The organism is Streptomyces sp. NPDC007157 (assembly GCF_040634235.1).
Lineage (GTDB): Bacteria > Actinomycetota > Actinomycetes > Streptomycetales > Streptomycetaceae > Streptomyces.
This window is the reverse complement of the sequence record NZ_JBEYFE010000012.1, coordinates 1-57,671: the sequence shown is the minus strand read 5'-3', so window position 1 is coordinate 57,671 and position 57,671 is coordinate 1. Positions and strand designations below refer to the sequence as shown.

31 protein-coding genes, 1 other RNA gene, 1 pseudogene and 1 riboswitch (1 of these 34 running past the window's edge) are annotated in these 57,671 nt (G+C 67.9%); of the genes and pseudogenes, 10 read left to right on the top strand and 23 right to left on the bottom strand.

Annotated features, from left to right (window positions below; genetic code table 11):
- Nucleotides 1-64, bottom strand: the 5' portion of a protein-coding gene (locus ABZ642_RS22420) for an FAD-dependent monooxygenase (RefSeq protein ID WP_360486738.1). The gene continues 1,505 nt to the left of window position 1, outside the view; the window shows 64 of its 1,569 coding nt (coding positions 1-64); the start codon lies at nucleotides 62-64; the stop codon falls past the left edge of the window.
- Nucleotides 65-110: 46 nt separating this feature from the next.
- Here ABZ642_RS22420 and ABZ642_RS22415 point away from each other — a divergent pair, with 46 nt between their 5' ends.
- The 5 genes and pseudogenes from ABZ642_RS22415 to ABZ642_RS22395 all read left to right on the top strand — a co-directional run bounded on the left by ABZ642_RS22415 (nucleotide 111) and on the right by ABZ642_RS22395 (nucleotide 4,093).
- A complete protein-coding gene (locus ABZ642_RS22415) occupies nucleotides 111-752 on the top strand; it encodes a TetR/AcrR family transcriptional regulator (RefSeq protein ID WP_360486735.1) in 642 nt (213 codons plus the stop codon).
- 36 nt (nucleotides 753-788) lie between these two features.
- A complete protein-coding gene (locus ABZ642_RS22410) occupies nucleotides 789-1,619 on the top strand; it encodes an AraC family transcriptional regulator (protein WP_360486732.1) in 831 nt (276 codons plus the stop codon).
- 16 nt (nucleotides 1,620-1,635) lie between these two features.
- Nucleotides 1,636-2,637, top strand: a complete 1,002-nt coding sequence (locus ABZ642_RS22405; protein ID WP_360486729.1) for a DMT family transporter — start codon at nucleotides 1,636-1,638, stop codon at nucleotides 2,635-2,637.
- An 18-nt stretch (nucleotides 2,638-2,655) separates the two neighbouring features.
- An RNA gene (rnpB, locus tag ABZ642_RS22400) (RNase P RNA component class A) lies at nucleotides 2,656-3,057 on the top strand.
- Nucleotides 3,058-3,275: 218 nt separating this feature from the next.
- Nucleotides 3,276-4,093, top strand: a pseudogene (locus ABZ642_RS22395) (IS5 family transposase).
- Between the two features lie 8 nt (nucleotides 4,094-4,101).
- Here the strand turns inward: ABZ642_RS22395 and ABZ642_RS22390 are convergent.
- The 3 genes from ABZ642_RS22390 to ABZ642_RS22380 form a co-directional block, all read right to left on the bottom strand.
- Nucleotides 4,102-4,473: a hypothetical protein gene (locus ABZ642_RS22390; RefSeq protein ID WP_360486726.1), complete on the bottom strand. Its 372-nt coding sequence runs from the start codon at nucleotides 4,471-4,473 to the stop codon at nucleotides 4,102-4,104.
- 121 nt (nucleotides 4,474-4,594) lie between these two features.
- Nucleotides 4,595-5,050 carry a DUF1877 family protein gene (locus tag ABZ642_RS22385; RefSeq protein WP_360486723.1) on the bottom strand — a complete coding sequence of 152 codons (456 nt, stop codon included), beginning with the start codon at nucleotides 5,048-5,050 and terminating at the stop codon, nucleotides 4,595-4,597.
- A gap of 52 nt (nucleotides 5,051-5,102) precedes the next feature.
- A complete protein-coding gene (locus ABZ642_RS22380) occupies nucleotides 5,103-12,140 on the bottom strand; it encodes a ricin-type beta-trefoil lectin domain protein (RefSeq protein WP_360486720.1) in 7,038 nt (2,345 codons plus the stop codon).
- Nucleotides 12,141-12,431: 291 nt separating this feature from the next.
- Between ABZ642_RS22380 and ABZ642_RS22375 the strand changes: the two genes are divergently transcribed.
- A complete protein-coding gene (locus ABZ642_RS22375) occupies nucleotides 12,432-15,941 on the top strand; it encodes a DNRLRE domain-containing protein (RefSeq protein ID WP_360486717.1) in 3,510 nt (1,169 codons plus the stop codon).
- Between the two features lie 967 nt (nucleotides 15,942-16,908).
- On the opposite strand, the gene ABZ642_RS22370 is transcribed toward ABZ642_RS22375, so the two are convergent.
- On the bottom strand, nucleotides 16,909-19,176 hold the full coding sequence (locus ABZ642_RS22370) for a UvrD-helicase domain-containing protein (RefSeq protein ID WP_360486714.1): 2,268 nt from the start codon (nucleotides 19,174-19,176) through the stop codon (nucleotides 16,909-16,911).
- Complete coding sequence (locus ABZ642_RS22365; protein ID WP_360486711.1) at nucleotides 19,173-26,210, bottom strand: DEAD/DEAH box helicase; 7,038 nt, start codon at nucleotides 26,208-26,210, stop codon at nucleotides 19,173-19,175. The genes ABZ642_RS22370 and ABZ642_RS22365 overlap by 4 nt, the downstream gene beginning before the upstream one ends.
- A gap of 306 nt (nucleotides 26,211-26,516) precedes the next feature.
- Between ABZ642_RS22365 and ABZ642_RS22360 the strand changes: the two genes are divergently transcribed.
- A complete protein-coding gene (locus ABZ642_RS22360; protein WP_360486708.1) occupies nucleotides 26,517-27,557 on the top strand; it encodes a hypothetical protein in 1,041 nt (346 codons plus the stop codon).
- Nucleotides 27,558-27,590: 33 nt separating this feature from the next.
- On the opposite strand, the gene ABZ642_RS22355 is transcribed toward ABZ642_RS22360, so the two are convergent.
- The 12 genes from ABZ642_RS22355 to ABZ642_RS22300 all read right to left on the bottom strand — a co-directional run bounded on the left by ABZ642_RS22355 (nucleotide 27,591) and on the right by ABZ642_RS22300 (nucleotide 40,845).
- Nucleotides 27,591-29,051 carry a hypothetical protein gene (locus tag ABZ642_RS22355; protein ID WP_360486706.1) on the bottom strand — a complete coding sequence of 487 codons (1,461 nt, stop codon included), beginning with the start codon at nucleotides 29,049-29,051 and terminating at the stop codon, nucleotides 27,591-27,593.
- Between the two features lie 18 nt (nucleotides 29,052-29,069).
- Nucleotides 29,070-29,495 (bottom strand): ATP-binding protein, encoded by a 426-nt coding sequence (locus ABZ642_RS22350; protein WP_360486703.1) that lies wholly within the window; start codon nucleotides 29,493-29,495, stop codon nucleotides 29,070-29,072.
- A 205-nt stretch (nucleotides 29,496-29,700) separates the two neighbouring features.
- On the bottom strand, nucleotides 29,701-31,113 hold the full coding sequence (locus tag ABZ642_RS22345) for a CBS domain-containing protein (protein ID WP_360486700.1): 1,413 nt from the start codon (nucleotides 31,111-31,113) through the stop codon (nucleotides 29,701-29,703).
- A 43-nt stretch (nucleotides 31,114-31,156) separates the two neighbouring features.
- Nucleotides 31,157-31,999 (bottom strand): hypothetical protein, encoded by an 843-nt coding sequence (locus ABZ642_RS22340; protein ID WP_360486697.1) that lies wholly within the window; start codon nucleotides 31,997-31,999, stop codon nucleotides 31,157-31,159.
- A 164-nt stretch (nucleotides 32,000-32,163) separates the two neighbouring features.
- Complete coding sequence (locus ABZ642_RS22335) at nucleotides 32,164-33,291, bottom strand: DUF3696 domain-containing protein (protein WP_360486694.1); 1,128 nt, start codon at nucleotides 33,289-33,291, stop codon at nucleotides 32,164-32,166.
- Nucleotides 33,284-34,540, bottom strand: coding sequence for a DUF262 domain-containing protein (locus ABZ642_RS22330; protein WP_360486691.1), 1,257 nt, complete (start codon nucleotides 34,538-34,540; stop codon nucleotides 33,284-33,286). Before ABZ642_RS22330 ends, ABZ642_RS22335 begins: the two co-directional genes overlap by 8 nt.
- 97 nt (nucleotides 34,541-34,637) lie before the next feature.
- Nucleotides 34,638-35,345: a hypothetical protein gene (locus ABZ642_RS22325; RefSeq protein ID WP_360486688.1), complete on the bottom strand. Its 708-nt coding sequence runs from the start codon at nucleotides 35,343-35,345 to the stop codon at nucleotides 34,638-34,640.
- A gap of 11 nt (nucleotides 35,346-35,356) precedes the next feature.
- Entirely contained in the window at nucleotides 35,357-37,429 is a 2,073-nt protein-coding gene (locus tag ABZ642_RS22320; protein WP_360486685.1) for an Hsp70 family protein, read from the bottom strand.
- Nucleotides 37,426-37,848: a hypothetical protein gene (locus ABZ642_RS22315; protein ID WP_360486682.1), complete on the bottom strand. Its 423-nt coding sequence runs from the start codon at nucleotides 37,846-37,848 to the stop codon at nucleotides 37,426-37,428. Before ABZ642_RS22315 ends, ABZ642_RS22320 begins: the two co-directional genes overlap by 4 nt.
- A gap of 286 nt (nucleotides 37,849-38,134) precedes the next feature.
- A complete protein-coding gene (locus ABZ642_RS22310; RefSeq protein ID WP_360487312.1) occupies nucleotides 38,135-39,829 on the bottom strand; it encodes a hypothetical protein in 1,695 nt (564 codons plus the stop codon).
- Nucleotides 39,830-40,063: 234 nt separating this feature from the next.
- On the bottom strand, nucleotides 40,064-40,273 hold the full coding sequence (locus tag ABZ642_RS22305; RefSeq protein WP_360486679.1) for a hypothetical protein: 210 nt from the start codon (nucleotides 40,271-40,273) through the stop codon (nucleotides 40,064-40,066).
- Between the two features lie 38 nt (nucleotides 40,274-40,311).
- Entirely contained in the window at nucleotides 40,312-40,845 is a 534-nt protein-coding gene (locus ABZ642_RS22300) for a DUF3293 domain-containing protein (RefSeq protein WP_360486677.1), read from the bottom strand.
- 252 nt (nucleotides 40,846-41,097) lie between these two features.
- Nucleotides 41,098-41,207: riboswitch (SAM riboswitch) on the top strand.
- A 57-nt stretch (nucleotides 41,208-41,264) separates the two neighbouring features.
- Between ABZ642_RS22300 and ABZ642_RS22295 the strand changes: the two genes are divergently transcribed.
- The 3 genes from ABZ642_RS22295 (at nucleotide 41,265) to ABZ642_RS22285 (ending at nucleotide 44,322) form a co-directional block, all read left to right on the top strand.
- Nucleotides 41,265-41,732: a hypothetical protein gene (locus ABZ642_RS22295; protein WP_360486675.1), complete on the top strand. Its 468-nt coding sequence runs from the start codon at nucleotides 41,265-41,267 to the stop codon at nucleotides 41,730-41,732.
- Between the two features lie 1,613 nt (nucleotides 41,733-43,345).
- A complete protein-coding gene (locus tag ABZ642_RS22290; protein ID WP_360487310.1) occupies nucleotides 43,346-44,131 on the top strand; it encodes a helix-turn-helix transcriptional regulator in 786 nt (261 codons plus the stop codon).
- A gap of 23 nt (nucleotides 44,132-44,154) precedes the next feature.
- Nucleotides 44,155-44,322, top strand: a complete 168-nt coding sequence (locus ABZ642_RS22285) for a DUF397 domain-containing protein (protein ID WP_360486672.1) — start codon at nucleotides 44,155-44,157, stop codon at nucleotides 44,320-44,322.
- Nucleotides 44,323-44,386: 64 nt separating this feature from the next.
- Here the strand turns inward: ABZ642_RS22285 and ABZ642_RS22280 are convergent, their stop codons facing one another.
- From ABZ642_RS22280 to ABZ642_RS22260, 5 genes are all read right to left on the bottom strand, one after another.
- Nucleotides 44,387-45,022 (bottom strand): hypothetical protein, encoded by a 636-nt coding sequence (locus ABZ642_RS22280; protein WP_360486670.1) that lies wholly within the window; start codon nucleotides 45,020-45,022, stop codon nucleotides 44,387-44,389.
- Nucleotides 45,023-45,078: 56 nt separating this feature from the next.
- A complete protein-coding gene (locus ABZ642_RS22275) occupies nucleotides 45,079-46,308 on the bottom strand; it encodes an AAA family ATPase (RefSeq protein ID WP_360486667.1) in 1,230 nt (409 codons plus the stop codon).
- 73 nt (nucleotides 46,309-46,381) lie between these two features.
- On the bottom strand, nucleotides 46,382-51,637 hold the full coding sequence (locus ABZ642_RS22270; RefSeq protein ID WP_360486664.1) for a class I SAM-dependent DNA methyltransferase: 5,256 nt from the start codon (nucleotides 51,635-51,637) through the stop codon (nucleotides 46,382-46,384).
- A gap of 67 nt (nucleotides 51,638-51,704) precedes the next feature.
- Nucleotides 51,705-54,608: a DEAD/DEAH box helicase gene (locus ABZ642_RS22265; RefSeq protein ID WP_360486661.1), complete on the bottom strand. Its 2,904-nt coding sequence runs from the start codon at nucleotides 54,606-54,608 to the stop codon at nucleotides 51,705-51,707.
- Nucleotides 54,609-54,843: 235 nt separating this feature from the next.
- A complete protein-coding gene (locus ABZ642_RS22260; RefSeq protein ID WP_360486658.1) occupies nucleotides 54,844-56,115 on the bottom strand; it encodes a protein kinase in 1,272 nt (423 codons plus the stop codon).
- Between the last annotated feature and the right edge of the window lie 1,556 nt (nucleotides 56,116-57,671).

Genomic DNA, 57,671 nt, shown 5'->3' with positions numbered 1-57,671 from the left:
CGCCGCCGGCCACCACCACGTCGTACATGTCCATGTTCTTGCGCTCTGTTGTCGTCGTAGTCATGGCTTTACTGTAGTCACTAAAAGTTTCGAGCGGCTATAGTTTTCTTGTGATCGATGAGAACAGGCCAGGGGAGTCCCTGCGGGAGCGCAAGAAGCGGGAGACGCGCCAGCGGATCTCGAACGTCGCGACGGTGATGTTCCGGGAACACGGCTTCGACCAGGTGACGGTCGCCGAGGTCGCGCGGGCGGCGAGCGTCTCGGCGATGACCGTCTTCAACTACTTCCCGCGCAAGGAGGACCTGTTCCTCGACCGCATCCCGGAGGCCGTCCAGGCCTTCTCCGGGGCGGTACGGGACCGCACCCCCGGCGAGCCCCCGCTCACGGCGCTGCGCCGCCTCGCCTTCCGGTTCATCGACGCGGGGCACCCGCTGGGCGGCGTGGGGGAGGGCTTCGAGGGCTTCTGGCCGGTCGTGGCCGCCTCGCCGGCGCTGCTGGCGCGCGCCCGCGAGGGGGCCGAGGAGGTGGAGCGGGCCCTGGCCGGAGCGCTCACCGAGGCCGGACAGGCCGACCCGGAGCTGCTGGCGGCCGTGACGGTCGCCGCGTACCGCTCGGTGTGTGTCACCTCCGTGCGGCGCCAGCTGGCGGGCGAGCCGTTCCCGGAGATCGCGCGGGACCACCGGGAGCGGATGGGGGCGGCGTTCGACGCGCTGGAGCGGATGGAGCGGGCGGGGCATGAAACCGGCACCTGAGCGCGTTGCAGATGTCGGCTATAGGGGGTGCCGAAGGTGGCAGAACAAGCACGGTGGACGAGGGCTCGGCTGGGCCGCTGCGGGCCGCCGCTCGACCTGCTGACGGCGCAGTTCGAACGCCACATCTATGCCCCGCACGCGCACGCGGAGTTCACGATCGGGGTGTGCGTCGGCGGCTCCGAGGTGATCGACTACCGGGGCGGCCGCGTCTACAACGGTCCCGGCTCGATCGTCGTCCTGGCGCCGGGCGAGATGCACACGGGACGCCCGGCCACGCCGACCGACGGCTACGCCTACCGCGCCCTGTACGCGGACTCGTCCCTGTTGGCGGAGGGCACCCTGGGCGCCGGCACACCGCACTTCCGCGAACCGGTGCTGGACGACCCGGAACTGGCCGCCGCCTTGCGCCAGACCCACGCCGACCTGGCCGTCTGCCCCGACCCGCTGGAAGCGGAATCCCGCCTCCCGTGGCTGCTGACGGCCCTGTCCCACCGCCACTCCACGGCCCGCCCGGCGGCGGACCAGGTCCCCGGGTCGCAGCACATATCCCACCTCGTCCGGGACAGACTCGCCGACGAACTCACCGCCCCACCCTCACTCGCCGACCTTGCGGCCGACCTGGGCCTGTCCCGCTACCAGCTCCTCAGGGCCTTCCGTACGACGATGGGCGTCCCGCCGTACGCCTGGCTGGCGCAGTACCGGGTGACCCGGGCCCGCGCCCTGCTGGACTCGGGCCTGCGCCCGGCGGAGGTCGCGACCCTGGTGGGCTTCGCGGACCAGGCCCACCTCACCCGCTGGTTCCGCCGGGTGCTGGGCGTGACCCCCGCCGCCTACCGCAACAGCGTTCAAGACGCGGGACGCTCCTGACAGCGATGCTTGCCGCATGACTGCACGAGGCTGGTTCCTCTTCTCCCTCATGGGAGTGATCTGGGGCATCCCCTATCTGATGATCAAGGTGGCGGTGGACGAGGTGTCCCCGTCGATGGTGGTGTTCGCGCGTTGCGCGGTGGGCGCCCTGCTCCTCCTTCCCCTGGCGATCCGCCAGGGCGGCCTGTGGCTGACGATCCGCACCCACTGGCGCCCGATGCTGGCCTTCGCGTGCATAGAGATCATGGGCCCCTGGTTCACGCTCACGGACGCCGAACGCCACCTGTCCAGCTCCACGGCGGGCCTGCTGATAGCGGGCGTACCGATCGTGGGCGTGGTCGCGGCTCGCTACTTCGGCGACACGGAACACCTGGGAGGACGACGGGTGGCGGGCCTCCTGATCGGCCTGGCCGGCGTAGGAGTGTTGACGGTCCCCCACCTGACCGGCGGCGACGCCCGCTCCCTGGGCGAGGTCCTGCTGACGGTGATCGGCTACGCGACGGCGCCCCTGATAGCGGCCCGCCGCCTGAAGGACGTCCCGACACTGCAGCTCATAGCCCCCTGCCTGACCCTGGCCACCCTGGTCTACGCCCCCGCGGCGGCGGCCACCTGGCCCACCTCGATGCCCTCCTCCGGCGCCCTCCTCTCCCTCCTGGCCCTGGGCGTCCTGTGCACCGCGGTGGCCTTCGTGGCGTTCCTGGAACTGATCAAGGAGATAGGCCCGACCCGCTCGACGGTGATCACGTACGTCAACCCGGCGGTGGCGGTGGCGGCGGGCGCGTTGTTCCTCAACGAGAGCTTCACCGCGACGATCGCGGTCTCCTTCGCGCTGATCCTGGCGGGGTCGGTGCTGGCGACGATGGCCTCGGCACCGAAGGTGCAGGCAGACCCGGTGTTGGGGGCCTCGGCACCGAAGGCGCCGACAGCCCCGGTGCCAGGCCGTCCCGCCCGTCAGTGGCTCCGCCGCGGACCGGCCCCGGCCCCCCGGCCGGAACGAGACGAGGCTGGCGCCCGGTAGCATGGTCCACACGGCAGACGAGCCGGGCGGACGGCCGCGTGAAGTCCCCTCAGGGGGCTTCCCGAGGAACGTCCGGGCTCCACAGGGCAGGGTGGTGGCTAACGGCCACCCGAGGCGACTCGCGGGACAGTGCCACAGAAAGCAAACCGCCGGGGACCTCGGTCCTCGGTAAGGGTGAAACGGTGGTGTAAGAGACCACCAGTGCCCAGGGTGACCTGGGCAGCTAGGTAAACCCCACCCGGAGCAAGGTCAAAAGGAAGCACCCCGGTGCTTCTGCGGGGACGTTCGAGGGCTGCCCGCCCGAGCCCCCGGGTAGACCGCACGAGGCCGGTGGCAACACCGGCCCTAGATGGATGGCCGTCACCCCGGCACCCGCGAGGGACCGGGGAACAGAACCCGGCGTACAGCCCGACTCGTCTGCCGCCACCTGCGGCTTTGCCTGGGAAAGGGCCTCTCATCTGGGACGGAGGTCCTTTCCGGTCTTTCGGGGGCTTGCTGCGTTACGCGGCGGAAGGTCCCTCGGAAGTCCCTCGGACAGGGCTGAAAGTCCCTGAAAAGTCCCTGGGGGCTACCGGCCCCGTCAAATGAGATGGCCTCTAAGACCGTGTCCTACGTGGTGAGGCGGACGTTGACCCGGTATGGGGCGGGGAAGGTGGAGCTGGATCGTGCCGGACGGGCTGTGGGAGATCGCGAAGCCGCTGATCCCGCCCGCGAGAGTGCGGCCGCAGGGCGGCGGAACACAGGACACGCCTGATGAGACGCTGTTCGCGGCCATCATCTACGTCCTGGTCAGTGGCTGCGCCTGGCGCCATCTGCCGCCCTGCTTCGGCATATCGAAGTCGACGGCTCACCGCCGCTTCCTGATCTGGTCAAGGGCGGGTGTCTGGGGCCGCCTCCACGAGGCCGTGCTGCACCGGCTTGACGACGCCGGCCTCATCGATGTCACCCGCGTCGTCCTGGACACCGCCCACGTCCGCGCTAAAAAAGGGGCGAACACACAGGTCCGAGCCCCGTGGACCGGGGTAAGCCGGGTTCCAAGATGCACGTCCTGTCGGACGCGAACGGACTGCCCCTCCTCGTGGGCGTCTCGGCGGGTAACACCCACGACAGCGAAGGGCTGAAGCCCATGGTCGAGGGTCACCAAACGAGACACGACCCTGATCGCCGCCGGTACTTCAAGCCCCAGCGCCTGCACGCGGACAAAGCCTACGACCGCGCTGATCTGCGGAAATGGTTACGTGGCAAGCGCATCGGAGTGCGAATCGCGCGCAGGGGCATCGAGTCCAGCGAGCGATTGGGCCGCCGCAGGTGGGTGATCGAGCGCACGATGTCATGGCTGTCGGGCTACCGTCGGCTCAGCCCCCGCTAGGAACGCAATCCTCGCAACTACCTGGCCTTTCTCGGGCTTGCTGCCGCCCTCTGCTGCTACAAGCGACTCGTCCGCCTCACCACGTAGGACACGGTCTAAGACGGCTTGCAGCTTGCCTTGGTGGCCAGCAAAGCGACGAAGCCACGCTTGGCTTGCTGGGCCGAATAGTCGCGAACGCGGAGAGTCCAGCCTGCCTTGGTGAGCGTTACCCGCCGCATCCCCTTCACCTGGGTGCGGCGCTCGTCACCCCAGCCGTCGTCGTGAAGGCTCTTGACTGTGGCGTCCACGGGGTCGGGTCCATTCTGGGACAACGGCTGCAACAGGTAACCGACGACGCAGCCCTGCTCGTCCCTGGTGGGCTCATCCAACAAGGACAGGCCACTGGCGCGGACGGCGGTCTTCAGATTCTGCTCGATGTCGTGTGCCTTCGCGGCCGGGTCCGCGGCCTCGGTCGTGGACGTACCCAAGGCCGTGGATCCACCCGAGGAAGCAGGTGTCGTGCCACAGCCGGTGAGCAGGGTCAGCAGTACGCCCGTGGCGCTTGCGACGGCCGCAGCCCTTACCGGCCATGGCCCGGGGCGGCGGGTCTCAGCCCTGGACGAGTTTCGCAACGCCTTCACCTGCCTGATCGGCTGCGGTGTAGAGGTCACGGACTTTCTTCAGGTAACGGCCGAGGATTTCCAGATAGCCGTCCGGGATATCACCGTGGCGAAACGTCCTCGCGATCTCGTCGGCGTGCTCGGCGACGGACTGTTCGGCGTCGATGGCGACCAGGAAACGGGCTGCGACCGCCACCTCGTCCGGCGGAAGGTAGAAGCAGGCGGTACCGAGGTCATCGTCACCGAGGAGATCGCCCATGGTGATGGGAAGTTCGCTGATCTCCTCGGGCCCCTGAGCCAGCAGGATCTGCTCCAGGACTTCCCACTCGCGGCCGAGAAAGCACTCGCTCTCCACGCCGCTGCGTTCACCCGAGAATCCGGATACGACATGTCGGAATCCCTTGTCCGCATCCGCAGCGGAAATCCTTCGAAGCGTCATATCCATCGCCAACTACTCCGATCCACAGGTCTCAGGGGAGCCTCAGTGTACCGTCGGCTCACGGGATGATAGGAAGCGGCATCGGGAAGCCACCTCCGACCGGACTCTTGGGCGTCCAGGGGTTGTTGGACCAGTCATGGTTCGTGATGTTCTCATGCCACCAGTTCTGGGTTTTCTCCCACCACGAATCCTCTTTCTCCTGCTCCTGCCCCTGGACTTGCGGCTCGGGCAGGGTGATTCGTTTGATCTCCCTGGTTTTGTAGGCGATCACCCCCTTGCTCCGCGTGGACGGGTATGACTCGACCCATTCATTCTTCTTGAAGTTGTTGATGCCCGCCTGGGGCGGTATGTCGAATCCGACCTTGGCTTTCAGCTGCCCCATACCCATGTCGTTGAGCTGTTTCTGAAGGTATTTGACCTTGTCCGTCACTTCCTTTCCGCCCTTGCGTTCCGCTTCTCCGCCGCCGTGCTTCACATCCCAGACGTAAACGCTGTCATCGGTCCAGTACAGAAGGTCGGCCCAGCCGTCCTCCTTTCCGGGATGCTCGCTCGACCCACCCTTGATCCAGTTCTCGGAGTCGCGGATCTTCGCGGTCTGCTGCAGGTCGACCGTCACGACGCCGCCGCCGTGCGGCTGGGTCATCACCAACCATGACTTGGCCATCAGAATCGTGGTGTCGTGAGCAAGGGTGTATTTCTCGCGGACCTTCTTGAAAGCCTCGGCCCGTGCCTTGCGCTTTCTCTCCTCGTCCTCTCGCTTCTTCCGCTCCTGCTGCCGCTCGAACTCCATCCGGTCCGGGTCGTACAGCCCGGTCGGGTCGCTCTGCGTCGTGGGGTTGTTGTGGCTGTAGGCGTAGCCGTTGATCTGGAGCGGATCGGCCGCGTCGATGACCGGGTCGGCGGACAGGAAGCGCCCGGCGGAGGGGTCGTACTCGCGCGCGCCCAGGTGCGTGAGGGCGGTACTGGTGTCGTCGATGCCACTGCCGAGATACGAACGGCTGTTTGGCCAGCTTGTCGGCTTGGCGCCGCGGACTTCTCCGTAGGGCTTGAAGAAGCGTCGCGTGTAAGGCTGTCCGCTGGTCTCGTCCACCGACATGGTGGCCGTGCCGAGCGGATCACTGAGCAGAACGCTGAGCTTGTGACCCGTGGTGCTGCCGTACTTGGCGGAGCGGACCACCGACGGCGCGCCCTTGTGGGCGTACGTGCGGGTGGCCTGGACGGCGTTGCCCTTGATGTCCGCGGAGACCTCGGTCTCGCCGAGGTAGAGCACGCTGCCGGCGGCGGAGTGCTGGAGGATGCGGTTGCCCTCGGCGTCATAGACGTACGACGTGTGATCTGCAGGGGTCCACCGCTGACCAGCGGTGCCGTTACAGGTGTACAGCTGCAGGTCGGTGCCGTCGGCGTCGTTGGCACCGGGTACGTCGACGCACTTGCCGGAGGCCGGGTTGTACAGGCTCTGGTCCGAGGCGCGGACGGTGAACTTCTGGGCGGCGCTGCCGTCACAGGTGGCAAGCAGGATCTTGGTGCCGTTGGCGGTGCCGTTGGCGCCGGCGCATTTGCCCATCACGCGCAGGGTGTCGCCGGTCGGCTTCCATTGCTGCGCGGCGCTGTTGTTGCAGCGGTAGAGCTGAATCGCACTGCCGTCGACGGTGGTGCCGCCGGCGTTGTCGAGGCACTTGCCGGACAGGCCGACGACCGCGCCCGCGCCGTCACCGAAGCCGGTGACGTCGGTGACCTTGTTCTCGCTGTTCCAGAGGAGGCTCTGACTGCCGCCGGTCAAGGACCGGGTCGTGGTGTTGCCCGTGGCGTCGTTGACGTAGGTGAGATCGGCGCCGGTGGCCGGGTCGGTCTCGGTGAGGGTGTGCGGTTGGGTCAGCTTCGGAGCGCTGGTGCCGTTGCCGGTCACCAGGGTGCCGTAGGAGTATTGACTGGTCTCGTCCAGCGCTGAGTTGGCAGGGTTGTGCTCGGTCAGCGAGGCGCGGTTGCCGATGGTGTCGAAAGTGAACGACTGCCAGTAGGCGGTGGTACCGGTTGTGACGGTGCCGGCGGCCGGGGCCGCGCCCGCCAGCGACGCGGAGATGTCGATGCTGTTCCCGGCGGAGTCGGTGGCGGCGGCCTCGGCGATCGGGCCGGCGGAGGTCTGCCCGTCCTCGCGGTAACCCCAGACCGTGCCGGAGGCGGACTTGCAGCCCGTGCCGGCGGTGCCGACGGCATTGCCGGAGGTCCAGGCGTGGACCAGTTCACCCAGGTTGTCGTAGGTGAAGCACTGGTTGTCCCAGGCGGAGGTCGCTCCGTCGGTGAGCTTGCGCGCTGTGGAGGTGACGTTTCCGGCACGGTCGTACGAGTAGTAGCTGTCCGCCAGGCGGTGGGAGTCCGCCGTCTCCCGGTCCCACACCGTGCGCTGCAGGCGCCCGGTGTGTTCGTCGATGAAGTTGGTGGTCCACACCCGGTAGGGCTGGGGGCCGCTGACGGTCCGGAGGGGTTCACCGTACGGGGAGTAGGTGACGTCGCTGGTGTACCAGCTCAGGCCGGACGTCGACACGGGGAGATCGTCGGTGTCGTAGCGGGTGACGACCTTCTCCTGGCCCAGTCCGCCGACCGCGGGCAGCGTGACGCTCAGTGGCTTGCCGCCGGGCGCGTAGGTGTAGCTGTACTTGTAGGTGCCGGACAGGCCTGCCGTGCTCGCGTTCGCCGGGATGACGATCTCGCGTCCCGTGGGCCGGTATTCGGTGTCGTAACCGGTGACGCGGTTGATGTAGTCGCCGGTGGCGTCGTGGCGGATGGAGGCGGCCGGCTGGCCCAGGGCGCCGGCCGGGTCGTAGGTGAACTCCTTGACAGGGGCGGCGTCCGGAGCACCCTCGCGGGTGGCGGTGACGCGCCCGATCTCGTCATAGGAGGTGTAGACGGTCTTCAGCAGGGAGTCGGTGACACTGACCGTGCGGTCCAGGTCGTCGTAGCCGAAGGTCGAGGAGCCGGTGTCCGGGTCGGTGGACTCGGTCAGGCGGCCGCGAGCATCGTAGGTGGACGTCCACAGGTTTCCGGCCGCGTCCTTGATCCTGGTGCGGTTGCCGCGGGCGTCATAGCTGTACTCGGTGTTGCGCCAGTGGCTCTGGCCGACATTGGTGAAGTGCTGAATGAGGTAGACCCGGCCGCGCGCGTCGGTCCACGACTTGACCGCCGGGGTGGCGCCGCCGGCCGGGCGCCTGAATGTCCAGTTGTCACCGTAGGTGATGCCGTCCGAGTACACGGCCTTGCCGCTGTGGACCGTGGTCGTCTTGACCGGGCGCTCCAGACCGTCGTAGAAGGTCCTGGTGAGGCTGGGAACCGTGGAGTCGCTCGCCCGCTTGAACTGCGCGGCCACCGGGTCGCCCTTGGCGAGGTAGCTTCCGGTCTGCTCGCGGACCAGGCCATGGTCGTCGTAGCGGGTGTCGGTGATGATCCGGCCGGGACCGTGCGCTTCGCTCTGGGTCTGGATCGGACGCATCAGGCCGTCGTAGATGGTGACCTGCTTGGCGTACTCGCCGTTGTCCTTCAGGCTCTTGACGGTCACCGCTGTCGGCTTGGTCACCGTGGCCGTGGCGGTCGCCATCTGGTAGCTGATCACCACGTCGGGGGTCTGGTCACCGGACGAACGCGCGGCGGTCCAGCCCTTCACCAGGCGGCCCAGGGCATCGTACTCATTGCGGACGACCCGGCCGTTGGGGTCGGTGACGGTGAGGGTCAGGCCGCGCCCGGGATCGATGGTGCTGACCGAGGAGTGGCCCTTGGCGTTGATGGTCTTGATGGCGGTGACCGGTCCCCCCGCGTCACCGGGGGTGTACTGGGTCTCGGTGGTCTTCTTGAGCGCGTCCGTCACCTTCCGGACCCGGCCGAGCGGGTCGTAGGTGGTGCCGGTGACCACCGAATAGGAGGTGCCGGCGCCGTCGACCGACGCGGAACTGGTGGCAAGACCCCTGGTCGGGGTCGCGCCCCACGCACCGTCGTCGTAGCTCACCCGGGTGGCCTCGATCAGCTGGGTCGCCGGATCGGCCTGGTCGTAGTCCGCACACGACGTGGCGGTCTTGCGGACCTGCTTGGGCAGAGCGATGAGGTGGACCGACTCATTGGCGACGTAGTCGGTCTTCGCACAGGTGTAGTCGCTGAGCGTCTCACCGCCGCCGCTCTTCGGTTTGACGACCTCGGTCTGCACCTGGACCGGCAGGCCGTAGTCGGATTCGACCTCGGTCTCCGTGCGCACCGCCTGCCAACTGGAATCGACCGTCTGGATGTCGTCGGTGCGCTTGATGCCCGTGCGCTGGGCGAGCAGCGGCGACAGGTCGCCGTCCCGGTCACGGGAGGCGGTCTGCTTCGACCAGGGGAAGTTCAGAGTGCGCTTGAGGACACGGCCGCCCGTGCCGTCGTAGGAGATCGCCTCGGCGATCATGCCCGCGTACTGGGGTGCGTCGTCGGCGACGAGGGTGACCTCGCCCTTGGAGTCCTTGACCGCGCCGCCCGCGCCCCGGAAGTAGCGCTTGACGGAGAACGACTGGGTCTGGGCCACACCGACGCCGGCGCTGTTCTTGGCGCCCTTGACCGTGGTGACCTGCTGGTAGCCGCGCCAGACGCTGTAGGTGCGCAGGGAAGGCTTGGAGAACTCGTCGTCGTCCTTGCCCCAGGCCGCGCCGGAGTAGGTGTACTTGCTGGTGAGGCGGTCCGATACGCCGGTGATCTTGTCGGTCTCGGTGACGGAGTGCACGACGTACTTGTCGAACCAGGCCAGAGCCGGCTTCTCCAGGTCGCCGTCCGGGGACCAGCGCACCGGATAGCAGGTGCCCTGGTTGCTCTCCGGCGCGACGGAGGGCTCGGTTCTGCAACCGCCCGTGTAGACGACCTCGAGATCACCGCCGTGCTCCGTGGACACGGTGCCGATCCGCGGGCGGGTGAAGCCGGGGCGGGCATCGCCCTTGTAACGGGGCACGAGGTTGGGCAGTTGCTGGTCCTTCAGGTAACTGCCGAGCGGATCGTCCTTGTCCACGACATAGGGGCCGAAGCTGACACCGGACGCCGTCAGCGTGGTGCCGGTGCTGTCACCGGGCGCGTAGCCGGTGCGGGTGATGGAGTTCAGCCAGAGCCCGGGGGAGGTGTTGTACCAGTCGCGGGGAAAGGACTGATGAAGGGTGTACGTGTCCACCTTGGCGAGCCCGGTGACGCCGGGGCGGGCGCCATAGGTGGTCACGGACGCCAGGCGCATCTGGGTCCAGAACGACGGAAAGGCCGGGCAGAGCTTGGAGCCGGACTTGCAGTTGAGGTTGCCCGGGCTGTCCCACCAGGGGCGGTAGGAGGCGGGGTTCTTGGTGTCGTCGAACTTGTCGGCCACGCAGGAGCCGTCGGTCTCCAGGCAGCGCTGCTCGGCGGTGAAGACGACTTTCGCCGAGGGTTTGGTGAGGTCGGTGGTGCGCAGCCCGTACTCGATGCCGGTGGGGTAGCCGCCGCGTACGTACGACACGGGGTTCTTGAACTTCTTGTTGGGCGCGTAGTAGTTGGTCTCCGGATGCCAGTTGACGACCATCGCGTTGCCGTGGACGTCGACGACCTTGTCCAGCCCCCACTGCCAGGCCTGGGTGCAGCGGGAGTCGGCGAAGGCGTCCTTGTGGCAGGGCTCGCCGGAGTGGTTGCCGTAGACGGGGACGGTGAAGACGGAGCCGGTGTCGGCATGACCGCCCCCGACCTTGTTCAGACCGTAGGAATACTGGGTGCCGTCATTGGTGGTGACGATCCAGTACTCGCCGTTGTCGTCACCGTTGTCCGCGCCGGTCCGGTGCTCGACCCTGGTGCCGTCGTCCTGCTCCGGCCGGTAGATCTCGGAGCTGCCCACGCGCACCAGTTCGGTGGTCTTGCCGCCGAGCGTCATCACGGCGTTGTACGAGACCCAGCACAGGTCCGAGGTCTTGTACTTCTTCTCCTTGTTGTTGGCCGGTCCGGCGCCGGTGTCCTCACGGTCGTCCTTGCAGGTGCGGTAACGGCGCTCGATGTGGCCCGGGTCGTAGTCCCAGCCCTCTCCGATCCAGGAGGCCTGCGGGGACGTGGTCGCCGTCTTGCCGTCCACCGTCTGCGAGTTGTAGTCGAACGAGATGTCGGGCTTGGGACCGGCCGGGGTGGGCGGCACCTGCAGGGGGTACGACCAGGTGAAGGCGCCCGACGAACCACCGGCGCTCCACTTGCCGTCAGCGGCGAGCGGTGTCGCCTTGAACGTGCCGGCCGGACCCGAACCCGAATCCACCGCACCGATCACCGCCTTGTCACCGGTGGCCGCCGCCGGTTGGGCGTACGACGCCTGGACGATCCCCGAAGACGTGGCGGCACTGGCCGTCGAGGCCGAGGGGACCGTGCCGTCGGCAGCGGTGTCGACGGTGGCGGTGACGGTCTTGGAGTCGGGGTCGTTGACCGTCTCCAGCTCCGTGTAGGCCTGGCACTCCTCCAGGTCGGGCGTGGCGGAGTAGCACTCGGGGAACTGTACGAACTGCAGACGGGAGGCCCAGTCGGCGCCGTAGAGGTTCTCGTACGTCTTGTAGCTGAGCTGGACCGAGATCGGCACCGAGCCGGTGGAGGGCGCCGTCACGGTGACCACCGCGCCGTCGACGCCGTCGGACCCGGCCGCCGTGCGGGCGGACACGGTCACTTGCCAGGTGCCGGTCGGTGCGGGGGCGTCCGGGGCCTTGCCGAGCTTGACGGGGAGGGCGCCGGCGGGTGCGTAGTCCGCCGGGGTCACGGTGGTGGTGCCACCCGAGGCGGCCGTCTGGGTGGAGCCGCCGAAGGAGACGGGGGCGGTGCCGGAGACGGCCGGGGTGGTGGTGCCGGCCGGGGCCTCGTCCTGGTTTTCGGGGGTGTCGACCGCGATGCTGTCGAGCTTGGCATCGCGGGTCGAGCCACTGACCATCTGCTCGACAGGCAACTGCTCCAACGTGACGTCCTCGCGCGGCACTTCGGCGCTACCCGGGTCCGGGGGCGCGGCCATGGCCTCGGTCGGCAGCAACGCCATCGCCAGCGCGAGGCCTACGGCCGGGAGCAGAGCGGAGCGGCGGCCGCGCCGACGGCGCGCGGACGTGAAGAAAGGCACAGCAGACCCCCCGGACGGCATGAGGCAGCCGCCTGGGCAGGCAGGGCTGCGCACAGGTGATGCCACGTCAAGAACAGCCTGATTCTGTGGTGATGATGTGATGAAGACCAGAGTTCCCTGTGAGTTAGTGGTGATCATCACGCCGCGTAGCAGTCAAGTACGTCCAAAATCGGACCCAATGGCGCCCCAACGGATCCCAATGGATCGGTCACGGAAAACTGACGCGTGACGGCAACCGCTCCTTCGGACATGATCTGGTCCCGTTGTCCGAGGGGGAGAGGGAACGCGCGCATGACGAGCACAAGGCCGAGCAGATGGCGCCGTATGTCCGGTCGTCGGGTCACCGCGGCGGCCGTCGTAGCCGCCGTCGCGGCCTCCGGTCTGACATACGCCGCGCTGAACGGCAGCGGCGACGGGGACCGGCCGCACACCGGGACGCAGGCCCGTCACAGCGCACCTCTGAGCGAGGCCGACGCGGCGGCGAAGGCCGCCCGGACCGGAAAGCCGGTCGAGGTCACCGGGTTGCGCACGGCCTACGAGACCACGTGGGCACGGCCGGACGGGCTGCTGCAGCGCCGGATCCACTCGACGCCGATCCGGGCCGAGGTCGACGGGACGTGGCGGGCGATCGACACGTCCCTCACCCACACCGCGGACGGCTGGTCTCCCAGGGCCACGAATGTGCGGATGGCCTTCTCGGCGGGTACGCGCGTAGGCACCCGGTCGGACGACGAGCGGGCCGATCGCGGCGCGGGCGCACGCAGGGTGCCGTTGCTTGCGCAGGCGGACGCCACGACTTCCAACGCGCTGGTGACACTTGGCACGGGTGGCCACGACATCGTCCTGACCTGGCCCGGCGCCATACCGACGCCCGTCATCGACGGCTCCCGCGCGCTCTACCCCGAGATCCTGCCGGGCGCGGACCTGGTACTGACGGCGGACGACGGCGGCTTCGCGCAGTTGCTGGTGGTCAAGACCCGTCAGGCTGCCGCCGATCCTCGCGTGACGCAGCTCTCGTACGGCCTGTCCTCCCCCGATCTGAGCTTCTCGCTGGACCCGACGACCGGCATCGTCAGCGCCGACGACGCGGACGGCGATGAGGTGGCGGTCTCCCCCACCCCGCTGATGTGGGACAACTCCGGCACCCCGGCGCTCACCGACGGCCAGGCGGGCAGCAGCGCCTCGCCCACCGCGTCCGAGAGCCTGTCCTCGGACGTCACCGGCGCGCCGGACGACTCGGAGTCGCCCACGGACGCCTCGCCCGAGCCCAGTGACAGTGTCAACGATGGTGACGAGGCGGACACCGACAACGAGACACTGTCCGACGCGACCGACGAGGCCCCCGACCCCTCGGCCACCGAGAGCGAAGCGGCCCAGCCCTCCGTACCGGCCGAGGCGTCCCCGGACCCCACCCACAGCGGCGCGGCGGCGACACTCGACCTGCCGTCGCTGGCGGGGCCGCAGCCCGACTCGCGTGGCACGATCGTCGAGGCCGACCTGAGCGGCTCGACCTGGACCCTGACACCGGACCAGGACTTCCTCACCGATCCGGACACCGTCTACCCGGTCTTCATCGACCCGTCGGTGAGCAAGCACACCAACGACTGGACGACGGCGTACAACCGCTACCCGAAGGCGAACTTCTACAACGGGCGGAACTTCAACAAGGGGACGCACGAGGCGCGCGTCGGCTTCGAGTCCGACACCTGGGGCACCGGCCGCTCGTTCTTCAGCATCGACTGGAACCCGGACCTGAAGGGCGCATCCGTCATCAGCGCCAAGCTGCACGCCCTGGAGACCTACGCCTGGTCGTGCAGCGCCCGCACCATGAACGTGTATCTGACCGGGCCGATCAGCAACAAGACGAACTGGAACAACGCCCCCAAGATGACGGCCGGCAACAAGCTCGCGAGCAAGAGCTTCGCGCACGGCTACAAGTCCGGCACCTGCCCGGACGACTACGAGGCCTTCGACGTCAAGTCCGCCGCGCAGAAAGCCGTCACGGGCGGCTGGGACACCCTGACCATCGGCATGCGAGCCGGCGACGAGAACTCCGCGTACAGCTGGAAGAAGTTCCAGGCCGACGGCGGCAACGACCCGTACGTCGAACTGGTCTACAATCGCCCGCCCGCCGCACCCTCGCACCTGGACCTCGACCCCGACCTGTCCTGCGACACCAGCTCGCCGTACATCAATGTCGGCGCCTCCTCGATCACCTTCTGGGCGAACTCCAGCGACAAGGACTCCAACCTGGCCTCCGTGCGCTTCGAGTTGTGGCCGACGGGCGGCAGCGGAAACCTGCTGGGTGCCAAGGGCAAGGTGTCGGTGGGCAGCCAGACCGGCTCCGCCCGGGTGCACACCGACGCGTTCTCCACCAGCGGGCTCAAGAACGGCGTCAAGTACTCGTGGCGGGCGAAGTCCGTCGACAAACGGGGTACCTCCTCCGGCTACACGCCCAAGAAGATCCCGTGCCGCTTTGTCTTCGACAGCTCCAGGCCCACCCCGCCCGTGGTCACCTCGACGCAGTTCCCCGACGCGGACGCCTCGGACGACGGCTTCAAGAACGGCGTCGAGGACTCCAAGTGGAGCACCGTCAAGTTCGGCACGGCCGGCTCCTTCACCTTCAAGGCCTCGCAGACCGATGTCGTGAAGTACGAGTACGGCTTCAACGCCGCCACCTACACCGGTTCCTCCACCAGGACGAACGGCGCGGCCACCTCCACCCTGACAACCTGGTCCAGCGCCAAGCCTCCGCTCGCGGGGCCCAATGTGCTGTACGTACGTGCCGTTGACGACGCGGGGAACGTGTCCGACCCGCGGAAGTACTTCTTCTACGTCACCCCGCGCGACGACGCCGACGCACCCGGCGACTTCACCGGCGACAAGCTCCCCGACCTGATGGTCGTGGACGCGAACGGCAACCTGCGGATGTACCCGGGGCGCGCCACGACCGACCTGTCCAAGGGCACCGGCACGCTCGGGTACTCCATGTCCGGCGCCTACCGCGAGAACCCTGCCAAGGACCCCAACGGCGGGGACGACGACGTGCCCCTGTACGTGGCACCGCCGTCGGGCTACTGGAAGAACACCCTGATCGCGCACATAGGCGACGTCTACGGCGGCGACGGCCTCCAGGACCTCATCGCCGTACGCGAGGGCAGACTCTGGGTCTATCCCGGCGACGGCTACGGTGCGGTCGACATCGGCAGGCGACAGGAGATCCTGCTTCCGTCGGGCGCGCCCGATCCGGCGACCATCACCCAGATCGTCTCGGCCGGCGACGCGACGGGAGACGGCAAGCCCGACTTCTTCCTGACCGCGAAGGCCAGCGCCACCGCGGAGACCCTGTGGGCCCTCACCGGATACAACGGAGCCACCGTCGAGGCCGCCACGGCGCTGAACGTCGGAACCGCCTGGGCCGATCGTGACCTCGTCACCCTTCAGGACATCACCGGAGACGGCGTCACCGACATGATCTACCGGACCGACACCAGCGGCCGTCTCCTGCTGCGTACCGGGATCAAGGACACGACGACCGGCGGGGTCAGCCTCGACTCGCTGTCCCTGGCGACGAGTTCGGCCAACGGCGCCGACGACTCCTACGGTTCCTCGGGCTGGGGCCCCGGCGACATCCGGTTCCTGTTCGGCACGCCCGACGCGAACGGCGACGGCATCCCGGACATCTGGACGCTGCGGGTGGACGGAACCGTCCGCTTCTACGCGGGCAGCCGTACGGCACTCGGCGGGTCCGGTACCGAGATCATCGGCAGCGGCTGGCAGAACAAGCTGGCCGTCGGCTGAGAACCTGTCGGGTGGCTGGTTCAAGGCTGCGACGAGGCGCTCGGCGGGCGAGGAGCAGGCGGTCTTGCGGCAGTCATCGTGGCTCCGACGCAATGCCTGCGCCGGGCGATCGAGTGACAGCCAGCTCACCGCTACCTTGCGATCATGGCTTCCAAGGTAGCGGTGAGCCGTTCGCCGAAGCGGTCAGACGGCGGATCCGGGCCAGTCGGCCGGACATCCGCCGTGAACCGATGTCCGACGCGATCCCCGCCCGGTGAAGCAGCGTGCCGACAAAGGAAGGGGCGTTCACCGAAAGCCCGGGCCGAGCCGCGAGCACGGCCTTCCCGTCTTGCGTCACACGTACGCCTCGGTGGTGCTCGAAGCTGGTGGGTCGATCGTCTCTCGCGAAGCGGCTGGGGCACTCTGGTCCGGCTTCACGCTCCGGACGTACACGCACTTCATGCCGCAGGCCGGCGCGCGGGGACTGTCCGCGATCGAGGCGTGGTCTGCGGACCTCGGCTGAAAGTCCTTGAGAGGTCCCAGAGGTCAAAGAGTGGTCGTTCCCTGAGCGGAACTGAACCTCTGCGTACAGCCCGACTCGTCTGCCGCCGTTTATGGGAATGGCCTCTGATCTGGGAGGGGAACTCTTTCCGACTTTCGGCGGCTTGCCGTCCTGGGCGACCCCCAATCCCTCGGAAGAGCTTCGGGTAGCCCTTAACCTCCCTGAGACAGGCCCCAAGAGCGAAGGGATAGATGAACGCCCTTGTATCGCTCCATCTCGGGCCTCGTCTTTCGCGTCGTGTGACTCTCGGCCCTGTCGTGGAGTGGCCCGGGGATTTTGGCGTCGCCGAAAATAGTGGTCGCGTAGGCGTGACCGCTTTCTTGCGTGAGTCAGACCCCGTCGCAGCGAATGCGTGCGAGAGCAGAGGACGCCGGACGGACTTCACGAAACCCCTCCCGAAGGTCATCTCCGGGAGGGGCGGTCCTCTCAAGCGCTGGCCGCTGAGGAGAGCAGGCGGCGCAGAAACGGGCTCGGAGTGCCGTGCCAGAAGATGTCGAGGCTGTCGCGCGATCGGGTCGCCGCGACGAACAGCAGGGATCGCGCCCGCTGAGTCTCCCTGCGGTGGCGGGCGGGGTCCGCCTGGCGCAACTGGTTCACCTGTTCGCGAGGGACCAGACCGTTACTGACTCCGGCGATGATCATGCGCTGGTACTCGAGCCCCTTGAACCGGAACATGGTCCCAATGTGGATTCCGGGCTCACCGCGAGCGCCGTCGGGACCGATCTCCAGGGCGCGGACACCATGTTGCCCGAGCGTCGTCCCCAGTTCGCTCGCCATCTGGTTGGTGGGGACGCAGATGGCAATCTGCTCGTGTGCGATTCGTTCGTCAGGGTTGGCGTCCCAGGCCAGGATGTGCGCGGCGATCGCCTCGCGCTCCGACAGCCAGTCGCCGCATGGGTGCAGGCCGGGAGTTCCGCCACTGAGAACGGAACGGTACCCCGCGAGGGTCTCTGAGCTGCCGTCGAGATCGTCGTAGGTCTCCTCGCCCAGTACCTCCAGCGCGGAGCGCAGAATCTGTCTTGTCGTGCGGTAGCTGAGGCTGAGCTTCGCGGAGCGGCCGCGGATGTTGATGCCGAGGCTGCCGAGCGTCACCTGGTTCTTGTAGATGCGTTGGTGGGTGTCGCCGACGAGGAACAGGTCGTCCGCGTCGTGGGCCGTCATCGCTCGCAGCATCTTCCAGTGTGCGGGGCGCAGGTCCTGCGCTTCGTCGACCACGATGTGCCGGTACCGGTAGCGCAGCCAGCCGCCGGAGCCGTCCTGGAGGTGGATGTTGTCCAGACCGCCTGCCTCCTCCCGCTGGTGTTCGATGGCTCGGATACGCTGTTCCCGCCCTATCTCCAGGCGGGCGGCGCGCTCGGCCACCTGGTCCCACGTCTGGCGTCCGAGCCGGTCCAGGCGCTGGGTGAAGCGTTCTGAGAGCTGCCAGATGGCGGCCCGCTCGGACCGGCCCACATTCTTTCCGCGTCCGGCACGGCGGGCCCGGAAGTAGTCGGTGCGGGTGCCGACGGCCTGCCCGAGGATGACCTGCGTCCACTCGTCGTGGAGGAACTCCGCGTCCCAGTCGCTCTCGCCGAGTTCGTCGAGCATCGTCCGCCATTCCCGCACGGCCTGGCTGTCGTCGATCGTCTGCTTGCGGCTGCCGGGCTCGGCCTCCCTCACGACGCGCAGGGCGATCTGGTCGACGTGGCTCACATCCACCCGCGACAGCAGCTGTTCGCCGCCCAGTTCGAGGAGGCGGGAGCGCAGGTCGGCGGCTAGGTTCTTGTTGTAAGTGGTGAGGAGGACGGGCTTGCTGTGACCGGGCGGCAGCTGGGACACCAGGTGGCGGACGCGGTGCAGGGCGACGATGGTCTTGCCGGTGCCTGGACCACCGCCGACCCGGGCGGGACCGGAGTAGCGGTGCTCGACGAGCTTGGACTGGGCGGGGTGTAGGAAGACCTTCCAGCGGCCGAAGTCCCCGGCTTCCAGCGCCTCGCGCAGCGCGTCGTCGGACGTGGTGACGACCGTGGCGGGTCGCTCGGCGGCCGTCCGGAAGTCGTCGGTGTCGACCGGGTCCGGGGCAGCCACGGGGGCGGTGACTTCGTCCCGCACCACTTCGAACGGTTTTCCGTCGTAGAGCGCGAGCAGCACCTCACCGGTGAGCTGCGGTGCGTACTCGATCAGCCCGAGGAGCTGTTCCTCGGTGGTGAGGGTACGGATGACCGGCACCAGAGGCTCCGCCACACCCAGTTCGCTCAACTGCGCGTCGCTCCAGGCGGCGAACAGCGGCTGGATGGTGGGGGGCGGGGCTTCGGCGGGCGCGGCCGGGGCTACGGGCGACGGCTCCTGCGGCGGCAGGCGTCGCAGGATGCTGTCCTCCACCACCTGGAGGTCGACGTACTCGATGCCACCGGTGACGTGGTTGATCCCGTAGGCCAGCCGGTCGTAGACCTCCTTGCGGTGCTTGACCGAGACGATGAGCCAGTCGTCCTCGGCAAGCCGAAGCAGCAGAGCCCGGTACTCGTCGTTGATGCGCGCGGACCAGATTCTGCTGTCGCCCTTGAGCTGCTTGAGCTTGAGGCCGGGGGTGTGCGGGTTGTCCTTGAACTTGTGCTGGAAGTCGAACAGGGCGCCCTTGACCGTGCGTGGCAGCCGGAGGATCTCCTTGTCCGCCTTGTCGAGCAGGCGCAGCGTCACGCCCCCGGTCTTCGTCATGCCGACTCCCCGTTCTCGTTCTTGTTCTCGTCGTTCCCGGTCGTGCCGGTACCCGGCCGACCGGGATCTGTCGGGCCGTCCGGTGCCCGCTCGGCACTGACACCGAGACGTCCGGCGATCTCCTCGGCTGTCCACCCGGCTGCCGGCCTTACGTCCCAATGGGCGGCGGCGAAGGCACGGTCGCGGTCCTGGGCCTCGACGTCCGGTTCCTCGGCCGTGCCCTGCGGCGCCAGAACCACGCCCAACCTGGCGGGCGGCCAGGCCAGTTCGGCCTGCCAGCCGTGTTCGTCGAGTTCGAATCCGTCCTCGGGTGCGGGGACGCCCAGTTCGGCGAGCGCGTGGGCCAGTTCGGCCAGCCCCGCCTCGTCTGGATCCACGTACTCCAGCACCGCGTCCCAGGCGCCGTCGCGCTTCGGCCCGGCCCCGGAAGGCGCTTCCTCGGTGGTTCTCGCCGGTACCGCAGGCAGTCCAGTGGTCACGGCGACGGGCGGCAGGCTCTCCTGTTCCTGCTGCGGGCCGTCAGCGGTGGGCGAGACGATCCGGGTCGAGGACAACCACCCCACTCCACCGGTCACGGCGAGCACGTCCGCGGTGAAGCCGTCCAGCAGCGCGGTGGTGAGCTGCGCGCTGTCGCCCCCGCCGTGCTCCAGGAACTGCAACAGGTTGCTCCAGTACAACCACGCCTGCCAACGTCGCTTGTGGGTCATCTCGTCCGCGACGGCGTGGGCGCTGTCGTCCAGGAGTGTGAGTCCCGTCCAGGCCGGTGGCCGACGCCGTACGTCGGCGACCAGGACGAGTCGGCATCCGGAGCGGTCTGTCGCCGTCAGGACGCGCAAGGGCCCGCTCGGCGTGTTGGAAGGGTCGCCGCGCAGCGCCGCTTCGACGGCCTGTCCGACTTCGTCCGCTCGCGCCGGTGTGTCGCGCAGACCGGGTGTCCCCATCAGCCCGGCGACGGCAGCCTCGGCCCGGTAGAGCCACTGTTGGGCGTCCGGCGCCCGGAGGTAGGCGAGCAGCAGCTCGGCCGGGTTGACCCACACGGTCTCCGACAGCTCGCCGGGCAGGCCGCCGCGTGTCTGCCCGTAATACGCACGTGCCCGTTTCTGTGCTTCCTCGTCGTAGGGCACCCACACCGGGTTTGCCGGAGCGACCCCGGCGTATCCCGTGTCGCGGACTCGGTTCCGCCAATCTTTGATGTCGAAATAGGTCAGCTGGAACACCCGCAGCCCGTCGGCCCGCAGTCGGACACGTTTTGTCGCGTCGTCCGCGAGACGGTTGTGCTCGGCGCTCGCGTGATAGCGGTAGCCGTCCAGATAGACGGCGAGCCGTGGGCCCGGTGCGTCGAGCCGCTCGAAGAGTACGTCGGGCCTGGTCCCGTCGAGGACACGCTGTTGCGAGACCCGCCAGCTCACTGTCGTTCCCTCGCCGGTGGTCAGGCGCAGATCCAGCGCACGGGTGCCCGCCGGCGTGGTGTATGTGTCCGCCGCCGCCCGGGACTCGGGCTGCTTGGCCCACTCCTCCAGCGTGTCGACGAACATGACCTCCAGGTCGCTCTCTGCCTGCCGCTCCAACGGGATGTGACGGGTCGTAGAGACCGGCGAGGTCTGCCAGCGTTCGCCGTGGGCGCCGAGGAGCTCGTCCAGCATGGACTGCACTTCCCGGCGGGAGACGCGGTCGTAGTCCGACGGGGGCACCCTCCGCAACAGGCACTGGTGACAGCCGTCCAGCTCCTTCTGCTGGCATGGACAGTTGTCGATGACCTCCCGCGCTTTGAGGAGAACCTCGCGGAAGCCGTCGGCCGACGCCAGTCGGTGCAGATAGCCGGTGCCACCGGGCAACCGGTCGTAAACGACGAGGAAGCGCCGTGGGAAGTCCGAACCGAGCTGGTCCGGACTGTCCGGCATCGAGGCGGCGGCGATGTCGATGTGGTCGGGATCGCCGCCGTAGCGAGCCGCGATACCGGCGAACAGCGCCGCGGTGAACGAGGCGAGCCGTTCCCGGGCCCGGGTCACGGACGCGGGCAGCAGGATCCGTACGGCTTCTGTGGTCAGCTCGTGGGCCAGGAGCAGCGGTACGTCGTGGCCGGCCCCTTGTCTTTCTCCGCGCCCGGAGCCCTGAGTGCGTCGCCGGGGGCACCACAGCAGATGATGGACGCTGCCCTTCGTGGCAGCGGCCCCGGACTCGGTCAGCGCGTGCTGCGCCTGGTCGACGACCGGCTTGCCGTCCGCGGTCGCGCCACCGCAGGTCGTGCAGACGTAGAACGGGTTGATCCGTACTTCCTCGCCGGCCAGCGGCACCGTGGAGCTGCCGTCCTGCCGGTCGAGTCCCAGATTCAGCGTTCTGATGACAGCCTTATGGGAGAAGTCCACGCCGAAGGTCGCTGTGTCGTGCCGCCACGAGTCGATGGCCAGGTGGTCGGGGTCGATGTCCACGGTGGTGAGCACCGCGTACTGACGACGGGCCCGCTCGTCACGGTCGTCCCGCACTCGCGCGTCGTCCCGTTTGTCGCGGGCGACGACCCGGCGAGGCTGGAGCACGTACTGGACGCAGCCCGCGTCGGCGATCTCCCGTCCGTCACAACGAGGACAGGGCGAGGTGTCGGTCTGCGCGTTCTGCGTGCGCACGTATCCGCAGGACGGGCAGAGCCGCCACACCGACCAGGCGCGGCGTTCCGGACTGCCGATGTCGAGGGCGCGCACCACATGCTTGTAGCCGTTGACGTAGAAACTGTTGCCGGGGGCCAGTTCGGTGAGGGCCGTCTTCCGGGAGCGTTCGTAGTCGCGGGTCTCGCTGCGGTAGACGCGCTCCGTACCGGTGGGCGGCTTGGTCTCCCTCGGGGCATCGCTCTCGGCGGGTTCGTCGGTGTCCGAGGGGACCTCGGACCAGTAGAGGGTGGCCTCCAGCTGAGTCGTGGTGTCGGCCAGGCTGTAGTTCGGCAGAAGTCCCAGTTCGACGAGTGTGCCGTGCGCGCTGGTCCGGCTCACCTCACGCAGCAGGTCCCCGGTGCTGCGGCGCTCGGCGAGCAGCTCCCGTCGTTCCCGGTCCTGGACCTCGTCGGTGCGGGCCAGGGAGTCGACGGCCTCATCGATCGCGGCGATCCTGCGCCGTAGTTCCTCGCGCCGCCGCGTCCAGTCCTCCTCCGCCTCCTGGAGTGCGCGCACGATGCCGCCGGTCGCGTACTTCCGGAGTTCGTCGGCGGCGTGAGTGGACACCCCGGTGTCGTCACCGCCCGGCGTGGCGAGGCCGTCCGCGGCCGGTGCGGAGGCGCCGCTGTCGGGAAACAGCGCCAGGAACCGCTCGACGAGCGTGGCCCCGTGTGTCTGTGCGGCGTCGGCGAGGTCCTGGCACCAGCCTGTCGTGCCGAAGAGGGCGGAGGCCAGCCGGGGCACGGGCTGCAAGCGCTCGCCGTCCGCGGTCGCGAGTCCGCCGCGGGCTGCGAGGTCCAACAGCCACGCGGTGTACTGGCGGCGAAGGATCTCCACTGCAGACAGGTAGCAGCCCGGCGGCACGATGTCGCCCGCGATCATCTCCCGCGGCTGGTCCAGGTAGTACAGGTCCCGGGCACGGCGCCCGCCGAAGGCGACGACCAGTGCGTTGCCCGTCTTGCGTCCCGCGCGGCCCGACTGCTGCACATAGTTCGCGGGTCCCTTCGGCAGCGAGCCGATCAGCACCGCCGACAGGTCACCGATGTCGATGCCGAGTTCCAGCGTGGGCGTGCAGGCCAGCACGTTCGGGTCGGTGTAGTGCGTGCCGGCGCGGAAGGTCCGTTCGACCTGCTCCCGCTGTGCACGGGTCAGCATGCCGGTGTGCTCGGCCGTCACCACACGGAAGGTGCCACCGGTCAGGTACAGCCGCCGGTAGTAGTCGTTCGTGTAGTCGCGCTCCTGGAGAACACCGAACCCCGCGCCCGCGACGCCCCCGCTGCCGCCGTGCGGGCCGGATGACGTCGAGCGGGAGGCCCCTGGCTGCGGCGGCGTCAGATACCCCTTGCATCGATAGCGCGGGCACGGATGGCCGTACCAGCGGGTGCGCCGTTCCGGCGGTACGACCTGCTGCCAGCCGCAGTCCTCGCACGCCACGAATGCTTTGTTGACGATCGAATCGTCCAGCAGCCGTACCTGGATGTGGCCGGGCTGGAGCCCGTAGACCCGTGTGGTGCGGTCCTTCGCCGTCCGCACACTGAGCACGTGCTCGTCGGCGAGGGCGGGCAGGAGACGGCGGAGGTACTCGGTGGCCCCGGCGGCGTCCAGCCCGAGGCAGCGGCGGGTCCAGTCCTGGAACCAGGCCTGCCGGCCGGTGACCACGTCGAACTCGGTCCTGTCCTTCTGCCCGTCCAGCAGAAACCGCGGCGGGGCGACCCCTTCCGGGAAAGCCGGCATGCCGTCGGGCCGCCGTCCGCTGATCAGGAACCGGTCGCCACCGGCGTCCCGCATCCACTGCTCCAGCCACCGGTGCCGGACCGCGCCGCGCAGCCGCAGCCGCTCCAGAAGACCTCGCACGTAGGCGAGATACCGCTCGGGTGTGGGGAGGCCGCCCGTCATCACCATCTGACCCGGCAGCGCGAGGTGCAGATCGCGGGCCAGGTCGGTGACCCGATCCGGTTCGTCGACGACGACCTCGGCGGCGGCCGTCCGCGTAAGTTCCAGGGTGCGTCCGAGCCGCGACCGCAACCCGAACTCCATGATCGTGGCGAACGCCAGCCGCTCCCCGATCAGCCGCCAGGTGCGGGCGTCGCCCGTGCCGCGGCCCGACAACACCCGGTCGACGCCCGGTTCGTCGTGCAGATCCGGCGGGACCACGGCGGCCAGCGCCTCGGGGTCGTCCACCGAATCGAGTACGTTGCCGATCAGGTCGTTGAGGGCGGTCGCCGCCCCGGACTCGTCGAGGTTGTGCGCGAGCAGCGACCTCAGCGAGAACTTGTACGAGGCGTTGGCGACGTATCCGGCCCGGTGTGCGGCGTCCTGCGTGGAGTCGTTGAACAGCAGCGTCTTGCGTTCCTCCGGTACCAGAGCGATGTCCCCGCCCGTGAAGAGCTGGGTGACCGTGGCCGAGGCCAGCGCTGCCTGTGCGGTACCGAGGAACCGGATGCTGTTGTCGGTGTTGCACGCCGGACAGCGGTCGTCCCGGGCAGCCTTGTCGGCTGTCTTCTTGTCCAGCAGCGCCAGCGTGAACCAGGCGTCCACCAGGTCCCCATTGTCTCCCGCCGTGGGCAGCCGGTAGGTGCCTTGTGCCCCGTCGAGCACCACGACGGAGAGCGGATCGACGCCGCTGCCCGCGGGCAGTCGCCCGGCCAGCGCGTCGAGTGCCTGGCGCCGCTCCGGCTCGGTCGCGGAGACGAAGTAGCGGATGCGGCGCTTGTCCCGGCCGACGCCGGCCCGCCAGATCCGGTCCTGCGCCATGACGAGCTGCTGCGGATCGGCCTCCGGTGACAGCGCGGCCCAGCCGGAACGCCCACAGGCGCGGCAGTACACGGCGGGCAGATGCACCTGCGCGGGGCGCACGGCGGTATCCGTACCCGCGAGGGGGTGTGGCCGGTTCGCCCCCGCCGAGGACCCACTGCCCGACGAGGAGTCGTCCTCCTCGTCCGAGGGCGGCCCAGCGACCAGCGCGGCGCGCCTAGCCTGCGTGCGATCGTCCTCGTACCAGCGAAACTCCGGTGTACGGCCGACCCCGCGCAGTACCCGCGTCACCGGCCGCACCCAGAGATGGGCCTCCACGTGCAGCAGGGGCCGCGGACGCCGTTCGTCGGAGTCGGGGTCCCGGGCGGCGGACAGCAGGGCCACGAAGCGGGCCAGGGCTTGCAGCACCAGCTGCGGATTCTCCCGTGCGGTACGTCCCCAGGCGTATCCGAAGCGTGCGAGTCGGTCCCGCAGACCCCACTCGTCCAGCGGCTCGCCGTCGAGCAGCGCGAGCACACCCTGCGTGAAGTCGTGCCGCTTCAGGAGACGACCGACGCGAAACGCGTCAAGGCCCTGCTGCCCCAGCATGCGGACGGCGAGCCCGTTCAGGTCCAGCAGGTCCGGCTTCGCCTCCACCCCTATGCCACCTGACGCCGCGATGACCTCCTGCGGAGTGGGCGGCTCGGGAAGCGCGTAGTCGACCTCGCCGGTGAACTCCTCGGCGGTCATGCGCTCCTCGCCGATGACCGCGTCCGCTGTGAACGGCATACCGAACACCTGCGCCGCCACATCGAGGATGCCCCCGGCGGACGTGCCCGCGCGCCCCGCCCCGAGCGTCGCGGAGGTCGCCACGGGGCAGATGCGCCCCAGCGGCCGGTCCGGGCGCGTGGCGCCGACCGCCGTCGCCAGTCGGCGCAGCAGCATGGCCACGTCGGTGCCCTGCGCGCCGTCGTAGGTGTGGAACTCGTCCAGCACCACGTACGTGACGTCGGCGCCCTCCCACAGCGCCCGGTCCTCACCGCGCTGCAGCAGCAGGTCCAGCATCTTGTAGTTGGTGATCAGCACGTCAGGCGGGGAGACGCGCATCTCCTCGCGCCGAGTCATGACGCGTCGGAAGTCGGTGTCCGGCCGGTCGCCGATGTACAGCCCCGCGGTCACCTGGGCGAGGTCGGGTGCGGTCAGGTAATCGCTGATGCGGCCCGCCTGGTCGGTGGCGAGCGCGTTCATCGGATACAGCAGCACGGCCTTCACACCGCGTCGGCCGAGTGCCTTCTGACGCCGACAGTGGTCGAGCACCGGCACCAGGAACGACTCCGTCTTGCCGGAACCTGTGCCGGTCGTCACCAGCGTCGGCTGGGCTTCCCTGCCGCCGAGCGTGCTGAGCCGATGCCAGGCCTTCGCCTGGTGTCGCCACGGCGTGAACCCGGGCAGCCACTCCAGATGCCGCTCCCACCCGTCGTCCGCCTTGTGGAACGGCGTCCTGATTCGCAGATACGGCCCCCGGAAAATCCCCGACTCGGGGTCCCCCAGGAACCGTTCCAGCGCTCGCCGGGTGTCGTCGTCTGCCAGAGCGTAGGTCGTCGTGAGGTACTGCGTCAGACTGCCCCGAAGCTGCGCGGCGGCCAGAGTGGGTTTCACGACGCTCCCCTTCGTCTGTGGACCCCGGGACGCTCGCGTGGCAGCGGTCGCCTCGTGTGGTGCGGTGTGGTGCTGGTTCGTGTGGTGCGCATCAACCGTATAGCGCAGGTCGGACAGTGTGTGAGGGGACGGGTGCACCCGCGGTCCGCGACCTCCACAGGGAGCTCCCGATCCGGGCGGCCTGCGTTGACACCGAGCATGGCCGATTGGCGCCCTTTCGGGCATTCGCAAGTGGTTTCACCCTGAAGGAAAGCGAGGGCAAGCGATCGAAAGCACCGCACACGGGCAGCGCCGAGGGGGAACGCCATGTCCGTACCGCTGTACGTGCCCATCCTGCCGACCCGGCCGCACGCGGCAGCCGCCTATCGCGCGCTGGCGCCGGACGTACGGCGCCAGGTCGCCCCGCTGTGGACACTGCCGCCCCGCCCCGGCATGCTGGCGAAACCATTGGCCGAGCGAATAGCCAAGGAGGCCGGGGACATCTCCACCGCACAGCGCCTCGGACCCGCCTGGCTGGACGCCCCCTTCGCCGACGAGGTCGAAGCAGCGGTCCTGGCCGACATCCTGACCCCCGACTGGTGGGACGACCGCAACCTGCGGCCGGTCACCGGACCTGGACGTCCTGGCGCCCAGCAGTCGCTCGCCCTCGCCGCGGCCCGGCACCGCAAGGACGGACTCGGTGTCCGAGTGAGGCTCCCCGGCGACTGGAACGACCGCACGGCCTCGGACGTCACCATGCTGCTCGACCGGCTGCCCTCGGACCACCCAGCCGACCTGTTCCTCGACCTCGCCACCGTCCTGCCCGACCGCGCCGACGCGGCCAAAGAAGCCCTGCGTGCCCTCGACACCCTGATCCCACTCACCTCCTGGCGCACGGTGACCGTCACAGCCGGCGGCTTCCCCGAACCGCCCGACGACTTCCGGGAGGGCGTCCCGTACGAGGCCCCGCGCACGGACTGGGAGACCTGGCACGAGATCCGTCACAGCGAACGCTCGTACCTGCCCAGACTGCGCTACGGCGACTACGGGATCCATCCGGCTACGTACGTCACTCAGACCCCGCCCGCGCGTGGCGGCGGCCCGCCCTGGGGCGTGCTGCGCTACACGACCGCCCGCTCCTACCATCTGTCCAAGGTGCCGCACGGCAGGCAGTACGACGACGCCAACCGGGAGGCCGCCAAGTGCCTCACCAGCCTCAGCGACTTCCGAGGAGCGGCTGCGAGTGGCGGCGAGGAGTGGCTGTGTGACCGGGTTCGGGGCATTGAAACCACAGGGAACCACTCCACTTGGAACAGGCAAGGAAACGTCCAGCACATGACGTTCGTGACACGAGGTCTCGGGCATTGACGGAGGCTGACCGCTACCGGACCACCACAGTCTTCAGGACTCGGGGAACATCTGTTGGCCGGGAATGGGCGGTGTGGGACGTCGCTGCCTGCGCAAGCGGTCGGCGAGCGCTTTGTCGTACCCCTGAGCGTGATTGCGTCTATGCCGCTCCTTGACCGTCTCGCGGAGTGGGCCGGTGGCTCTCTCGACGGCGATGACTACGGACATCTGGTCTTCCTCGGCCCGTTGCGCACCGATTTCCGCGAGTTGCTCGATCGTCGTGCCGACGGTGCCCACCAGTCCGTTCTTGATGAGTGTGGTGAACTCGGTGTTCGTCAGATACCGGTCGACCTGCGGGTATCCGAGCATCCGTCCGCCGTTGGGGCCCCGTGTGACGTCGTCTTCCAGCAGCAGCCGCACGTACGGTACCGGCAGATACATGCCGGGTGAGGGGCCCGGGTTGATGGTCTCCGCCAGCGGCCAGTAGGCGAGCTTCACAAAGCATGGATCAGGGCCGAGGCGCCACTCGTGGGGAAGGCTCGCCGGGCGGCTGAGGGCGGCCACACGCTCCAGTCGGTCCAGCTGGCTCAACAATCTCTCGTCAACGCGAATCCAGCGGTTCCCGGCCTCGTGCGGCAGGCGCTTGTACTGCACGAGCACGAAGCTCTGCGTCGGCTCGTGGTAGAAGATCAGGTCGGTGCCGAGCCGAGTTTCGACCGGTGACGCGTTGACATTCGCGATCTCGACACGGCGGCCGAGGTGTTCGAAGACCTGGATGTCGCATCGAAAGGTGGAGCCGACAGAGCCGCCAACGTACGGCGGTCCCATGGACTGGAATACGTCGTCTCCGTCGAAGAAGTGATGCATGTCGTAATCGAGTAGCGACGGTTCATAGGGTTCGGCGATCAAACCACCCAGAGCCGGTGCGTCACGATCGGCCGGGCGGCGCCACGCGGCAAGCCGAGCCAGCGGAATGTCTACAGTTGCCATAGCCAGCCGGGCTGCTTCGAGTTGCTCCTGCCAAGAGGCGTCCTCGACCCGCCCCAGCGGATCGAGGCGTTCTGGCGCGGCAGCCTCACCAAGAAAGTCGAGCAGTTGGCGCAGCTTCTCGTGGTACTGGGCCAGAGCCGAAAGAAGAGCTTCGGATACTACGTCGTCCAGGATGGTGACTTCTCTGCCAGAGGCGGCAGCGACAACGTTGCGGACATGAAGGGGGAGTTTCCCTTCGATGTCCTGCAACGACACTGGGACGGGGCATTCTCGTAGCAGTTCAACATTGACCCGTGAGTCGACTGCGGCCACCTTCTCCCCGCGCGGCTGCCGCACGACCCCCAGCCAGACCAGAGGGGACACCTGCCCGGATGTGGGCGACCGTTTGACGAGCATCGTGATCTGAGGCTCGGCACCACGAGGCAAGGCATCGGCGGCGACAGTCTTGGTGAAGAACTGCTTCAACCGTAAGTCCATGTCGATGCGGTCGAGTTCCTTTTCACTGAGCGCTATGACGTAAACCATGCACGGAGAGTACGCGAGTCATCGCGGCATCCCGAGGGCGGGCGAGCGGCCGGTGAGAGGGCAGCCTGTCTCCGCCCACACCGTCTTTCCTGGGCCCGTTACCCGTGGCACGACGCCCCACCGGTCGGCCAGCGCGGCCACGAGCAACAGCCCGCGTCCGGACTCGGCCTCGCCGGGGGCTTCCTGAAGGGACAGCAGCGGCACTCGCTCCGTACGCGTGTCGGAGACCTCCACGCGCAACGTCTCACCGGTGGCGATGAGTCGCACCTCGAAGTCACGACCCGGTACGTGACCGTGGCGCACGGCGTTGGCGGCCAGCTCCGCCGTGATGAGGGTCAGCGTCTCGTTCACTGTGGACGTGTGGGGATGGCCCCACGCGTCGAGCCGGTCGGCGACCAGACGGCGGGCGAGACGGGCACCCCGAGGAGTCGGGCTGAAACGCATTCTGAACTCGTCTGCTGTGGTGCTCACTTCCGTCGTGTGACATGTTGTGACGGCCGCAGTGGAGGTGACTGAGTGCTCGCTGTCCATGGCGCCTACGTTGCCTGGGCACACTCAGATGTGCCCAGGTCCGACGCGCACACAGCGAGGCGCCGTAGGCGACGATGTGTTCCGTGTACGCGGCGGTGTGCGGCGGTGAGTTTCGGACCTACTCCCCGTACTCCCGCAGCAACTTGTTGAGGTTCCTGATCTTGTCCACATCAGCCTTCGGCAGGGGATCGCTGCTGTTGAAATGCATGACGTTGTTGCGGATCTTCCGGATCTCTTCGAGCCGTGCGATGAACACCTTTCGGTCGAGGGGCCAGCCGAGTTGCTCCCAGAGTTCTGGATTCTCCAACACGCGTTGGTAGTCGCCGACGGTCATGTCGCCGAAGGAAGTGATGCGCTCGCCCTCCGCGTCGCAGAGTTTCGTTACTTCGGGCAGGGTGAAAGCACCCGCGATGACCTGTCGCAGGCGGCGGTCCATCTCCCCGATCAGGAGGAAGTGGCCGGCCAGATCACCGTAGGCCTGGGCCACGTCGGCGGCGGTGACGATGCCGGCGATCGCGTTCCGCTGGTCTCTGACGAGGATGAAGTCGTGTTCGGCCAGTGTGGGAAGGACATCGATCAGGTCGTGGTCGTAGCGGACGTCCCGCGCGTCGACGATGGCCTGGGAGAGATGGGCGCCGGGATCGGCGTGCCGGGCGCGGGCTATGGACTTCCACGAGACCGATCCCCGCAGGTTGTGCGGGCCGGCGAGGACGGGCAGTTGGGAGAAGTCGTGAAGCATCATCAGCGTGATGACTTCCTCGAAGGTGGCCGTCGGCTTGACGCTGATGACGCCGCCGAGAGCGGACGGCAGAGTGCCGACGGTGAGCCCGGTCTCCCGTGATTCCTGCTCGTCGGACGCACCGGCCGACACGGTGATGGTCGCCGGAGATCCGGTGAGGGGGACGTCGTCGACTTCCTCCTCCGCGGCCTTGACCAAGTGGACCGTGGTGGTCAGGGGCACCTTGTCGAATTCGGGTGAGGTGATGAGGCTGTGGTTTGCAAGTTCGGCCTCGATCTGGTCGTTGACGAGACCTCGGCCTGTGGCGCCCCACCAGGCGAGCAACTCCTGCACGGACAGGGACAACGGCCGGCCCGCCTCTGCCGATTCGCGTGCCTCCTTCAGCCGCGTGTGTCGCTCCTTGGGCGACACCGAAGTCTGTTGCTGCTCTTCCGCCGCCGGGGGCTCGGCCTCCTCGGCCGCATGGTCCAGGAGTTCCTGGCGCAGTTGCGTCAGGTATCTGCCGTCGTCGACCTGCCATGCCTCCCAGCCGTCGAACGTTCCGTATCCGACGGCGACCATGGCGGCCTTGGAAGGCGAGCGGAACTCCTCTCCGTCCGAGAGCCGGATCCACCCTCGGGGCGCAACCGTGGCCTCGTGCGACTCACCGACACGGGGCCGTACGAACCGCAGCCGTTCGCCTTCCTTGAGTAGCCCGCCGCTGACCAGGTCGGCGACGGTCACCCGCCGACCGTCGAGCAAGTAGCGGGCCCGGGACTGCGCTTCTCCGGACCCGGTGCTGGAGTCAGTCATGTCATCTGCGCCTTTGTTGGAAGAGAGGGAGACCGGGGCTGCTTCAGAGGTGGCGACCGATGTGGGCGATGCGGATGGCCTTCTCGTCGTGGACGAGTCGGAAGTAGATGCGGCCGGCCCCCCGGTTGAGGTTCCCGTGGAGTTCGAAGCAGCGACTCTCACCGTCCCAGTCCTCCCAGAACCGGTCTCTACGGGCGTTCTCGTGCTCCGGTCTGATGTTCGGGGCTTCCCAGTGCGGGCCGGTGGGGGAGGTGACGGGGTCCCATGCCGCCGCGCTCGCCTGAAGCTGGCGCAGCAACTGGCGCGCGCCTTTGAACCACCTTGGATCGAGGTTCTCCAGATCGTCCTGCACCCGGTCGAGGAACTGGAGGTTGGGGAAGAAGTCGGCGTGCCCTGCCCAGAGTTCGGCGCCACTGGAGACGCGGTCCAGTCCTTCGAGACACCCCCATTCCTCGTGCTCGCGAAGGTGCGTCTTCCGGGAGGCGTGCCGAACCGTCTCCGGGTACTCGTCGGCGATCGTCTCCCCGGTCTGGGGATCCTCCGACAGTTCCTCGATACGGAGTTCCAGCCAGGCCGTGTCCCAGTCCGGGGCGAGCGGCAGGCTCACGGCGAGACCGTCGGCCATCCGGGCCGCACCGAGCCCTTGTACGTCGATCCCTTTGTGCCGGTGCCAGATGTCGTCCCGTTCGGAGGCTGCCGCCGCGTGGAGGGCAGCGGTGAAAGTCGTGCAGCGGTCGCGCATCCGCTGAATGAAACGGTGCTCTTCCTTGTTGCGGGCGTCGTTGCGCCACTGCGCGTAGTAATAACCTCGCGCGAGTTCCGTCTCGTCGAACGGGCTCTGCGTGGCGAGGCTGATGCCGCGCCAGCGCTGAAGTTCTCTGAGCACTCCCACGAAGGTTCGCATCCCGTCCGCGACCTCGTCCGCCTTGCACTCGGACGCACAGGACTGCTCGTTGAGAAACACGTGTAGTGGCACGTGCCCCGCCCCCATTCTCTTTTTCACGCCGACAGCCCCGCCCCCGAGGCGCTTCAATGACTCCGTGCTGCTGCTCAGTCGAGCAGTTGGTCGAGGGAGTTCTCCCACTCGTCGAAGAAGCCTGCCGGCCATTCGGAGAGCCGTCCGTCGGGCCCGATCACCGGGGTGACGACCTCCGAGGTCTGATCCTTGCGACGGAAGTAGTGCACGGCGGTCGCGTCGGGGCTCAGCAACCCCTGCTTGACGCGGAGCCGCAGCCCGTTGAGCACGTGGTCGCTGTGCGTCTCCATCACGATCTGCGCCCCGCTGGCGGCTGCCGCGCTCGCCAGGTACGCCATCCAGGTCTGGCCCTGCGGGTGCAGGTGCGCCTCCGGGTTCTCCAGCAGGATCAGCGTGCCCGGCTTCGCCGACAGACAGGCGACGACGATCGGCAGGACATAGGTGAGCCCGAACCCGACGTTGGTGGGGCGATAGCGGTTGGACTGGGAGACGCCCGAGCCGAAGCGGTAGCTGAGCCGGACCGTGTCGGTGCCGTCGATGCCGGCCGCTTCCAGGCTCACCCCGGGGCAGAGTTTCTGCATCCAGGCTTCGGTCTGCCCGAGCAGTGTGTGGGACGCCGCGTTGGGGACGAGGAGCGCCGACGCCTCGACGGGGTCGTCCTGATGAGCGCGCAGGTAGTTCACGGTGTGCTCGCCGTGCGCGCCGAGGAAGCCGCGCGTGGATACGGCGTGGTGCGAGCGCGGGTAGCTGACCTGAGGGGAGACGCGGTCGGCCTTCAGGTACTGGAAGCCGGGCCCGAAGAGCGTCGGCAGAAGCCCGCTCGGATCGAACCGCTCCCTGTCCTCGTCGGGCAGCAGCTTGAGATGGTCGGCCTCCCGCTCGTAGACGGCGCTCCACTGCATGACATGACCATCGCCGCGCACCGCGAGCGTGATGTACGGACCGGTCTCGTCGTACGACTCGTGCCGCACGTCCTGCCCGATGCCGAGCTGTACAAGCTCCTCGTTGAGCAGTAGCCCGGCCTCGCCACCGCCGAGCGGGTCAAGGTCACCGGACTCGTACGACTGCCGCAGCAGTGCCAGGGACTGGAGTACGGAGCTCTTGCCGGAGGAGTTGAGTCCGGTCAGCAGGGTGAAAGGGGACATGCGCAGGTCCTGGTGGGCGAACGCCTTGAAGTTGGTGAGAGTGAGCGATTCAAGCATCAGCGGATTCCAACACCTCGCGGAACAGGTCCTTCATGGACTGGAAGCGGTAGTTGACCTTGTCGGTGTCGCCTGTTCCAGAGGAGATGGCGTCATAGAAAGCAAGGTGGTCCATCAGCTTCTCGAACTTCTCCTGGACGGTGGCCGCTCGTGTACTCAGGACGGCGAGCTCTTCCGGCGCGCATCGGGCCAAGGTCACGGCCTGCACTTCAAAGAGTGCCTTGTTGATCGGATAACGGCGCACCGATTTGTTGAATTGTTTGCGGAACGCTTGGTCTCCGAAGATGACCTTGCTGCTGAACATCGCGCGATGAAAGCAGCTTTGGAGGTCAAACAGTTCCTTCGATGTGAGCGCATTGATGCGGCGCATCGCGTCCCGGAGGAAGCCGTCGAAGTCCTGAGTGACGTATCGCTCCGCAGGCGTCATCCAGAACGCCAAAAAGCGCAGGCAGAGTTCGCGATCCGCCATGCGGCTGGGGGAGACGCTGCCTCCGGTCGCCTCCAAGAAGAACGGGCTTTCCGCCAGCCTGGCCAGCAGATCGCGGGCAGGCCCGGGAATGAGGGCATGCCTCAGCTCTTGCTGGCTGAGGGGCAGCCCTCCGGTGTTGATCCGCGTGAAGATGTTGAACCGGGCCTCTTCGGGCGTGCCCTTCCTGATGACCAGCAAGGACAGTTCGGTCTCCAGGATGCGGGTCTGCATGCGCCCTGGCAGGTCCTCGAATGACTTGCCGTCGTAGTCGAGGTACTCCAGGTTCCTCAGCACCAGCGGTTCCAGCTCAGCGGCCTCCGGCTTGACGAAGCGGACGATCGTGGTGAGCCGCTGTACCCCGTCCACGACGGTCCAGGTGTCGTCGGCCTCCTCCGCCACATAGATCGTGGGCAGTGCGATGCGTAGGAGAAGGGATTCGATCAGCCTGCTCTGGGCCGTCTCATTCCAGATGCCGGAACGCCGCTGGAAATCGGGTTGCAGATCGATGAGCCCGCGTTTGAGGCGCTGAAGCATCAGGTCAATGGTCGTGGCACGCGGATAGACGTCGATCAGTTCGGGGTCGAAGGGCGCCCGGTGGCTCGGCCCGAGGTCCTCCGCTTCGATGCCGGCGCTGAGTCCGGTGTCGGTCAGTTCGACGGGCGGCTCACCGCCTGTGGGCGAGGACACGACGGACGCGGAGTCCGGTGACGACTGTTCCGGCTCCGGCAAGGGAGCGCTGCCGACCAAGGTGTGCCCCTCCGCATACGTCCTGACGCCCATGAATCGAACGTGTCCGTACAGTAGCTGATCGACTACGGCAGGCGTCCAGCCTTCTACCCGAATGGGGTCGAGTCGTCCCGGTGGCTGTCTACCAGATTCAGCGGCTGACACCGCCGTGATGGGAACAGGTGCCGCGACCGCTGGATCCGGAGATCCGGCCGTCGGCGCACACGGCTCCGGGGAGCGCAGGCGCGACGGCGGACGGTGCCGGTGTGACGGGTAGCGGGGGAAGGGCGGAGGCGACCGTCCAGCAGTTTCCCCGGTCACCGATCCAGTAGGCCTGGGGTGCGGCGTCCCGGCAGTCCCCGTACGGGGTGTCGGCGGGCACCAAGCCCTGGCTCACGAAAAGGCCCACCGCCTTGTCCAGGGCTGTCGCCGGGGCCTTCGTCACGACGGCCTCCCGCTTCGCGGCGACGATACGGACGGACAGCCCTCGGCCGTCGGCCGGCCGTGCCGCGAGGGCCGTCCTCGTCTCTGTCGCTGCGGCGCTCACGTGGCCGAAGTATGTGTCCTCGGTTCCGAGCGACCGATGTTCGGAGTCGACGAACTCGACGGTCACGTAGTAGTTGGCTTCGTCCGTGCCGGTGTTTTTCACGGTGATGTCCACAGCGCTTATACCGGAGTCCGCGTCCGAGCACCGTACCGCGCCCAATTCGACGTAGCGCACAGGCTCGGACGGGGGCGGGGCGGATACGGTGGAGGCGACGGTCGGGCAGAGGTCCGGCTCCGCGGCGCCCGTGCTCGGCCGAGCCGAGCAGCCGGTGACGAGCAGCAACGCGACCCCCGCGACGACCGCCGATCTCACGCTCTTCAACGTCACCTTCGCTGGACCGGCGCCGCCGGATTCGGTACGCGCCGGTTGAACACCCACACGCCCTGCGAGTGGGTGGCCCCCATGACCCGCCCCGCATCCCGCAGCCACGGATTCGCCCGTTGGAACGGTGCGAAGTTGTCGTTGGAGACGATGACCCCGCCGACCTCGTCGGCGATGCTGATCACCAGTGCGTCGCCCCGGCCTTCGGTTCCGGCCGGGGGCTGTACGACGGTGTTGTCGGCGATGGCCTTCTCCACGAGAGGTCGCTCCTCGGCGGAGACGTCGTGGCGAAGAGTGGCGTCGACCACGACATGGATGTCGCTGTCGGGGTGCTTGAACCGCAGCGACCGTACAGCTGCTTCCAGCGCCGCGAAGCTGGGCTTGCCGCCGGCCGTACGCGGCGGCCGTCCGTTCCACGCGAGGTTGGATCCGTCGATGACGAGCGGCGGCGCGACCGTGTTCGTAACGGCCGGTCGGGGGCCGGAACGTGGCGGGGCGGGCTTGGCCACACCGTTCGACTTGCCGTTGGTGCTCGCCTGCTGAGGATGGGTCGGGGTGGCCGCGGGGCGGGCGACGGCCGGGGCGAGGGCGAGCAGCCGGTCGAGTTCCTTCTTCACCTCCGGCAGCACGTTGCCGTCGCCGAACACCTTCACCTCGCCGTCGAGAACGACCTCACCGGTCTTCTGGAGAGTCGCCCTGACGGTCAGCAGACCTTCCTTGCTGTACGTGTACTCCAGGTCGAAGACACCGTCCTCGGCCTTGCCTCTTTGAGGGTAGGTCAGGGCGAGGTCGGTGAGCTTGACGTTGTCCGGGTGGTCGACCTCGCGGTCGGGGTCGCCCTCCCAGACCTCGACGGTCAGTTGGGAGACGTTGTCCTTCGTCGGCTCGTACGACTTCACGCGCTGCTGCGGCAGGCGCTGGTTCCGGTCGATGAGGGCGCTGAAGCTCCGTCTGCCCTCGCGGTCCGTGGTGATCGTGCCCAGGGCGTGGGTGTTGACGACCCGGATGATGCTCTTCAGCTCACCGTCCATGGCGGCGGCGCTGATGGCCGCCCCCTCGGCGACCGCGGTCATCGGGTCGCACAGGGCGCTGTCCACGAGTTCGCAGTCGAGCGCCTCCGAGACTGCGGCGCGCACCGCCGGGATCTGGCTACTGCCGCCGATCATCAGCACCGCGGTCAGGTCCTGCGGGTCGATCCGGGCCTGTTCCAGGCATTCCTCCACCGGGTCGAGGGCCCGGTTGATGAGGTCCTGGATGGCCTCGGAGAACTCGTCCTGCCCGATCTCGACGGTGACGTCGTCCGGCGTGCTGACGCGTACCGATTCCTGATGGGAGAGCAGGATCTTGGCCCGCTCGATCTCCAGGGCGAACATCCGCTTCTCGGAATCGCTCCAACGCCCACGCGCGGGCGCCCGGTCGAGGACCATGCGGCGTAGCCGGGCGTCGATCTCCAGGCCTCCGAGTTGGTTGACGCCCCGGCTCGCCTTCTCGTCGAAGAACCCCTCGTCGTGCAGGAGGAGTGTGGCGTCCATCGTGCCACCGCCCCAGTCGAAGACCAGGAACTCGCCGTCCACCTCCATCTCGTGCGCGTACGCGATCGCGGCCGCTGTCGGCTCGTTCAGCAGGGTACGTACCTTGAGGCCTGCGGCACGCGCGGCCTCGCGGGTGCGGAAGCGGGCCGCGCCGGTCGCGTTGGCGGGCACGGTGATGACGGCCTCGCGGATCTCGGTGGCGGCCTCTTCCTCCGCCGCACCCGCGATGGCGTGGAAGACCCCGGCCGCTGCGGTGGTCGCGGCGAACCGTTCACCGCCCAGCGTGACGAACGGCTCCTCGCGCAGCATCCGCTTGCACGCCTCGACGGCCTGCTCGGAGCGGAGTTTCGCCTCCCAGCCGAACAGGGTGCCCGGCCGCAGGGAACTCGTGCCGACGACCGACGGGTAGAGCAGCTCGAACCCCCTGCGCCCCCAGTTCGCGTCCAGGCCCTGCCCACCGATCTCCAGGACCTCGACGTACTCGCCGTTCCACTGGGCCGCGACCGAGTTGGTGGTCCCGAAGTCGATTCCGGCTGCCGTCATGCTTCCTCCCCCACCTTCACACCCGCGGGCCCGGCGATGCGCCGCAGCTGCCCCGCGAGAATGACCTTCCCTGTCAACTCGTCCACGTACGCCGGACTCAGCAGCTCGAAGACGTCTCCCTCGCCTTCGGTCACCACGAACCGGTCGCTCTCCTCGGGCTCCGTCACCCGCAGCAGTCGCAGTTCCCGCAGGTGCGCCGTCATCGCGCCCTCGACGGTCGCACGGTTGTCCCCCGCCCGGGACCAGAGCAGAGCGTCGATCTCGGCGACACGTCCGGCGAACTGGGCACGGGTACGGAACTCGTCCAGGACCGCCCTGCGCACCGCCGCGGTGAGCGCGCCGGCCGGGGGCACATCGTCGGCTCCGGCAGCCTCCAGTGCCTCCGGTATGCGGGCTGCCACCCCCTTGATGACCGTCATCGCGTCGATCGGATCGATCCGATCGATCGGGTCGGGAGGCGGAGGGGCGTCGACTACGTCGGTCCCCGTGGGCGTGACCGGAGTATCGGTCTGCCGTTCCCTACGACGTCTCAGGCCTCCGGGCTTGTGCGGTGATTGCGAGACCTGCTCACCGGGTGGCGTCTGGCCGCACGTGGGACACGGGCGGTGCGCTCGCTTCCCCTTGGGAATCTTCTTCTTGGGAGGCATCAGGCCTGCTCTGCTTCGTTCGTTTCGGACGGTGCGGCAGTGGACGACGTCGACGGGTTCACTGTGTGGAACTGTGCCGATCGAGGCGCGGGGCGGTGGTCCGGAAGTCGTCGAGGAGCTCGACGGCGGCACGGCCACGGATGGCCTCCAGCTCGCCGCCGCTCGTGACCGGAGTCCGGCGGGGCAGGGCCTCGACGGGAGGCACCAGGTGCTGCGGCACCTGAGAAGGCAGGGCGTACCGCGACCGGTCGAGTCGCAGCTGGTAGAAGACGTCCCAGCCCGCCTCACCGCGCATTGCGCCACGGATGCGCTCTTCGGCCATGTTCAGCTCCGACTGGGCCCGGGCGTCGCCCTCGCGTTGCCGGAAGATCTCCCGGCAGCGCTCCTCCCAGCCATCGGCACCGTGGTCCAGGCCGATTTCGAGGAACGGATTGCTGAACGGACCGCGGTCGTTCCTTCTCGTCCCCCTCCAGGCACGAAGAAGCCGGAGGTTGCGTTCTGCGATGGCCCCTCCCTGCGCGGCGGCCTTGTCGGCGTGCTCCTCGGCGGAGTCCAGCAGCCTGTCCCGTCCCGTGGGCGAATCGGTTCGCTCGCTCTGTCCCACCACCACGTACGCCGCGATGGCGTGCGCCTCCTGCACCAGATCGGCGGGAACCTTGCGGTTGTTCACACTGCCGCGGGTGAGGGAGTGGGCCTGCTGGGCAGCCGCATCCAGGTCACCCGATTTCACGAGGTCGTAGGCGCGGTTCAGGGCGACGAGAGCGTAGAACGGACTCCGGCCGGCGTCGACCAGGTCCCTCGGACGCCACAGGGTGGCCATCAGCCGCCAGAGCCCACGGTCCTCGGTCATACTCAGCGGCCATTGCCCGGACAGGGCACCCGACTTGAGATCGCGGAACTCGATCTGCTGGGGCCGGGGCAGAACCGCGTCGAGCGCGTCCATGGCCGACACATCGGCGTCCATGACGACGTCGTACAGCAGGTCCCACACGTCGTCCGGTTCCTGCCGGACGAGGGTCTCCCCGAGGAGGAAGGACTGGCGGCGCAGATACGTCTGCCAGGCGAGGCGCTCGGCCTGCTCGTCGGTGACCCTGGTGGGGGTGAGACGCGCGCGCAGATAGAGCGCTTCCTGCTCATCCCGTCTCGTCCAGGGTGTGTCCTCGGGCATGAGGCCACCGTGGTCGATCAGATCGTCGAGGACGGACAGGGGTGCCCAGGCGAGGAGTTCGTCGAGAAACCGGTTCGGCACGGGTATCGCGCCGCGTGTGGCAGCGGTCGCGAAGAGGCTGAAGGCGGGGCCGCCCGAGACCGCGTGGGAACGCTTGCTGACCAGGTCCAGGCTGGGCGCCGTCGAACACAGCACCCTGCACCGCTCCAGGCCCGCCTCGTTGAGCCAGCGCACACCGCCGGCCCAGAGGCTCCGCAGATGTCCGAGGACCGACTCCGGCGGCAGCGCGCTGAGCCCGGCATGCACGGCGGGCATCAGGTTCTCGCGGTCCGGATCCCCTTCGAGGGCTTGCGCGAGAACCGCCCGCTCGGCCTCGGGCACCCCGGCGGCGGCCACCGCCTCGGTGAGCATGGCGAGTACGGCCTCGACGGCTTCGCCACCCCCGACACCGAGCCAGCGCCACTTGCGCTGGACGAAACCGCTCACCCCTGAGGGCCCCTGGCTGTCACGGCGTTCGCGCGCACGGGCGAGGCGCTCCTGCTCAGCGGCCTTGGCTGCCTGACGCGCGGTCACCGGGTCCGTCATGTCGTACACGTCGACAGGTTATCCATGGGGTCTGACAATCCATATGGCTTCGTACGTATCGTGACCTTGGGCGATGGGCGATGGGCGATGGGCGATGGGCGATGGGCGATGGGCGATGGGCGTTTCGGCGTCACCGGCCGAGTTCCGGCGGTCCTGTGTCCACCGGACGTAGCGGGGCTTCATCCCTGCCGCGGACGGCGTTGCCGTTCGCGTCGTCCGCGGAGTATCGCGAGGTCAGTCCGCGCTGTCCACGAAGGAGCGGGCCAGGCGGCGCAGTGGAGACGTCTTGTCCCACACGTGCCAGCGCGCACCGCACAGAGGGTCGGTCTCGTACGTCACCTCCGCCGGGAAGTCGTGGGCTCTGACCCGCTCGGCCGGCGGGCCGGTGAGGGTCCTGCCGCAGTGGGGACAGTGGTCCGGGGTCCGCATGGGGTACATGCCCATCGTCATCGCTCCTGCCGTACGTCGGCGCTCGTGCGGGGTCAGCGGCCGTCCTGAGTCCCGTCAGCCGGGGGACGCCATGCCCTCCGATCACTCCTCGGGAACGCCGCCCATCCACTCATGGCGACGGTGTTGCTGTCGCACGCGGACACCCGCCATGCGTCGGGAGTCCAGCTGAAGATCGCGTCCTGGCCGAAGCGTCGGCCCAGTTCACGCGCCGCGCCGTCGCTCAAGCCGACGACGGCGACACTCTCCTCGACGTGCGTACCGCACGCGTCGCCTCCCGTCGCGGGCCACCAGGTGAGTCGCTGCCGGTCGAGCTCGTCGAGCAACAAGCCGTGAGCACGGGTGCTGTACTCGGCGGAGGCGGTACGGCCACGCGGATTCCAGGCCGTGATCACATGAAGGGTGGCGTCCCCGGCCGGTTCCGGGAAGGCCCCCTCGGCCGTGCCTGGCGAACGCGGTTCGACCCGTACGGTCCGGTCGTGGAAGTGGATGTCCACGACTGCGAGACGGTAGAGCTCCCAGTTCTGGGGCGTGTCGGGTGCGTCTTCGGGTGCGTCTACGGCGTGCACAAGGGCCTCCTGCGGAACGAAGGACCCCCTTACACGTCGGGCAGGGAGATCGATGCCTGCTCCCATGGGGTCATGGGAGCGCGGTGTTGCTTTGGAAGGCTACTCACACGGTGTGGGAGACAACCGACCGATGGCTACCCCCGGCGGTGCTCGGCCGGGCTGGCCGAACGGCAAGTTGCCACGAATCCGGTCGTGAAGCAAGGGTTTTGGAGCACATTGCGAGGGCCCGCGACGGATGTTACTTTTCCGCTCGATCATGAGTTCCAGCGCCAAGCCCCGGCTCGCTGGACGGCGTCCGGTCCATTGTGGATGCCCCGGGACACGACCGATCCACGCACGTGGTGCGTGGGTAACCGCAGATCACCGGGGTGCGGCACGTGCGCTACCGGGGTCCTTCGACTCCGGGAGGCTGCCCCATCATGTCCGTTCCCTCCGAGACAGAGCCCCGCCGCGCGGGCCTGCCGGTCATCGACCTCACCGCCGCTCGGGAACTGTTTCGCACAGCTGAGGCGAGTGGCCTCGGTTCGCCGGGGACCGATGACCTTTTCGGCCAATGGCTCGACCGCGGATCCGACATAGCCTTCTACCGCACCTCGGATCGGCCCCTGCAAGCTCGGGCCGTCGAACAGCGGGACGGTGTGCCTGAGCGGCTGAGCAACAGCCGTATCGGCGACGCCACATTGGTGGCTGTCTGTCTCAACCCGCGCCGGGACGCGCCCTCGCATCAGGCGGATCAGGTGGACCCAGTCTCCGCAGAGCCCGAGAAGGCAGGGAAAGCCGAGGAGAGCGTCGAGGCCGAGGAGACGGGCACCTGTACCTGCGCGCATGGCGGCATGCCTGGTCTCTGTTGGGGATACGAGGCGGACGAAGGCGCTGCGTTCCTCTGACGACTGGGATCGCTGACGGCCGGGTTCGTACGTGAGTCATCACGCACAGGCCCGACGCGCTTACGGCGGCACTGTGTGAGCGGGGTTGGATTGCCTGTACGCGGTGTGTGTGCCGCGGCCGGCCCCGGATGACGACTGCGCACGTCGGCGCCGGGACGCGGAGTCCCGCGACCCGGTGGTGCGCGATGTTCTTCAAAGCCTTTGGGAAACAACCAACCCAACCAAACCCACCCTGCCGGTACGCGAGTTGGGGTGCCACTCGTTCGAGTGACGGAAGCGTCAGGTGGTCGGGTGGGTGAGGTACGGTCGCGGCACACAACCACAGACAGAGAACGGCCCCCGGCAGGACGGCAATCCCAACGAGGGCCTGACCACTCAGGAAGAGTCGAGCTTCCCCAATGGCTGACCCGCAGTCTAACGCGGCCGTGCCCGCGTACCCGTCGCCCGAGCACTCGTTGCCCGCGCCTCCGCAACTCCCACCGGACGCACCCCGCGCCGGAGTCCTCCACGTACGGCACCGCCACACCGAGCGGTACACCGTCGTCGGCAACCACCTCGCCCAACACCCTCGCCTCTCGGCCGCCGCCATCGGCATCGGTGTGCACATCCAGTCCCTGCCTGACGGCGCCTCGGTGACCATCAAGGCTCTGAGCCTGCGCTTTTCGGAGGGAGAGGTGACGATCGGCAAGGCGTTGAGGGAGTTGGAGGAGGCCGGGTATCTGGTCCGCCGCCGGGTGCCGCTCGGCGGTGGCCGCATCGCCACGCGCACGTTCTTCCTGGACTGTCCGGGGGCTGTACGGGGCTCGGTGAGGGGGCGCGGGGCGGTCGACGCGTCTGTCCAAGGGGCTGGAGGTGAGCCGCCGGAGCCTTTGGCCGTGCCGGTCCCTGCCGACGACGTACCGGCTACGGTGCCGGAGTCTGCGGATGCCCTGCGGTCCGCTTCGTCGTCGTCAACGCCCGTGCCTACGCAAGCTGTTGGCCTTGAGGCCGGTACGGGACTCACCGGTCCTGCGGCCGAGCTTCTGGCCCGCCTGCGCCTCGTGGACTCGCGGCTGCTGCTGTCCGTGCGGGACGTTCAGCGGCTCGTGCCCGCCGTCGAGACGTGGCTCGCCCGTTCGGCCACACCTGACCAGATCAGGCGCACCCTCACGGCCAGCCTGCCGTCCGAGGCCGTCCCGATCCATCACCCGGCCCGGCTCCTCGAATACCGCCTGACCGCTCTCCTACCGCCACCGCTGCCGACAGCGCCTCTTCGGGGTAGAGGGACGGCGACACCCCCGTCACGGCCCGCACCGATGGCCACTTGCGACGGCTGCGATCGCGCGTTCCGTACACACGACCCGCACGCCCGCTGCCGGGACTGCCGAGAGGGCCGGACCGAGGCGGCCTATCCAGCGGCTTGAACTTGATCCGGTGAACTTTCGGGTTTCTCCGGTGCTGTGAACTGGTGCTTTCTAGCGTGAGTCCCGTGGGAGTGACATGACGTGACCGGGCTTTCCCGGAGAGCACTGGAGGTGACCAGGAGGGTGACTGAACTGGTGAGGGAGCCTGACGGGGCCGCCGCTTCGGACAGCGAGCCGGAGCCGGCGGGTCCGGCGGAGCCGGGCTCGGGCATCCTGCGGGTGTTCGGGCGGCAGCTGAAACGGTTCCGGCTGCGGGCGGGTCTGGAGCGGGCAGAGTTCGGGTCGCGGACCGGGTACTCGGCATCCACGATCGCGGCGTTCGAACAGGGGAGGCGGGTGCCGCCGCTTCGGTTCATCGATGTGGCTGACGAACTGTTGGACGCGGGCGGGGTCTTGCAGGAGCTGAAGGAGGAGGTTGCGCGAGCGCAGTTCCCGGCGTTCTTTCGGGATGCGGCTCGGTTGGAGGCGGAGGCGGTTGAGCTGCACGCTTATGACACACACGTGGTCAAAGGGCTTTTGCAGACGGAGGAGTACGCACGAGCAGTTTTCGCGATGAGACGCCCACTCCTCAACGAGGAGACGATCGAACAGCGGGTGGCTGCTCGGATGCTAAGGCAGGAGATCTTCTCGCGATGGCCCGCGCCCCTCATGAGTTTCGTCATCGAGGAGGCCGTGCTGCGTCGTCCGATCGGCGGGGCTGGAGTCCATCGCGGGCAACTGGAGCAGATCCTGCTCACCGGACAGAACCGTAACGTCGAGATCCAAGTCATGCCACTGCAGCGGGAGGATCACGCAGGACTCGCGGGGCCCTTCACCCTGATTGAGACCAAGGCGGGACAACGCATCGCGTACGCAGAGGTACAGAAGAGCAGTTACCTCTACACCGAGCGGACGCCCGTTCGGGAGCTTGAGGCGCAGTATGGGATCATCCGGGCTCAGGCTCTCACTCCGCGAGAGTCGATGGCCTTCGTTGAGGGGTTGCTGGGAGAACTATGAGGGTCGCGACGGAACTGAGTTGGGTGAAGAGCACCTACAGCAGTGGCGAGGGCGGCGATTGCGTCGAGGTGGCTACCGACGCCCACACCGTTCATGTGCGGGACTCCAAGGACACCGCTCGTCCCGGCCTTGCCGTTGACGCCGATACCTGGGCTGCGTTCGTCGGGTATGCCGTCGAAGAGACCGGCTGAGTTGCTCTCGTGTGTACGTGCCCTGGGGTTTCGCTCGGAGCCTCAGGACACGGATGGGAAGGATTCATCTGCGGCGGGGACTTGGGACAGCGGATGCGGACCACTGACCGAGTTCGTGAACGAAGTCCCTGTACGAGCGGTTGGTTCCAGTCGGACCCGAGGCCAGGAGACCTAGCGACCTGGCCGACTCGGCCACCTTGGGTCCGTCGCTCTCCCGGAAGGCAGGGGAGCCGAGTCTGTGCTTCAGCTCTTCCTTTGGGCTCTTGAGGTTTCCGGTGTCGCGGCCCTGGAACTGCGCGGGCACCTTCCAGTTGGAGTGGACGGCGGGGAAGGCGTCTGGGAAGAGTAAGAGCCAGGCCTCTGACTCCCAAGCGGCCAGCGCCAGCGCGGAGTTGCATGGACTCTCGCGGGAGAGTGCTCCGGCGACGTTGGCGCGGATACGGGTGTACTCGGCGTCCGCGTAGCCGTCCAGGTCCTCATGGATCACCAGGCCGACCAGCGGGCCCTTTGCGCGGAGCGCGCGACCCTTCGCCTTGCCGATGATTGTGCGTAGGCGGGAAGCGAGTTCGGGCCCGGAGGCCGTCTTCAGACGGGTCTTGTCGCTGATCTCGACGAGCCGGGCCCCGCTGAGGTCGGGATGGTGCTGCTTGATGATCTCGGCGACGATCCGACAGTCATTGGAGTCCTCGCCGGCGAGCACGATAACGCCACGACCTTGCTGACCGGAGGCTGCGCCGTCTCTTCTGTTCCTGGCCACTACAGCTCGTCCCCGGTGAGGTCGCCTCCGAGCACGCCGGAGAACCACAGTTCACCCAGCGGCAGGTCTCCGCTCTCCTCGACGATCGCGCGCACCTCGTCCGTATTGATCGCGGGAATAAGGGAGGCGCCCTCGCCGTCGCGCTCGCAGATGACGATCTCTTCGGGCTGAAGCCGGTCGGTGAGCGCGGGAGAGTGCGTTGCGACGATGAACTGAGTGAGGGCGCTGGCTTCGCGCAGGCGATTGACGATCAGTTGCAGTGCCTGGGGATGAAGACCGTGGTCGATCTCCTCGATGCAGGTGAGAGCTGGGGGCGAGGGGTCGTAGAGCAGGGCCAGGAGGCCAAGGAGCCGGACGGTTCCGTATGAGGCGTCGGCGAGAGGGGTGGCCCGACGCAGGCCGCGTTCCACCAGGTTGATCGACACCTGGTCGGCCCGACCTCCGACCGAGGCGAATTCGATGTCAGCCAGTTGCGGCAGCACCGAGCGGGCGTCGTCGACAAGCCGTTCCCAGAGGGTGGTGTTCTCGCTGAGCAGGAACAGGAAGGATGCCAGGTTGTCTGCGCTGGACGACAAGTCGTTGCGACGGAGGTCGAGGCGGGTCGGCAGACGTGCGGCGTCTACATTCACGTCGAAGACGCGGAACGAGGAGAGTTGGTCCGCCACCAGCGACACCTCGGAACCGCCTTCCGTACTAGCCAGCCGTGGCAGCGTGGACAGGCCGCTGCTGAGCCGCCGGATGCCGAACTCGCTGCTGCCCTCAAGCTCGGTGCTCGGCCGAGTGTCGACGACCGTGGCACGCTCGCCCGACACGGTGATACGGCGCCCGCGCCCCCTCGTCCGTTTGAACTGGAAGCTTTCGCTGCGGGTGAGGCGGTAGCGGCCGTTGTCCTTGTTGCTGGGGGCCGAGTAGCGCCGGACCTTGAGGTCGTATTCATCGGGGGCGTTGGGGCTGGAGTGGGTGGTCCAGGTCGCCTTGAGTCGAATGCGGAGGGTCGTCGGCGGCTTGGGTCCGCCCCAGAACGCGATCTCGTCGAACCCGCCCCTAGTTTCGAGGGCGGGTTCGAGGTCCGTACGGATGACGTCGGCGAGCAGGTCGAAGACCTTGAGGACGTTCGACTTGCCGACACCGTTCGCACCGACGAGAACCGTCAGAGGGCCTAAGGGGATAGTGACGTCCCGCAGACTGCGAAAGTTCTCCACGTGTAGTTCGAGCAACTGTCCTGGCATGGACGGAACCTATCCGGAGGCGTGGGGCGGGATGCGGTAGGGCAGGCCTGGCGTCGGCACGTGCCGCTGACGGTTAGCCATCCACCGGCACCTCACGCCCACCGTCCGCTAGCTCGGGCGGGGTCCACCGCCCTGCGGCAATCTCGGCATCCAACCGCGCCTGGAAGTACGCGTGCGCACCTCGCATCTCAGCCTCACGGTTCGCCCTATAGAAGGGGGGATCGTATCCTTCGGGGGGTGGGACGGTATCAGGGGATTCGAGGTGCGCGAGGAGAGCCGGGTAGGTCTCTTTGGTCTGACCGTACCCATAGGTGTTGTGATTGCGCGCGATCTTCCGGCCCTTGACGTCAAAGTACATCTCGGCCTCGTAGTCCGACAAAATCGGATAGCGCGACTTGTAGATCGCGACGAGTTGGCTGACTTTGATCCCGAGCCAAACAGATACGAGGGCGTCCAATTCGACCAGGGCCGCGCGACGTTCATACTCGGTCCGGAGCGGGGTGTCGTAGACCCAAGTGGGTTTAAGGTGTCCGGCAAGAGGCCCGAGGTGTAGCCAGCCGTCGTAGGCCCAGCTTTCGTAGCTGGGCCACGTAGAGTGGTATAGCTCCTCCCATAGGGGGGCGTACGCGGTGGTTAGTGAGTTCAGACGGAGGGTCCGGAGAAGTAGAGGGTGGGCGAGGGGATGATTGGGGTCTGGAGCTGGCATCTTGCGTGCCTCGCTGGCCCGTACGTCGGATCTCCCGGTAATTCGGAGCAGGTAATCAATAGGAATTGCAGACCAGAATCCAGCTGAAAGTACCGATTCTCCATTTGTGGCGCCTGCAAGAGATTCCAGAGTTCTTTGGTGTGCTGGGCCTGGGGGGAGGACTGCTGCATAAAGGCTGCGTTCGGTATCGAACGGAATCATTCGCCGCCAAGTCAGTCGATAGAAATCGGTATACTTTCTATCGCGCCATGTGGTCTGTGCGGCACGGTAAGTTTCCCAGTCGCTTGCGCGTTGGAAATTTGTTCGCGGGATCAGGGACTCTGGAATGCGGGTCAAGTCATTTAGTGACCAGTCACGGTTGGTTAGGCATGGCTCGTTGGGCTGTTTGAAGAACGGGCATGAGACTCCGATGTGGGGTCCCTGGAGGAGAACTTCGTTCAGGGAGCCGGGTGTGCCTGTCGCTTGTCTGATTAGTCCGTCTCGTCGAGCTTCGGCCTCGTCGTAGGCTCGACTGAAGTAGGTGACCCTGTCTCCAAGGTGGAGATTTTGGGCAGAAAGGGCCGAGATGGCCTCTTGTTCACTCTCTGTCACGGGGTACAGGAGGGGTGTTTCACTGCTGTTGATGGTGGAGTCGCCCGACAAGCGATTCCATTCGGCCAAGCGAGATGAGTCGACTTGTACTAGCCGGTCCTTGTGGGGGCGTACTTCCCATTTTCCGTTCTGTTTGATGCCTGGGAGTGGCCCAAGGCCGTCATGTTTCAGGGAGCCCGTGAGCGTTTCGGGACTGAACAGCCAGCTGAGGTGGGTAAATTTAATAGGTTTCCGCGCTCCGTAAATGTTGATGCTGAACTCTGTGTTTGCGTGGATCTCGGGAAATACTCCGGTCCGATTATGAAAGTGGGCGTGGGTGCGAAGGTGTCGGTAGGTTGCTACGCGCAGAGCACCTTCTTTGACCCCGGCGAAATGCGTGTCAGGGTGAATTAGGCCAGCGGTGCCCTCTGGCGTCAAGTTCTTCCAAACCTCACACATGAAAGCTCTGTACAAGTCGGGCTGAGTTCCGTTGAGGAGAGGGTAGGTAGTTGTTCCGCTCAGGAATGTTACGGTGCCTACATTTGCAGCCAACTCGCTCAAGAAGTAGCGTGAAGCACTTGAAGAGCTCTCGTGTAGCTCTTCCTCTTTTCGGAGACGCCAATCTTGAATTCCTGGTTTAATGGTCAGAGCAAACCATGGATCCAACTCCGCTAGAACCAAGTCTTCCTGCCAGCGCGGCCTCACCCAAGGCGGATTCCCCACCTGCACGTCATACCCGCCCTTGGCGAACACCTGCGCAAAGTCCAACTCCCAGTGGAAAAACCCCTGCGCCTTAGCCACATCGCCCGCAACCCCCGCCCAAGGAAACCGCAGCTCCAGCTGCTGAAAATGCTCCATCCCCATAAGGTCCGGCAGCGCATCCTCATAAGGCTCCAGCTCCGCCAGCGACCCGAACTCCGCCACCAGCGAGTCAGCCGGCACATCCTCCGTACCAATCAGCGACTCGGTGAACTCCAGCCAGTCGTCCAGTCCCGCCAGCGGAACCACCGCCCGCTTGCGCGCACCCCCGATGGCCTCCTTGCGGCGCCCGGTCCGCCGGCGCTCCACCGAGGCCGCCGTCAGCTCACCGGCACCCGTTACCTCACCGAACAGGTCGGTCGTCTCCCAGGACATCAGTACGCCGGAGTCGTCCGCCGTCCGCAGCCCCTCCGCCACAGCACCCGAAGGAAGTTCCTCAGCTCCCCGCGCGTACACCCCATCCGTACCGTCCAGCAGCCCAGCCTCCTGCACAGGCCAGAACCACAACGCACACCACGCGTCCATCAGCGTCTTAAGCCGCCAGTACGGGGTGTCCGGTGCCGTCAGGTCGGCGACGACCTTGTCCCGCTGAACCGCCACCTCCGGTGACCGTAGCCAGCCGTCCTCCGCGCCCCAGACGTCGATCCGGCGCGAGATGTCCCGCTCGGAGATCTCCAGGCGTCGTACGACCAGGTCCCACAGGAACTCCACCCGCCGGGCTGCCGCCTGAAGCCGCTCGGCCTGCTTGGCGGTGGGCGTCCGCGTGATCATCTTGCGCCAGTTGCCCAGCGTTCGCGCCGCCTCCGGGGCCAGCGCCTTCGCCTCCTTCTCGGCCGCGACAGCACCCCACTCCTTCGCGGGGAGGAGGAAGTGGTGGACGGCGTTCTCGGTCACCCGCTGCACCGACCCACTCCGGGTCGTGCGCTCGGTCACCGTCTCCGGGAGGCCGTTCGCGGCCTCTGCCAGCGGGAAGCGTTCCGGCGTTGTGCCCAGCCAGGCCGCCTTCTTCAGCTTCTCCGCCGGGTACACCTCACGCCGGCCGCCGATGAGCGAGTTGCCGCGCCGCAGGTGAAGGCCGAACCACGGGGCTTCCATGCCGGGGTGCATGGTGTTGAGCCACAGGGACACCTCCGCCAGCTCCACGGCGGTCTCGTTCAGGTCCACGCCGTAGGAGTTGTGCAGGGCGACGTACGCCTTGGCCTTCTGGAGCTCGACCGCGTACTTCTCCGTGTCGATCGGTGTGCCCAGCTCCTCCTGGCGGCGGCGCAGGTACTCCGCCGCGACCTGGTTGATGGCCTCGTTGAGGAACGCGCCCGAGCCGAGCGCCGGCTCGCAGATCTTCCAGTCGAGCAGCTCACGCGCCTCGGTCGTCGTACCGTCCTGATCCAGGCGGTGCTGGAGGGCCAACTGGACCGTGACCTTGGTGAGGGACTCCGGCGTGTAGTACGAGGCGGAGGTCTGACGGTCGCGGCCGGAGAGGCGGTAGACGAACGAGCCGGGGGAGTAGGTGACGCGGACATCCTCTCCGGTCTCCTCGTCGCGGCGGTACACGAACACGTCGCGCGGATAGTCGTCGATCTTCGACTTCGGGATCAACCAGGAACCGTCCTTCGGGTCACCGCCCTTCGCGACCTCGTACAGATCCTCGTCATCGGCGGCGATGAAACCGCTGTACGACATCAGGCCCTCGTACACAGCCCCGAGCTGGTTGATGCCGAGCTGGGCGTACGAGATGAAGCCGCCGCGTTCGCCCTTCTTGCCGCGCGTGATCATCAGCAGGCGCAGCACCTTGTAGAGGGTGGCGTTGCGCAGCCGGGTGTCCAGGACGCGAGTACAGCTGCCGCTGCCGTCGGTGTCGTCCTCGTCCTCATCGGCGTCGTCGTGCGGGTGCGGGATCGCGCCCAGGCCGATCAGGCGGATCGAGTCCGGTTCGAACAGCTTGGAGTGAAGCGGCTCGAAGCGCAGGCCCACGTCCTCGCTGGTCTTGACGTCCACCTCGTCGACGCCGTCTGTCTCCGAGGCAGAGGGGCCGTGCGTCCGGCGCGAACGGTAGCCCTCCTGCACCTTGCGGAAGAGCAGGTCCAGGGACTCGTACAGGTACGTGCCCTGCCGGGACTTCTCGTCGACGAGATCCCGTTCGGCGATCAGCTCGCCGAGGCGGCCGAGGCCGTAGCCCTGCTGGTACTCGGGGTAGTCGGCGGGCAGGATGCCCAGCTCGGGGCGGGCCTCCGCGTAGAGCAGGAACAGGATGCGGTAGAGGTAGCGGAGCGACTCGCGGGTCAACTGCTTGCCGAGGTCGGGCAGTTCACCGATGTCCTCGGGGCGTACCTCCTGGTCGCGCAACCGGGCCAGGACCTCGCCCGCGATCAGCTCGACGCTCAGCCGCAGACCGTCGCGCAGCTCGCTGGAGACACCCACCGCGTGCTTGGTGGACTTGCCGACGAGTTCCGCGAGGGGGTTCTCGCCGCCTTCCTCCGGCGTGCGCAGCGAGTCTGCGCCGAACAGGGCGGCGATGGTGTCGAGTTCGCCGCCCGCCTTGGTGTCGTTGCGTTGCAGGGCGGCATCCAGGGAGACCGCGAGGTAGCGGCCCTCGCCCCACACCATGCGGTCCGCGAGGACGACGACCCCGCCGACCAGCAGGAGGACGTAACGCGGGGCGTCCTCGCAGGCGAAGAGGAACGAGGCGAGCTTCGAACCCGTCGGTACGGTGTTGCGGCCGTCCAGCGGTACCGGTTCCAGGAGGCGTCCGGGGCCCTCCGGGTCGAGAGCGGCGTCCGGTTCGGCGGCCCAGCCGCAGTCGACCGCGACCAGGCCCTTCTCGGCATGGGCCACCCGCACCTTGTACGGCTGGTCGGCGCGCGTGACCGTCATCGTGCGCGGCTTGGCGTCGTAGCCGAGAGCGCGCAGCACGTCGGCGTTCAGGGCGCGGACCCGCTCGCACCAGGCGGGGGAGTCGTACGTCGCCGAGTCGTCCTCGGTGTCCTGGGCGGCGGCCGTGCCGTCCTCTTCCTCGGGGAGGGCGAAGGAGGAACGGGCGCGGAAGTAGCGGCGGCGCAGGTCACGCAGGCCCGCGCGAGGGGTGACCGGCAGAGCGTCGGCGTCCGGTTCGGCCGGGGGAGCTTCGGAAGTTCCGGAGGCACCCGCCTGCGCCGCCCGCTCGGCGTCCGCCCTCGCCTCGTCCTCGCGCTGCTTCCAGGTGGCCAGCAGGCCCGACTTGAGGTCCTTGGGCAGCACTTCGGCGAGGTAGTGCGCCGAGAAGTAGTCTCCTCGGTTGACCAGGGAGTCGTACGTCATGTCCGGTCTCTTCTCAGGGAATCACAGGTCGGGAGGTCTGGCGGGCCCGGGCCGATGGGCCGTCGGCTCAGGGCGCCGACGGTGGCCGGGCGGGCGCTTCCGGGTCGGGGACCAGGACGGCGAGGACCCGCAGCAGCGGGCGGCCGGTGGTCAGCAGCGAGTCCGCGAGCGAGGCGAGCGACCTCTTCGTCCGCTCCCCGGCGAGGGTGGGCTGCTCCCAGTCGCCCAGGCGGGCCTTGTAGTCGTCGATCGGCTTGCGCAGCGGCTCGTCCCAGGCGTCCCGGTGCCGGTCGAGGAACCGTTCGGCGGCGGCCAGCGCGTCGGGGATGCCGGCCTCCAGCACGGTCGCCGGTTCGCTGTGGCGCATCGGGTTGGCCATGGTCGGACCGACTCCGGAGCGGCGCAGCAGGCCCACCATGTCGTCCTCGACCGTGCCGCCGCGCGTCACGCCCATCCATTTGACGACGGTCGGGCGGCCCAGCGCGTTGGAGTAGACGCCCTGGACGAGGTACGTCGGCTCCGGCACGTCCGCCGTGATGATCAGGGCCTCCTGGCGGCCCAGGCGTACCAGCACCTTGTCCGTCAGCCACTCCACCACCGGATGCAGATCCGTGAGCAGGGAGATCTCCGGCCAGCTGGACGTGGACGACTCGCGGGCCCGCTTCAGCGAGTGCTCGGCGAGCCGGCGGTTGAAGGTCACCAGCAGCCGCTCCCGCAGGCGCTGTTCGCGTACGTAGTCCAGCGGGAGTGCCTTGAGGCGGTGCACCAGGTCGGTGGGCGGGCGGAACGAGAGCAGGCCCGACTCGGTGTCCCGGTGCAGGTCCAGGCTCGTGGTCGCGTCGGGGAACACCTCGCTCAGCGCCTCGTCCAGGAACTCGGCGGTCGACGTGAACAGCCGTGGCACCGCCGCGTTGCCCGGTGCAGACGCGCCGGCACCCCTTGCTTCGGTGTCCTGCGGTTCGGCGTCCTCCGTGCCCGGTTCGGCGTCGCCCACCGAACCGAAGAAGTCCGCGAGGAAGTCGTCCATGGCCGTGTCCGCCTCGGCCTCCGCCTGGTGCGCGTCCAGCGACTCGTCCACCGTACGGCCGCGCAGCAGATCCTGGATGAGGGACTTCTCCTCGGCCTCCGCCCGGTACAGGCCCGTCACCGCCTCGGCCGTGCCCAGCGCACGGTGTGCCTGGTCCTCCCGGTCCAGCAGACGTTCCGCCACCACCGTGTCGTCCTTCGCACCCTCCACCTCACTGGTGAGGATCAGGGCGCGGAACTGCGGCTGGTGAGCCTGCCCGTAACGGTCGATACGGCCGTTGCGCTGCTCGATGCGGATCAGCGACCAAGGGACGTCGTAGTGGATCAGCTGGTGGCACTGGCGGTGCAGGTTGACGCCCTCGGACGCCACGTCGCCGGTCAGCAGGATGCGCACGTGCGCGTCCGCCAGCCCGAAGTCCTCCACGCACTGCATCTGCTGCTCGTCCGACAGGCCACCGTGCATCACCCGTGTCGATTCCTCGGCCTCCCGGCCCCGGAAACCGAGCGCGGCCGGAAGCACCGTGCGCAGCCACTCCAGGGTCTGCACCCGCTCGGAGAAGACCACGACGCGTGCGTCCGACTTCGGGCCGATGCCGATCGCCTTCAGCTGCTCGACCAGCGCCGCGAACTTCGCCGAGTCGGCCTCCGTCAGTGGCTCCACCAGTTCCTGGAGCGTGCGCAGCGCGCCGAGTTCGGCACGCGTCGCCGTCGGCTCGTTCTTCTTCTCCAGCGTCTTGACGCGCGCGGTCACCGTCGCCTTGAGAGCGGCGTGCGAGGAGAGGAACGACTTCAGCAGCGTGTACGGGAAGAGGGGCACGCCGCTCACCGAGGTGCCGTTCTCGCCGGGCAGCCAGACCGCTGCCAGCTCCTCGAAGATCTTCTCCTCGGCGGGCGTGGCCGCACACCGAACGGACTGGGAGGGGCCGCGGTCCGCCCACTGGCCCTTCATCTGCTCCCTGACCTCGGGGCTGATCTTCGTACGGCGGATGAAGAGGTGCTCGATGTCCTCGGCGCGGTAGTGCTCCGGATCGCGGATCGCCGCCGGGTCGAGCAGGCCGATCAGCTCGGCGAACGACTTCGCGTCACCGTTGTGTGGGGTCGCCGAGGCCAGGATCAATGCGTCCGTGCGCGGGGCGAGGATCTGCGCGAGCTGGTTGCGCAGGGAGCCGCGGTTGATCAGGTTGTGCGACTCGTCGATGACGACCGCGTCCCAGTTGATCCGTTCCAGGTGATGCTTGTACTGGTCGGTGTTCTTGAGGGTGTCGATCGAGACGATGACCCGCTTGAAGTAAGTGAACGGGTTCCGGCCCGCCGGGATCTCCCGCTGGATCCGCTCGATGCCGACCGAGTCCAGCCGTACGAGAGGGATCGCGAACCGGGTCCACAGTTCGTGCTGGAACTGCTCCAGAACGTGCTGCGGCGTGACCACCAGGATCCGTTCCCCGCGCCCCCGCCGGATCAGCTCGGCCAGCGTCAGACCGATCTCCAAGGTCTTGCCCAGACCAACCACGTCGGCGATCAGCAGCCGAGGGCGCAGGTTGCGGCCCGACAGGGCCAGCTCGGCGGGGCGGCGCTGGTAGGGGAGGGAGTCGAGGAGGAACGAGTCGGCGAGGGCCAGCCGGCGCTCGGACTGCGGCAGCGCGGTCTTGCGCAGCACCGCCTCCAGGAAGAGACGGGAGCGGCGGAAGTTCGACGACTCGTCCCGGACCAGCTTCGTACGACGGGGGTCGATCAGCTCGATCGTGTCCAGGCCGGTGAAGAACGCGGCCTCCTGGTCCCGTACGAAGTCGGACACGCCCACGACGTCGACCTTCGCGCCGTCGTGCTCGGTGCGCACGGAGTTCCGCACGAGCCACACCTCGTCGCGCACGAAGACCTGCGCGCCTGCCGGAAACTGGTCCTCCCCGGAACCCACCGGTGCGGTGCTGCTCTGCTGGGCGGTCACCCGCTGCCTCCCGTGTCCGTCATGCTGTGCTTTTGTCGCGGTCGCCGCCGACTCGGAACGACGTACCGCTCACGCTGTTGTACCGCTCCACTGTGCCGTATGGGCGGCAAAGCGTGTGAACCACCCTCACCGGGACAGACGCGCAGGTCAATGGCTCATGACGGGTAGATGCCGCGGGGAGAGCCCGGAGAGGTGCGCAGCGGCGCGGTCCGGCCCGAGTACTGCGCGGCGAGGGTCAGAAGGCTGCCCGTGCCGCATACGCCTCGCGCAGCTGCTGGGCTGTTCGTCGGGCCTGTGCGGAGTGGCGCAGGGAACGGGCCGGGGACCGGCCACTGGGACGAGCCTGCCTTGGCCCATCCTGTGCTTTGTGTTTGTCCTGCTCGTCCTGCGCGGTCTGCGGTGCCGGGGTCGCTGGATCCGACTGGACAGGCGGTTCCTCTTGCCGGGCCTGGTGCGGCGGCGCGAGGAACATGGTGGGGTGGCCGTCTGAGGTGGACTCCTGCGCGACCGGGGGCGCGGAAGGTGCCTCGTCCGGGAGCGGCGCGTCAGTCTGAGCCGGCAGAGCGGGAGGGACGGGCGCAGAGCCTTGCGACACCGGTGCCGGTAGCAGCGTCGGGAAATCCTGGGGCGGCGCGACGGTGTAGGTGGTGAGCCGCCGACGTGCCTGGGCGAGCTTCAGCCCTTGCGCCTCGACGAGGGCGCGGCACTGCTGGACGACTTCGGTGACCGTGGGCCTGTCTTGGGCTTGATGGGCCAGCATGGCCGTCAGCAGGGGGACCAGCTCGGGCGGTACCCCGGTCAGATCGGGGGCGGTGGCTGGATCGGTCACCATGTGGAAGAGCACGTGGATGTTGCGCGCGTGGTAAGGCAGGTGGCCCGTCGCGGCGAACAGCAGCACCGCCCCGAGTGCGTACACATCGACGGCGCTCGTCAGCGGCTTCACACCGTTGGCCTGCTCGGGAGGCATGCAGGACGGGGTGCCCACGACGGTGTTGGCGGCGGTGAGGGAGGCGCTCGACTCGGCGAAGACGGCGAGACCGAAGTCAATGATCTTGGGACCGTTCGGTCCGAGCAAAATGTTCGCGGGCTTCAGGTCGCGGTGCAGCAGACCCTGCTTGTGTACATAGCCCAGGCCCTCGGCGAGGGTCGCGCCAAGTGACAGGACGAGGAGTGCGGGCAGCGGGCCGTGCGACATCACGTGCTTGCCGAGGTCCGGTCCCTCCACGTACTCGGTGGCCAGCCACGGCTGCTCCGCGTCGGCGTCCGCGTCGAGTAGCTGTGCGATCCGCGCGCCCCAGACCGTCTTAAGGATCTCGATCTCCTGCGCGAAGCGCAGCCGGGCGGTCGAGTCGACCACCGACGGCTTGATGACCTTCACCGCGGCGGGCTCGCCACCGGGCGACTCGCCCAGGTACACCTGGCCCATGCCACCCTGCCCGATCCGGCCCAACAGCTCGAAGCCTCCGATCTGCGCCGGGTCTTCGGGGCTGAGCGGCGTCGTCTGCACGTCTTTCCTTCAATCGGGTCCGTTGATCTGGAGCTGTCGAAGAGGTTCCCCATCAAGCTAGCCGATCCGGCCGACAGCTCGCTGCGTACCGACCGCGTCTTTGCGGATCTCCGCGCCCCACGCCTCTGGGCGTCTTACCCGCACCGCACGAGAGCGTGGGCATCGCTGCTAGGACCGGGTTCACGTCTTGTCTCCTGCCGTGTCCCGCTGCGGCGCGTGAACATTTCCCAGCCACTGACCGCCCGTATCCGCAAGGCGCGACTTGGCGCACCCGGCTGGGGCTCCGGCGGCGTGTACGTACGGCTGCTGGCGCCAGGGTTCCTTTAGGGCAGTTCGGAGGTTGTCACGCGGTCGCTCCTCTCGGACGGGCCAGCAGCGGGTCGCAGTTCGGACGGGACACGGCGTGGCCCGCTGCCTCGGGGCAGCCGCCCGAGGGTTCTTCAATCTCCGAATGGTGTGTGACCAGCGAACGACGATCCGTTACCGTCAACCTTCTTCCAAAGCGGACCAGGCCCATGGCCCAGGCGTTTCCAGGGCATCGGGTGTTGCGAGCTGGGAAGGTGCTCTTCGTGAGGGGAGACCAATGGCGGTGAGGCGTAGGCGTTTTGCCGAGCGGCGGCCATACAGGCTTACTCTCAGGAGGAATTCGCCGAAGCGCTCACGGTGGCCGCGTCCACCGTGAGCCGCTGGGAGGACGTCCGTGTCACACCAGCCACACCGCTGGCCGACCTGGCGGCTGGCGATGGACTCGGACAACTTCGAGCGCATCAGGCAGACTGTCTGAACCTCGATGGTGATGAAGCCCCCGGTCCGGACCGCTTTGGGAACGGCGGCGGCCGGTTGCCGGTCGGCAGTAGGCGTTGTGGTCCGCGTCCCCTGCCGAGGGCTGATTCCTGTAGCCCCTGAACCGTGCTGCGTCCTGCCCTGTCCTCACGACAGAGTGCGCGACTTTCAACGAGGGGGCGCACCCGCGCTTAGGTAGCCGTCAAAGTAGCCGTGGGAGTGATCGCCCGGCATGTTTGTGCAGGTCGGAGCGCTGCGATGACTCTCCCCGGCGTACAGCCCGACTCGCCTGCCGCCACCTGCGGCTTTGCCTGGGAAAGGGGCCTCTGAGCTGGCCGTTCGCGACAGGCGTCGGAGTATGGTGCTGAAGCCGCCGGCATGTGGAACGGTCTCTGCTCGGCGGTACCACGCGGCCCCGATGGCCGCTCACCGGGGGATCACGCTACCCCACAGGCCGAGACGAGCGTCCGCGCGGCCGCTGTGGGAGACCGCCCTGCGCGCCGCGGTCTCAGAGGCATGGAGTGCTGCGACTGCAGCCCGGGCGCGCTTGCCGATCTTTGCCGTCCGTTGGGACTGCCCATACCTTCTGTATAACCGCTCTCCATAGTGTCTTGGGTTGGCATGTGCACAGAGTGAAGTACGGGGGTGGGCGGCATGTCGGACCTGAAGAAGGAAGCGGCGTCCATGCACAAGGCGGCCTCGGGGCTGCGGGGCGTGGGGCATCACACGGCGAAGCCGTTGCAGCAGTTCGAGGCGCAGTCCCATGACCTGGG

Coding starts and splice junctions, on each gene's coding strand:
- ABZ642_RS22305 (WP_360486679.1), bottom strand. CDS start 40,273: ATGGGCATGTACCCCATGCGGACCCCGGACCACTGTCCCCACTGCGGC.
- ABZ642_RS22330 (WP_360486691.1), bottom strand. CDS start 34,540: ATGGGCGTCAGGACGTATGCGGAGGGGCACACCTTGGTCGGCAGCGCT.
- ABZ642_RS22275 (WP_360486667.1), bottom strand. CDS start 46,308: ATGCCAGGACAGTTGCTCGAACTACACGTGGAGAACTTTCGCAGTCTG.
- ABZ642_RS22355 (WP_360486706.1), bottom strand. CDS start 29,051: ATGGTTTACGTCATAGCGCTCAGTGAAAAGGAACTCGACCGCATCGAC.
- ABZ642_RS22405 (WP_360486729.1), top strand. CDS start 1,636: ATGACTGCACGAGGCTGGTTCCTCTTCTCCCTCATGGGAGTGATCTGG.
- ABZ642_RS22320 (WP_360486685.1), bottom strand. CDS start 37,429: ATGACGGCAGCCGGAATCGACTTCGGGACCACCAACTCGGTCGCGGCC.
- ABZ642_RS22295 (WP_360486675.1), top strand. CDS start 41,265: ATGTCCGTTCCCTCCGAGACAGAGCCCCGCCGCGCGGGCCTGCCGGTC.
- ABZ642_RS22270 (WP_360486664.1), bottom strand. CDS start 51,637: ATGACGTACGACTCCCTGGTCAACCGAGGAGACTACTTCTCGGCGCAC.
- ABZ642_RS22345 (WP_360486700.1), bottom strand. CDS start 31,113: ATGACTGACTCCAGCACCGGGTCCGGAGAAGCGCAGTCCCGGGCCCGC.
- ABZ642_RS22335 (WP_360486694.1), bottom strand. CDS start 33,291: ATGCTTGAATCGCTCACTCTCACCAACTTCAAGGCGTTCGCCCACCAG.
- ABZ642_RS22370 (WP_360486714.1), bottom strand. CDS start 19,176: ATGACGAAGACCGGGGGCGTGACGCTGCGCCTGCTCGACAAGGCGGAC.
- ABZ642_RS22310 (WP_360487312.1), bottom strand. CDS start 39,829: ATGACGGACCCGGTGACCGCGCGTCAGGCAGCCAAGGCCGCTGAGCAG.
- ABZ642_RS22360 (WP_360486708.1), top strand. CDS start 26,517: ATGTCCGTACCGCTGTACGTGCCCATCCTGCCGACCCGGCCGCACGCG.
- ABZ642_RS22375 (WP_360486717.1), top strand. CDS start 12,432: ATGACGAGCACAAGGCCGAGCAGATGGCGCCGTATGTCCGGTCGTCGG.
- ABZ642_RS22385 (WP_360486723.1), bottom strand. CDS start 5,050: ATGGATATGACGCTTCGAAGGATTTCCGCTGCGGATGCGGACAAGGGA.
- ABZ642_RS22350 (WP_360486703.1), bottom strand. CDS start 29,495: ATGCGTTTCAGCCCGACTCCTCGGGGTGCCCGTCTCGCCCGCCGTCTG.
- ABZ642_RS22315 (WP_360486682.1), bottom strand. CDS start 37,848: ATGACGGTCATCAAGGGGGTGGCAGCCCGCATACCGGAGGCACTGGAG.